This window comes from Weissella oryzae SG25 (assembly GCF_000691805.2).
GTDB classification, from domain to species: Bacteria; Bacillota; Bacilli; order Lactobacillales; family Lactobacillaceae; genus Weissella; species Weissella oryzae.
The window spans coordinates 1-51,622 of record NZ_DF820496.1; the positions used below are offsets into that span (position 1 = coordinate 1).

45 protein-coding genes and 2 riboswitches are annotated in these 51,622 nt (G+C 41.1%); of the genes, 42 read left to right on the top strand and 3 right to left on the bottom strand.

What is annotated here, in order from left to right; all coding sequences use genetic code 11:
* The first annotated feature begins 27 nt into the window (after positions 1 to 27).
* The 14 genes from TT13_RS08580 to groL all read left to right on the top strand — a co-directional run bounded on the left by TT13_RS08580 (position 28) and on the right by groL (position 14,582).
* Entirely contained in the window at positions 28 to 303 is a 276-nt protein-coding gene (locus TT13_RS08580; protein WP_045477046.1) for a holin, read from the top strand.
* Between the two features lie 2 nt (positions 304 to 305).
* Entirely contained in the window at positions 306 to 1,328 is a 1,023-nt protein-coding gene (locus TT13_RS08585) for a GH25 family lysozyme (RefSeq protein ID WP_052348607.1), read from the top strand.
* A 407-nt stretch (positions 1,329 to 1,735) separates the two neighbouring features.
* On the top strand, positions 1,736 to 1,858 hold the full coding sequence (locus TT13_RS11650; RefSeq protein WP_278279334.1) for a hypothetical protein: 123 nt from the start codon (positions 1,736 to 1,738) through the stop codon (positions 1,856 to 1,858).
* A 148-nt stretch (positions 1,859 to 2,006) separates the two neighbouring features.
* Positions 2,007 to 2,189 (top strand): hypothetical protein, encoded by a 183-nt coding sequence (locus TT13_RS08590; protein ID WP_027699603.1) that lies wholly within the window; start codon positions 2,007 to 2,009, stop codon positions 2,187 to 2,189.
* Between the two features lie 806 nt (positions 2,190 to 2,995).
* The gene (locus TT13_RS08595) at positions 2,996 to 3,388 is read left to right on the top strand and encodes a hypothetical protein (protein WP_027699604.1); all 393 of its coding nucleotides are present in this window, start codon (positions 2,996 to 2,998) and stop codon (positions 3,386 to 3,388) included.
* Positions 3,389 to 3,396: 8 nt separating this feature from the next.
* Positions 3,397 to 5,331, top strand: coding sequence for a beta strand repeat-containing protein (locus TT13_RS08600; RefSeq protein ID WP_190279652.1), 1,935 nt, complete (start codon positions 3,397 to 3,399; stop codon positions 5,329 to 5,331).
* A 151-nt stretch (positions 5,332 to 5,482) separates the two neighbouring features.
* Complete coding sequence (locus TT13_RS08605; protein WP_027699606.1) at positions 5,483 to 6,112, top strand: WxL domain-containing protein; 630 nt, start codon at positions 5,483 to 5,485, stop codon at positions 6,110 to 6,112.
* Between the two features lie 12 nt (positions 6,113 to 6,124).
* Entirely contained in the window at positions 6,125 to 7,279 is a 1,155-nt protein-coding gene (locus TT13_RS08610; RefSeq protein WP_027699607.1) for a WxLIP family cell surface protein, read from the top strand.
* Positions 7,280 to 7,433: 154 nt separating this feature from the next.
* The gene (locus TT13_RS08615) at positions 7,434 to 7,685 is read left to right on the top strand and encodes a hypothetical protein (protein WP_027699608.1); all 252 of its coding nucleotides are present in this window, start codon (positions 7,434 to 7,436) and stop codon (positions 7,683 to 7,685) included.
* A gap of 334 nt (positions 7,686 to 8,019) precedes the next feature.
* Positions 8,020 to 8,787, top strand: a complete 768-nt coding sequence (locus TT13_RS08620) for a sulfite exporter TauE/SafE family protein (protein WP_027699609.1) — start codon at positions 8,020 to 8,022, stop codon at positions 8,785 to 8,787.
* A 269-nt stretch (positions 8,788 to 9,056) separates the two neighbouring features.
* Complete coding sequence (locus tag TT13_RS08625; protein ID WP_027699610.1) at positions 9,057 to 9,698, top strand: redox-sensing transcriptional repressor Rex; 642 nt, start codon at positions 9,057 to 9,059, stop codon at positions 9,696 to 9,698.
* An 852-nt stretch (positions 9,699 to 10,550) separates the two neighbouring features.
* Positions 10,551 to 12,503 (top strand): ABC-F family ATP-binding cassette domain-containing protein, encoded by a 1,953-nt coding sequence (locus tag TT13_RS08630; protein WP_027699611.1) that lies wholly within the window; start codon positions 10,551 to 10,553, stop codon positions 12,501 to 12,503.
* Between the two features lie 127 nt (positions 12,504 to 12,630).
* Complete coding sequence (locus TT13_RS08635; protein WP_027699612.1) at positions 12,631 to 12,906, top strand: GroES family chaperonin; 276 nt, start codon at positions 12,631 to 12,633, stop codon at positions 12,904 to 12,906.
* A 59-nt stretch (positions 12,907 to 12,965) separates the two neighbouring features.
* On the top strand, positions 12,966 to 14,582 hold the full coding sequence (gene groL, locus TT13_RS08640) for a chaperonin GroEL (protein WP_027699613.1): 1,617 nt from the start codon (positions 12,966 to 12,968) through the stop codon (positions 14,580 to 14,582).
* Between the two features lie 137 nt (positions 14,583 to 14,719).
* Here the strand turns inward: groL and TT13_RS08645 are convergent, their stop codons facing one another.
* On the bottom strand, positions 14,720 to 15,160 hold the full coding sequence (locus TT13_RS08645) for a ribonuclease HI family protein (RefSeq protein WP_045477048.1): 441 nt from the start codon (positions 15,158 to 15,160) through the stop codon (positions 14,720 to 14,722).
* A 59-nt stretch (positions 15,161 to 15,219) separates the two neighbouring features.
* On the opposite strand from TT13_RS08645, the gene TT13_RS08650 reads away from it, so the two are divergent.
* The 23 genes from TT13_RS08650 (at position 15,220) to TT13_RS08760 (ending at position 37,798) form a co-directional block, all read left to right on the top strand.
* Positions 15,220 to 15,597, top strand: coding sequence for an EbsA family protein (locus TT13_RS08650; RefSeq protein WP_027699614.1), 378 nt, complete (start codon positions 15,220 to 15,222; stop codon positions 15,595 to 15,597).
* Positions 15,597 to 16,517: an RluA family pseudouridine synthase gene (locus tag TT13_RS08655; protein ID WP_027699615.1), complete on the top strand. Its 921-nt coding sequence runs from the start codon at positions 15,597 to 15,599 to the stop codon at positions 16,515 to 16,517. The genes TT13_RS08650 and TT13_RS08655 overlap by 1 nt, the downstream gene beginning before the upstream one ends.
* A 2-nt stretch (positions 16,518 to 16,519) precedes the next feature.
* Positions 16,520 to 17,032 carry a bifunctional pyr operon transcriptional regulator/uracil phosphoribosyltransferase PyrR gene (gene pyrR, locus TT13_RS08660; RefSeq protein WP_027699616.1) on the top strand — a complete coding sequence of 171 codons (513 nt, stop codon included), beginning with the start codon at positions 16,520 to 16,522 and terminating at the stop codon, positions 17,030 to 17,032.
* A 47-nt stretch (positions 17,033 to 17,079) separates the two neighbouring features.
* On the top strand, positions 17,080 to 18,162 hold the full coding sequence (locus TT13_RS08665) for a carbamoyl phosphate synthase small subunit (RefSeq protein WP_027699617.1): 1,083 nt from the start codon (positions 17,080 to 17,082) through the stop codon (positions 18,160 to 18,162).
* Positions 18,162 to 20,648 (top strand): ATP-binding protein, encoded by a 2,487-nt coding sequence (locus TT13_RS08670; RefSeq protein ID WP_027699618.1) that lies wholly within the window; start codon positions 18,162 to 18,164, stop codon positions 20,646 to 20,648. Before TT13_RS08665 ends, TT13_RS08670 begins: the two co-directional genes overlap by 1 nt.
* Before the next feature lie 48 nt (positions 20,649 to 20,696).
* Positions 20,697 to 21,626, top strand: a complete 930-nt coding sequence (locus tag TT13_RS08675; RefSeq protein ID WP_045477050.1) for a peptidylprolyl isomerase — start codon at positions 20,697 to 20,699, stop codon at positions 21,624 to 21,626.
* Positions 21,627 to 21,893: 267 nt separating this feature from the next.
* On the top strand, positions 21,894 to 22,667 hold the full coding sequence (locus TT13_RS08680; protein WP_027699619.1) for a (S)-acetoin forming diacetyl reductase: 774 nt from the start codon (positions 21,894 to 21,896) through the stop codon (positions 22,665 to 22,667).
* 140 nt (positions 22,668 to 22,807) lie between these two features.
* Positions 22,808 to 24,106: an adenylosuccinate lyase gene (gene purB / locus TT13_RS08685; RefSeq protein ID WP_027699620.1), complete on the top strand. Its 1,299-nt coding sequence runs from the start codon at positions 22,808 to 22,810 to the stop codon at positions 24,104 to 24,106.
* A 199-nt stretch (positions 24,107 to 24,305) separates the two neighbouring features.
* On the top strand, positions 24,306 to 24,746 hold the full coding sequence (fabZ, locus tag TT13_RS08690; protein WP_027699621.1) for a 3-hydroxyacyl-ACP dehydratase FabZ: 441 nt from the start codon (positions 24,306 to 24,308) through the stop codon (positions 24,744 to 24,746).
* A gap of 17 nt (positions 24,747 to 24,763) precedes the next feature.
* A complete protein-coding gene (locus TT13_RS08695) occupies positions 24,764 to 25,228 on the top strand; it encodes a MarR family winged helix-turn-helix transcriptional regulator (RefSeq protein ID WP_027699622.1) in 465 nt (154 codons plus the stop codon).
* Positions 25,229 to 25,231: 3 nt separating this feature from the next.
* The gene (locus tag TT13_RS08700) at positions 25,232 to 26,203 is read left to right on the top strand and encodes a beta-ketoacyl-ACP synthase III (protein WP_027699623.1); all 972 of its coding nucleotides are present in this window, start codon (positions 25,232 to 25,234) and stop codon (positions 26,201 to 26,203) included.
* A 55-nt stretch (positions 26,204 to 26,258) separates the two neighbouring features.
* Positions 26,259 to 26,501, top strand: a complete 243-nt coding sequence (locus TT13_RS08705; RefSeq protein WP_027699624.1) for an acyl carrier protein — start codon at positions 26,259 to 26,261, stop codon at positions 26,499 to 26,501.
* A 24-nt stretch (positions 26,502 to 26,525) separates the two neighbouring features.
* Positions 26,526 to 27,482, top strand: a complete 957-nt coding sequence (locus tag TT13_RS08710) for a DUF561 domain-containing protein (protein WP_027699625.1) — start codon at positions 26,526 to 26,528, stop codon at positions 27,480 to 27,482.
* Between the two features lie 107 nt (positions 27,483 to 27,589).
* Positions 27,590 to 28,525 (top strand): ACP S-malonyltransferase, encoded by a 936-nt coding sequence (locus TT13_RS08715; protein WP_027699626.1) that lies wholly within the window; start codon positions 27,590 to 27,592, stop codon positions 28,523 to 28,525.
* A gap of 24 nt (positions 28,526 to 28,549) precedes the next feature.
* Positions 28,550 to 29,272 carry a 3-oxoacyl-ACP reductase FabG gene (fabG, locus tag TT13_RS08720; RefSeq protein ID WP_027699627.1) on the top strand — a complete coding sequence of 241 codons (723 nt, stop codon included), beginning with the start codon at positions 28,550 to 28,552 and terminating at the stop codon, positions 29,270 to 29,272.
* 67 nt (positions 29,273 to 29,339) lie between these two features.
* Positions 29,340 to 30,575 (top strand): beta-ketoacyl-ACP synthase II, encoded by a 1,236-nt coding sequence (gene fabF / locus TT13_RS08725; RefSeq protein ID WP_027699628.1) that lies wholly within the window; start codon positions 29,340 to 29,342, stop codon positions 30,573 to 30,575.
* A 2-nt stretch (positions 30,576 to 30,577) separates the two neighbouring features.
* Entirely contained in the window at positions 30,578 to 31,048 is a 471-nt protein-coding gene (gene accB, locus TT13_RS08730) for an acetyl-CoA carboxylase biotin carboxyl carrier protein (protein ID WP_027699629.1), read from the top strand.
* A 10-nt stretch (positions 31,049 to 31,058) separates the two neighbouring features.
* Positions 31,059 to 31,490 (top strand): 3-hydroxyacyl-ACP dehydratase FabZ, encoded by a 432-nt coding sequence (fabZ, locus tag TT13_RS08735; RefSeq protein ID WP_027699630.1) that lies wholly within the window; start codon positions 31,059 to 31,061, stop codon positions 31,488 to 31,490.
* A 1-nt stretch (position 31,491) separates the two neighbouring features.
* The gene (gene accC, locus TT13_RS08740) at positions 31,492 to 32,868 is read left to right on the top strand and encodes an acetyl-CoA carboxylase biotin carboxylase subunit (RefSeq protein WP_027699631.1); all 1,377 of its coding nucleotides are present in this window, start codon (positions 31,492 to 31,494) and stop codon (positions 32,866 to 32,868) included.
* Positions 32,869 to 32,879: 11 nt separating this feature from the next.
* Positions 32,880 to 33,725 (top strand): acetyl-CoA carboxylase carboxyltransferase subunit beta, encoded by an 846-nt coding sequence (locus TT13_RS08745; RefSeq protein WP_027699632.1) that lies wholly within the window; start codon positions 32,880 to 32,882, stop codon positions 33,723 to 33,725.
* Positions 33,726 to 34,508 carry a carboxyltransferase subunit alpha gene (accA, locus tag TT13_RS08750; protein ID WP_027699633.1) on the top strand — a complete coding sequence of 261 codons (783 nt, stop codon included), beginning with the start codon at positions 33,726 to 33,728 and terminating at the stop codon, positions 34,506 to 34,508.
* Between the two features lie 95 nt (positions 34,509 to 34,603).
* A riboswitch (Lysine riboswitch) is annotated at positions 34,604 to 34,778 on the top strand.
* 72 nt (positions 34,779 to 34,850) lie between these two features.
* Positions 34,851 to 35,969 (top strand): alanine racemase, encoded by a 1,119-nt coding sequence (gene alr, locus TT13_RS08755; RefSeq protein ID WP_027699634.1) that lies wholly within the window; start codon positions 34,851 to 34,853, stop codon positions 35,967 to 35,969.
* A gap of 62 nt (positions 35,970 to 36,031) precedes the next feature.
* Positions 36,032 to 36,208, top strand: a riboswitch (Lysine riboswitch).
* A 93-nt stretch (positions 36,209 to 36,301) separates the two neighbouring features.
* On the top strand, positions 36,302 to 37,798 hold the full coding sequence (locus TT13_RS08760) for an amino acid permease (protein ID WP_045477053.1): 1,497 nt from the start codon (positions 36,302 to 36,304) through the stop codon (positions 37,796 to 37,798).
* A gap of 107 nt (positions 37,799 to 37,905) precedes the next feature.
* Here TT13_RS08760 and yaaA read toward each other — a convergent pair whose 3' ends face one another.
* A complete protein-coding gene (yaaA, locus tag TT13_RS08765; RefSeq protein WP_027699636.1) occupies positions 37,906 to 38,667 on the bottom strand; it encodes a peroxide stress protein YaaA in 762 nt (253 codons plus the stop codon).
* A 514-nt stretch (positions 38,668 to 39,181) separates the two neighbouring features.
* Between yaaA and TT13_RS08770 the strand changes: the two genes are divergently transcribed.
* The 5 genes from TT13_RS08770 (at position 39,182) to asp1 (ending at position 50,810) form a co-directional block, all read left to right on the top strand.
* Positions 39,182 to 45,970 (top strand): KxYKxGKxW signal peptide domain-containing protein, encoded by a 6,789-nt coding sequence (locus tag TT13_RS08770; RefSeq protein ID WP_027699637.1) that lies wholly within the window; start codon positions 39,182 to 39,184, stop codon positions 45,968 to 45,970.
* The gene (locus TT13_RS08775) at positions 45,924 to 46,214 is read left to right on the top strand and encodes a hypothetical protein (RefSeq protein ID WP_027699638.1); all 291 of its coding nucleotides are present in this window, start codon (positions 45,924 to 45,926) and stop codon (positions 46,212 to 46,214) included. Before TT13_RS08770 ends, TT13_RS08775 begins: the two co-directional genes overlap by 47 nt.
* 222 nt (positions 46,215 to 46,436) lie before the next feature.
* A complete protein-coding gene (locus TT13_RS08780; protein WP_027699639.1) occupies positions 46,437 to 47,492 on the top strand; it encodes a hypothetical protein in 1,056 nt (351 codons plus the stop codon).
* The gene (locus tag TT13_RS08785) at positions 47,461 to 49,593 is read left to right on the top strand and encodes a hypothetical protein (RefSeq protein ID WP_145912371.1); all 2,133 of its coding nucleotides are present in this window, start codon (positions 47,461 to 47,463) and stop codon (positions 49,591 to 49,593) included. Before TT13_RS08780 ends, TT13_RS08785 begins: the two co-directional genes overlap by 32 nt.
* Positions 49,594 to 49,673: 80 nt before the next feature.
* Positions 49,674 to 50,810: an accessory Sec system glycosyltransferase Asp1 gene (gene asp1 / locus TT13_RS08790; protein WP_052348608.1), complete on the top strand. Its 1,137-nt coding sequence runs from the start codon at positions 49,674 to 49,676 to the stop codon at positions 50,808 to 50,810.
* A 10-nt stretch (positions 50,811 to 50,820) separates the two neighbouring features.
* Here asp1 and TT13_RS08795 read toward each other — a convergent pair.
* The coding region (locus tag TT13_RS08795; protein WP_027699641.1) for a site-specific integrase at positions 50,821 to 51,622 on the bottom strand (802 nt) is incomplete at its 5' end.

Below are 51,622 nucleotides of genomic sequence, written 5' to 3' on the forward strand. Positions count from 1 at the left end.
CGAAAATAGAGTAGAGGAGTGGGAAAAATGAGTATTATTGATTTGTATAATAGTGCGACTACAACAAGCTATATTGGTATTACGTTTATTACCTTTATAGTTGTTGAGGCACTGAAAAAATCTAAAATTGATAACAAGTATATGCCACTGATTGCCTTAGTAATCGGTGGCATTTTAGGTATTATAATGTCTTGGCTAATTTATGGAGATAATCCTGGCTATGGCTTTATCTATGGTGTTATGGCCGGAGCTCTAGCTACTGGATCTTACGAAACCGTTAAAAATATTTTTGGAGGTAAATAAATATGTTGAACGGTATTGATATTTCAAATTATCAAGCAGACTTAAACGCAGGTTTGATTGGTGCAGATTTCATTATTGTAAAGGCAACTGAGGGGCTTAATTACATTAACCCTGTAGCTGACCAACATTATCAGCAGGCCAAGACAGCTGGCAAACTATTAGGTGTTTATCACTTTATGACAGCTGATGACCCACGAGCACAAGCAGAGTTCTTTGTTAATAACGTTGGTGGCTATGTTGGTGAAGCTGTACTGGTGTTAGATTTCGAAGCTGGTGGATTAGCTCTTGGCTCGAATGGGGCTAAGGTATTCTTAGACCGTGTTAAAGAGCTAACTGGTGTTGCACCATTGATTTACATGTCAAAGTGCACGATTAATCAAATGGATTGGTCAGCTGTAGCGCCAGAGTATGGCTTGTGGGCTGCTCAATACGCTAATTACGCCCGGACAGGCTATCTTAGTGACCCATGGACTGATGACACCGGTTGGGGAGCTTGGGGTCAACCAGCCTTGTTCCAATATAGTTCAAGCGGCGCTTTGAATGGTTACGCTGGCAATCTGGACTTAGATATTGCCTACATGGATGCTGATGCCTGGCATAAGTTCGCCGGTAAGGACACAGCTAACCCAGATATTAATAACGGCCCTCAACCACAACCAAATAAGGTTGTAGACCAGGTATTAAACGTCGGTGATAATTTTAGTTTCGCTGACCAAATTTATCGGGTTGACGAGTTGAAGATGGTACATGATTTCTGGCAATTCATTTCTTATGAGTTGGCTGGTGGAAATGATGCTAATTGGGAAAATAACGGAGTGCCAGCAGCATTGGTTGATGAAGTAACCGTTGGAACTTTATCCGCTGAAGGACAAGACCAAGTTTTGCAAGTGGGTTCATATGCTAAGTTTAAGAAGACAGAACCATGGACGGTCTTAGAAGTCAATGCAGAGTCAAATGGCGTCAAGGTTGATACAGACGGATATGGTACACTTTGGTTAGATGCTACAACGCTTACTAAGATTTAAACTTGAGTTAAGCAACTAGGAATATCATATATTTAGTAGCTACCCAACTGCTTAACATTCACAGCATACTCCTAAGTGCAATTGAATAAACAACAGCTGATTAGTACGCCCATTTTAATCAGTAAGAAAAGCCTCACTAGGTAGATTAATTTCTACTTGGTGAGGCTTTTTTGTGTTTACATACAAAAGTATATATCATAATTTATCGTAACAATATATTTTGAAATTTAGAGAATTTAAATAGCTATATATCAACGTTTATCGCTGTTAGTGGTAAAATTTTAGAAAACTTGTATGATGGTAATATCGATAATGAAAATATATAAATTTAATTAAACTAATTTGCCTAAAAGTGTTGACTTTTTGTACTATATATAGTATTATTAATATATAGAAAGGAGGAGGATATGAGATACAAGCCTAAGCATGCCAAGCGCAAACAAAAAGAGCCTTGGTCAAGGTCAGATAAATTAGCGTTAGTCGGAGTTGGAATCTCACTACTCGCATTTATCAAAGAGTTGCTTGAATAGGGCTCTTGTCAAAGAAAGGTCAGCAATGACCTTCTTTGGTGTATCCATATTAACACACATTTATGAAAAAACTTAATAGAACAGAAAAACTACTTATACTTATGATAATTATTCAAATAATTACATTGATCGTTGGGTTGGTAAAGTCATGACAGAGAAGAGTACACAAACGGAACGTAATAAACGTTGGCAAAGTCAAAATAAAGAACGGGCGAAGTTTCTACAATATCGGAGTTATGCACGTTCTTTTATTCGTAATTTGGCAACAAAGGAAGACCTTGTAGAGTTGAAACAATTAATTGATGAACGTAAGCAGTATTTAGATTCCTAAAAGTATACTAAGTCTGTTTAAAAAAAGTTTGCACCATTTTGCACCAGATAGCCTTTAAATGCCTGCGTATAAAGGTTTTTAAAGTTTAACAAGAAGTACGGTTTGAAGTAAACCTAATTCTGTTTAAACGCCTATGTATTAGCTTACAAGCTGATATGTAGGCGTTTTTTGTTTGTTTTTAACAGACCTAAACATACCCGCGAATACCTGCTTTAACCTAATAAATTTGCACCAGAAAAAAAGTTTTGCACCACTATGAAGTGCTGGGGATTAACTTTTTGAAGTTTAAGCGATGGTTTTGGCAGACATTCACTGGCTGGATATTAAAATTAGATATAGTGATAAAAAGTAAATGCCTCACACTTGATTGACTTAAATCAATTATTCTTTTGTGAAAATATAATATTATAATGACCGTATAAAAATTATTCATGATAATGTGACTAATAGACGTGAAAAACAACAATTGTCACCTTTGAATATTTTGATTAATCTAATCTGATTCATCTTAATTTTTTTTATTTTAATTATGGATATTAGTATGTATTTTATAATAAAGTTGTTTGAATCAAATCTTTTTAAACACATGTTCATATGTTGTTTATAAAGTTGATTATAGCTCTTTGTTTCTTGCTTAAATAGAAGATGATAATTGATATTTCAAATGAATCTGAGGGCTATGAACTCAGATAAATCGTACGATGTGATATAATAGATATGAAGAAATTTTTAATATTATTTATATAATTTGAATGTAAAATATTGTATAAAAATAAAATAAGTAAATTTATGTGGAAGGGAGGAGAATGTTGAAAAAGTATTTAAGCATTGCTGTATTTACCAGCTTGCTAGTTCTGTTTTCTGGTATGCTTTTTTCTAACTTTGTCAAAGATTCGCAGGATATGAATCCTAAATCAATCGCTTATGCGGCGACACCAAGTGGGTCTAGCTATAACGGAACAACAGGGCCTGCTTGGTCAATCAACAGTAGTGGAGTCTTAACCATCACGGCTTCAGGAAGTACAACTTCTCTACCGGCCAACAATTTGGGCACAAGCGCCTTTTGGCCTTGGAGCTCATATGCTTCCACGATAACGAGTGTAGTTATTACAGGTAATTTTAATCAAACAAATGGTTCGCTTGCTTATTTATTGCTAATTTACCTAATGCTACATCGATTACTGGATTGGCAAATCTAAAAAATGCAATGTCGAATGTTAATAATATGTCCTATATGTTTGCTAATGACACAAAGTTAGCAGGTACATTGGACTGTTCAGTTTGGGGGGCTAATTCGGTAACGACTCTGAATAGTATGTTTGCCAACGACCCAGCCTTGACGACAGTCAACATACCAACCAACATTAATGCTGGTAATTTGGCGGCAACTGGAATGGACAACATGTTTGTTGGTGATACCGGCTTGACAAGCGGAACTTTTGGGACCAGTACTCCGGTTGCTTGGTCGATAGCATCGGGCGTCTTGTCATTAGGTTCGACAACTGCAACGCAAACTTTGGCATCAAATTATGCAGATTTAACAAACTTTTGGCCTTGGAGTAATTCGAGTGCGTTAAAAGGTGTAAAAACAGTGAGTATTTTGGGAACTTTGAACACAAGTACGGTGCAACAAAAAAATTCACTGGCTTACTTATTGGCAAATTTACCAGCAGCGACAAAGATAAACGGTTTATCTAAGTTAAGCAATACGGCGAATGTGACTGACATGTCATATATGTTTGCCAACGATCCAGTGCTAACTGGTAATGCTGGCGATGTAGTCAATGGAAGTGCGGTGCCCAGTGGAACTTTGAATTTGTCGACTTGGTCTTCTTCGAGTGTTTTTAACATGTCATACATGTTTTCTAACGATGCAGCACTACAAGCAATTATTTTCTCGCCCTCAATGTCAGGTGGTAATTTAACAACGATGAGTAATGCCTTTGCAGGTGCCACAGGTTTAGTTTCGGTTAATTTTAATGGTGGTTTCTCGGGTGTACCTAGTACAGCTGATATGTCATCGTTATTTGCAGGTGATAGCTCATTGGCAGTTGTTTCAGGTACAAGTAATTCAACGATTAATACAACGGCTAGTGCTGCTGGAGCGATAACTAACTCGTCCAATTCATCAACAGCAGCTTCGACTATTAAGACGCAAAATGTGAATCTCTATGTTGGTCAGACTTGGAACCCAAGCGCGGCTTTTGTTTCAGCCTATGATGGTCCCGCCGGCCAGAGTTACGGAAGTTGGGGTTCAACTAATTTGACGGAAACAGACAGCATGGCTAGTAATGGTTATGTCAATGGAAGTGGCACGGTTTTGGCTGCGGCCGTTGGGAAGACGGCGACTGTAACTTATACTTTGAAAAGTACTAGTGGTACAACATTGGCGACAAAGACAGCTACAGTGACCTTTGTTGCTGTTCCTGTATTAACTTTGTCAGCCAGTACGGCAACCGTCAACATTAATGGGACTGTACCGACGATAACGGCTAAGACGGCAACTGGTTATGATGGCACGGCCAATAGTGCAGTTACTAAGCAAGTTGGTTCAAATGTAAATACAGCGACAGCTGGTACGTATACAATTACTTGGCAGTTATTTGCTACGGACGGTGTAACGCCATTGGTAGATGCAAGTGGGTCAAATGTGACAGCGACTGTCACCGTTACGGTTCAAGCAGGCCCAACAGGTAGTTTGACCCTTTATTCGGTACCAACAATTTTAAACTTTATGGGAAATCTAGGTAGTAATTTAACTAGTCAGTTACAAACGACCCAACAAAGTGTTGGGATATCTGATACGCGCAGCCAGCAAAGTGGTTGGACACTAGGTGTTACGGCATCAACTTTTAGTCAAAATAAGCTTACGACTGCGATGACTTATGGTTTTAATGGTGTAGCCCTCGGTTCTGGACAAAGTGGCGTACAGATTAATTCAATGAATAGTTTGCCAGCAGATGGTTCAACTTTGGTGAATTTGGTGAGTGATAGTGCAAGTAATGCGACAGCAAGTCAAAATTACAGTATTAACATAAATAGTATTGGTGTCAGTCCGAATGAATCAACTGGACTACGCAGCGGTAACTATACTTCAACCTTGACATGGAACCTTTCAAACATGCCAACAACAATAAATTAGTTCGAAAATCGTTTTGAATGAAAACAAGATTAGAATATTTAAAAGATATTGTTTTTGTGAAAAAATAATGGACTTATTTTGAAGGATAGAGTATCATCTAACTAGTTAAATGTAACTAAAAGTAAATTTTGGAAGATTGAGGAAGAGAATCATGAAGAAGGTTATTACAACAGCGGCGTCAGTTTTGACGTTAGCAGCAACGCTTGGGTTGCCAGTTATCGCAAGCGCACAAACGATTAATTCAACAGCAGCAGCTGATGCAAGTGGTAACACTACCACAGCAGCAACTGGAACAACTTCAACTAATTTGACATTGACTGCAGGTCAATTGCAATTAGACACTGCACCAAATTTGACATTTGCTTCAAGTGCACTTTCAAGCTCACTTAGTGGTAGTGCAATTGCACTTGATTCATCAAGTGAGAAGACTGGTAGTGTTGATGATTACACTGGTAATGCAACACCTTGGACGCTTTATGCTTACCAAAGTGCAGCCTTGACTAATGGAACAACAACGCTAAGCAACGCAACAATCTCAATGTCACCTGCAATTACAAATCCTGACAAGACAACAAGTGCAGCCAATGCATCAACGATTGGTGTAGGTTCTGATGCCTCAGCTGCTCAAGCTGTGGCAACTGGACAAGTTGGAACGGGAACTACTGATTTAGACTTTTCAAGCACGAAGTTAAATATTCCAAGCACGCAGACTAATTTGACTGCGGGTGCATATACAGGAAAGGTTACTTGGTCATTGTCAAACGTTTCGACAGTGAAGTAATTAAGGTAAAGAATGAATAGTAAAGTAAGTAAAAACTTATTAGTCTGGTTTTTAGCTTTGATGGCGGCAATGTTAACCGTTTTACCGCTAAAAAGTGCTTTTGCCAGTAATTTACAAAGTCCAGTGATTACAATGTCGCCGGTGATTCCGACGAACCAAGCACACGAAAATGAGGGTTTCTGGGATTTAGTTATGCAACCAGGAACTAGTCAGACTTTAGAGGTTAAGATTTCTAACTCAAGTAGTGTTGACTATACATTGAATACAGCAGTTACGAATGCAACAACTAGTGCCAATGGGCAAGTTATTTATATCCCTAATTCAAAAGATAAGGGAAAAGCAGTTGTTAATTATCAAGACAACGTTTCAGTTGCAAAGAGTGTAACGGTCCCTGCAAAAGGATCAATTACAGTGCCAATTACTGTTAATATGCCTAATAATGATATTAATGGTGTTGCAGCTGGAGCAGTTGTATTTACCGAAAGTGATTCTTTGGTTAAGGCATCAAAGGCATCAAAGGCATCAACATCGGATAGTTCACAAGTTGCCAATCGATTCCAATATTCTTTGGGCTTGGTTATGCGACAGCATGGTGAGAGCGATATTATTCCGGCTGATTTAACCATGGACAGTGCGGCGATGAAAACTTATTATGCACATACAGTAGTAGATGCACACTTAGTTAATCATGCAGCCGGTTTTGTGAATAATATGTATGTTGACGCAAAGGTGACTGGACCAACAGATTTTACTTATGAGAATGCGCAAATGCAAATGGCACCAAATTCGGATTTTCATTTGCAGATGCCAGCCTTGAATAAGAAAAACTACGATATTAACTTGAAGCCAGGTAAGTATACCTTGAAGATGGTTGTATATGGTGATCAAAAGGCTGATGGACAATATAAAGCCGCTTTACCTAATAAGGGGACGGCAAACTATGGTCAGCGTTGGACATTCACTCGACACTTTACCGTTTCAGCAAAAAAGGCTAATAATATCAACAAGCAGAGTGGCTACCAAACGCCAAAGTCATACACTTGGATTTGGATTACGATTGTAATAGTGTTGATGTTGCTTGTTAGTGGTCTTGGTTACTGGATACGTAATAGTCGTAAGCGAATGGCAGCTATTAAGGCTGAGAATGAACGCCTTAAGCGTGGTTAATTTGACTCTTTAAGAATGTGTTTTGCCCCTTGCTCTAGCTTAAACTCGAGCAGGGGGCTTTTGTATGCAGAAGGTTTGAGATATTTATAAGGGTTAGTGATAAAATCTAATATAAAGTAGTTTAGTGCTTACAGGGATAAATGGGGGAAATGTAATGGAAGAATACACTTTTGATACGCAAGCCTTGCTTGAAGGCGCTAAGTTGGATGAAGAGACTTTAAGAAATATGATTTTACAAGGCTTTGAAGGTAACAGCTTGATTGTTGGTGGCGATGCGGAATTGATGAAAGTTCATTTTCATACGAACCAACCTGGAAAAGTGATTGATTATTTATTAACGGTGGGTGATGTTTTTGATGTAGTTATTGAAAATATGGATCGACAAGCTCGTGGTGAAAAAGGCTAGGGGGATGCTGTTTTTAGCCACTTAGTTAGTGGTGCTGTAAGAAAAGACAGTGATGCTAGTTGTAAGCATACAATTTTGAAAGTCTTTGTACCGTGAACCACTTAATTATTAAGCGACGGTCTGCACCGAAAAATAGAATAGCTAATGGGAAAAAGGGGGCTTAGTTTATACTAGGCCCATTTTGTTGTACAAGGAATAAGATACAGCAGTTAAAGAAATGACGAAATTTTAAATTAAATGCAAAGAGCTAAAATGGCATAATACTTTGCAGTATATATAGATGGACAGTCATTTTAACAATTGATTATAGTAAATAAAAATCTTAGGAGGACAGATGTTAATTATAGTTTTAGGTTTATTTATCGCCGGAATTGCGGCAGGAGTGGTGAGCACACTCGTGGGGATGGCATCGTTGATTTCATATCCCGTGCTCTTAGCAGTAGGATTGCCACCAGTGACAGCAAACGTTACCAATACAGCGGCCTTGACCTTTACGGGCCTAGGGGTTGGCGTTTCGTCGCGCTATGAGCTTAGGACAAATTATCGAGATTTGTATTGGATATTACCATTAACTGTACTTGGTAGCTTGCTTGGGAGTTTCTTGTTAGTGATTTTTCCAAGTCAAATTTTTGAGAAAATAGTTCCCTTCCTAGTTCTAATGGCTGCAATTGTATTTTTAATACGTCCGTATTTGCATGCTAATCGTCCTTTAGCAGATATTAGAGAAAATGTTCCGATTGATCGTAATTTTATTATGATTTCGGCAGTCTTTTTAATTAGTATTTATGGCGGTTACTTCGGAGCAGCGAGTGGGGTATTTACCTTGTTGGCCTTTACAATGACGGCTGGTTTGAAATATACGGTTGCTAATGCAGTTAAGAATATTTCCGGAGCGGTTGCAAATTTAGTGGCCACAATTATATATGCTTTTTATGGTAATGTTAATTGGGGGTATGCATTGCCGATGGGTGCTGGTTTTGTTATAGGCGGTTGGATTGGTCCGAAAGTGGCCCGTAGTTTACCGGCAGAAACTTTCCGTTGGCTAATTATTCTTGGGGCATTTGTTTTGTCAGGTTATCTTTTCTATAAAGCATACCTATAATTTTGAAGTCCAAAAGCTAGTAAACAGTTCAAAGTATTAACTATGGTTTAATATCGGTTAAATATTTAAATATGAAGGCAACTTATGCTTAGTAAGTGGGTTTCACAGAAAGTTAGCAATTGAGGTTGGATAAACTTTGTGAAACATAAGCGTTAATAAGTTCACAATTACGCTTGATTATGCTATCATAATGCTATGATTTCTTTTCACAAAGTGGCTAAAATTTTGTGAAACGTATGAGATGTATAAGTATAAGCAGGAGGGTTCCTATGGCAGAACATGATATTCCGCGTGCGACCGCAAAGCGTTTGCCAATCTATTATCGCTATTTAAATTTATTGCTTGATTCAGGTAAGACACGAGTTTCTTCTAATGAGTTAGCGGAGGCTGTAAAATTTGATGCGGCAACAATTCGACGCGATTTTTCATACTTTGGAGCGCTTGGCAAGCGTGGCTACGGCTACGATGTTGAGGCTTTAATGAATTTCTTTGGCCGAATTCTAGATCAAGATACCTTGGCTTCTGTGGCCTTGATTGGTGTTGGTAATTTAGGGCAAGCTTTGTTGAATTTTAATTTCCATCAAAGCTCTAATGCTAGGATTTCTGCTGCTTTTGATATTAATGAAGACATCATTAATACGATTCAAGCAGGTGTACCGGTTTATTCAATGGGTGATTTAGAGGATCAAATTACCGCACAAAGAATTGAAGTTGCGATTGTGACTGTACCATCAGTTGCAGCCCAGGATTTAGCTGATCGATTAGCTAAAGCTGGGATTAAGGGAATTCTTAATTTTACGCCATTGCGTTTAGATGTACCAGCAAGTGTGCGTGTCCAAAATGTTGATTTAACTAATGAGTTACAAACGTTGTTATACTTTATAAACAATGTTGACTTAGCTAATGAATAATAGTTAAAACGTAGCAAAAAGGGATTCTTAATATAGAATCCCTTTTTATTTATTACTGGTTAGTAAAGTTTTAATGAAGTTGGTTAAATAAATTTGGCAATAAAAGTGGTGATAAAAAAGTTAGAAATAACATCAATGCTAAAGAAAGCCAGCCAAGCAGGCACATTGGTGTAGATTGCTTTAAACCCAACTTTTTAACTTTGATTAGATTAAAGAGCCAGAGTGAAAAACAAACTAAAGTTATTAGGCTTAAAAAGATGGCCACAGTTGCTACCCCCCTCTTGAAGTTGAATATTAATAAAAGATGATGCTCGATTCATAAACATAAAAAGTTTGATGGCTGTAGAAGCTAAGCAATGCTATTTAAGTTGATGTACATTAGCCTTGTTCGCCTTACGGATTGCTTCGTGTGCTTTGATTTGGACATTCAATTGCAAGATTCTGCTTTCAATGAATAAACAACCAATTATTAAGCATAGAATCATTAAAATTAAATAGAGTGAGGTTGGTAACATCTTATTTGTATTTGAGAGACTGAAGAACAATAAGAGCCCAAATATATCAGCAAATATTAAAAATAACCAACCAGTTCTAGTAAGTGAGTGCATAGAAAAAACCTTTACCTCTCCGTATTTTTTAATACGTAGCTAAAACTATTTTTAACTATTAACGATTCATTATAATTATATAATAAAGTTACTGAGTATCCAAAATAATTATTGTAAGTAGATGTATGGTTTGTTTATGAATGACGCGCGGGTGAATTAAATGTTTGCCTGTTATTTAGTAAGTTATTTTTACTCTGAATTATAAAAATTGGTACAATAAAATAGGTTAAAACGGAGAAAAATTATGATTATATTACAAGCAAGTGATGTCGCCCGACGATTTTCGGGGATAACTTTTTTTGAGAACATCTCATTACAAATACAAGATAAAGCACGTGTTGCTTTGGTAGGGCGGAATGGTGCTGGCAAATCAACATTGCTTAAAATGTTAGTTGGTGAAGAACAACCAGATGAGGGTGTTGTTTCGACCAAAAAGGGGCTACGTTTGGCTTATTTAGCCCAAAATGCAGGCCTTGATAGTGGCCGAACTGTATATGCCGAAATGCTAGATGCTTTTAAAACAGTTATTGAAATGGAAGCGCGGATGCGAACGATTGAAAATAAAATGGCAGATACTAGCGATTATCAGAGTGAGGCATATCAGAATTTACTGGCTGAATATGACCAGTTACAATATGACTTTAATCAACGAAATGGTTATGGTTATGATGCGACTATTCGCGCCGTTTTGCATGGTTTTGGCTTTGATGAAAGCTTTTATACGCAGGCAGTGAGCTCGCTATCTGGGGGGCAAAGAACACGTTTAGCAATTGCAAAGCAATTATTGGAGACGCCTGATTTATTGATTTTAGATGAGCCAACTAATCACTTAGATATGCAAACGTTAGCATGGTTAGAACAATACCTGCAAAGTTATCAAGGTGCATTATTGATTGTTTCCCATGACCGCTACTTCTTAGACCGAGTGGTTAATGAAGTTTACGATATGCATTCAGGCGAATTAGATCACTATAAGGGCAACTATTCGCAGTTCATGGAACAAAAAGCGCAAAAATTATCTGCTGAACAGCGTGCTTTCGACAAGCAACAAGATGAGATTGCTAAGTTGGAAGATTTTGTCAATCGTAATATTGTTCGGGCTTCAACTACTAAACGCGCTCAATCGCGGCGAAAGCAATTGGAACGAATGGAGCGGATTGAGGCGCCAAAGAATGAAAGCGGTGTAGCTCATATTACTTTTGAGGCTGATACGGAGAGCGGTAAAGAGGTGCTTCAACTAGCTGAGGTTAAAATTGGCTACTCACCGGCTGAAGTGTTAGCACAAAACGTTAATATTAATGTTGATAAGCAGCATGCGGTAGCTTTGGTTGGACCAAATGGTGTTGGAAAATCAACCTTGATTAAGACAATTTTGGGTCAGTTACCTAGTTTGGCGGGAACAATTAAGTTAGGTGCTAACGTAACGGTTGGTTATTATGACCAAGAACAGGCAACGTTGAATCCTAAAAAAACAGTGCTTGATTCAGTCTGGGATGAGCATCCGTTAGCTCCTGAAAAAGATATTCGTTCGATTTTAGGTTCATTTTTATTTACTGGTGAGGCGGTTGATAAAACCGTTGCAGCCTTATCTGGTGGTGAACGTGCGCGGCTATTGATGACTAAACTATCAATGCACCATGATAACTTTTTGATTTTAGATGAACCAACGAATCACTTGGACATCGATTCACGTGAAGTTTTAGAAACAGCCTTAAATGAATATAACGGAACCATTTTCTTTGTGTCGCATGATCGTTATTTTATTAATGCAGTCGCAACAGAAGTGGTTGAATTGTCAGCTGATGGTACACGCTTTTTTGATGGTGATTATGATTATTATTTGGAAAAAACACAAAGCGAACAAGTAAATAAGAATCGTGCTAAGGCTTCTTTTGAGGTAGAAACAAAGGCGGCCGATTTAACAGTAGCAAAGGTAGAACTTTCGCAAACTGAGCTAAAAGAGCGGCAAAAGGAGCAACGCCGCTTGAAACGTGCAATTGAAAGTGCCGAGCAGGACATGGAAAGTTATACCGAGCAAATTGACCAACTTAATGTGGCTTTGAATGATCCAGCTAACGGAACTGATTTAGCAAAGCTAACAGCCTTACAAAATGACCTGGATGAGATGCAAATTAAATTGTCAAAGATCGAGGGAGCTTGGACAGAGGCTAGCATTGCCTTGGAAGCGTTTGATTAAAGTATGATTTGTTAATAAAGTACTTGAAATTTGAACTGAGTGCGTTACAATAATTGTTGTTAGCACTTAGGTAATTAAAGTGCTAACTATAAAAATAAAAATTTATATCTTTTGCTGGAGGTTTTTTATGATTAAGCCATTAGGTGATCGCGTAGTATTACAAGTGAAAGAATCAGCCGAGCAATCAGTCGGTGGGATTTTATTAGCAGCAAATGCTAAAGAAAAGTCAACAGTAGCCACAGTTGTTGCTGTTTCAACTCAATCGGTTGGTGATTTAGCAGCACCAAGCCAACTTAAAGTTGGTGACGAAGTTATCTTTGATAAATTCAGTGGTTCAGAGGTAACAATCGATGGTGAGGATTACTTGATTGTTCATGAAAAAGACGTTATCGGTGTATTTTAGTCTTTTAATAGCTGAAGTGGATTTAGTTAAATAAGAAATAAGAAGGGAAATATTAGGTTATGGCAAAAGATTTGATGTTTGGTCAAGATGCACGAGCAAAGATGCAAGCTGGTGTTGATAAGCTTGCAAATACTGTTAAGACAACTATGGGGCCTAAGGGTCGTAATGTTGTTATTGAGCAAAGTTATGGCGCACCAACTATTACCAATGATGGTGTGACAATTGCTAAGGCCATTGAGCTAGAAGATCACTTTGAGGACATGGGGGCTAAGCTTGTTGCTGAAGTTGCTTCAAAGACCAATGATATTGCTGGTGATGGTACAACTACTGCTACAGTTTTGGCTCAAGCAATTGTTAATGAAGGTTTGAAGAACGTTACAGCTGGTGCTAACCCAGTTGGTGTGCGTCGTGGAATTGAAATTGCAACTGATACAGCGGTTGATGCTTTGCACAAGATGTCAAAGACGGTTTCTACTAAAGAAGAAATTGCGCAAGTTGCGTCAATTTCAGCTGCTAATCCAGAAGTCGGTGACTTGATTGCCGAAGCAATGGAAAAAGTTGGTAACGACGGTGTTATTACCATTGAAGAATCAAAGGGTATTGAAACAACACTTGATGTTGTCGAAGGAATGCAATTTGATCGTGGTTGGATGTCACAGTACATGGTAACCGATACAGACAAAATGGAAGCATCCTTGGATAACCCATATATCTTGATTACAGATAAGAAGATTGGTAACATTCAAGATATTTTGCCATTACTACAAGGTGTTGTTGAGCAAGGTCGTGCTTTATTGATTATTGCCGATGATATTACTGGGGAGGCTTTGCCAACACTTGTATTGAACAAGATGCGTGGAACCTTTAATGTCGTTGCAGTCAAGGCGCCAGGCTTTGGTGACCGTCGTAAGGCAATGCTTGAAGATATTGCTACGCTTACAAATGGAACGGTTATTACTGATGACCTTGGTTTGAACCTAAAGGATGCTACTTTGGAGCAATTGGGTCAAGCTGGTAAGGTAACAATCGCTAAGGATAGTACGACAATCGTTGAGGGTAGTGGTAACAAGGATGCTATCGCTGAACGTGTAGCTGTAATTAAGGGACAAATCAGCGAAACAACTTCTGATTTTGACCGTGAGAAGCTACAAGAGCGTCTAGCTAAGTTAGCTGGTGGTGTCGCAGTGATCAATGTTGGGGCTGCTACTGAGACTGAACTTAAAGAACGTAAGTATCGGATTGAAGATGCATTAAATGCAACGCGTGCAGCCGTCGAAGAAGGCTTCGTTGCTGGTGGTGGAACGGCATTAGTTAATGCAATTCCAGCAGTTGCAGCGTTGAGCGAAGATGGCGATGTACAGACTGGTATTAATATCGTTTTGCGTGCTTTAGAGGAGCCAGTTCGTCAAATTGCCGAAAATGCCGGTTTGGAAGGTTCAGTTATTGTAAACCGCTTGAAGACTGAGGCCGATGGTATCGGTTATAATGCAGCTACCAATGACTGGGTTGACATGATTTCTGCTGGAATTGTTGATCCAACTAAGGTAACACGGTCTGCTTTGCAAAATGCCGCTTCTGTTTCAGCTTTGTTGTTGACAACTGAGGCCGTCGTAGCTGAGCAACCAAAGGAAGAAGCTCCAATGCCAGCCGCACAACCAGGCATGGGCATGATGTAATTTAAACTATAAGTAAAAGTACTTAATAAAAACCAGGTTAGCAGCTTTAGCTCCTAACCTGGTTTTTAGTTTGAATTTATTTAATGCCGATATCGTAAGTGACGCATAATAAAAATTTTAGACATTTTTTTAATTAATTAAATCTTATTAAATGAGCTGGTAAATGTTTGTAGTAGCTGGTTATTATTACCATGTAAGGCCTGAAGCGCAAGACGATGAGCGCCAAGGTTTTGTTTTTCTGGTAACCATTCGGTTAAGACAATATGGTATTGGTCAATTAAAGTAATTAGTCGTTGGGCTAGGTCAGTAAAGTTCTTAGCATAACTTTTGCCAACGGCATCAGCGACGATACGCGAATCTGTATAAAACATAATTGTACTGTCAGGTACAATTTCTGGATAACGCTTTAGCTGTTCAAAAGCCCAAATTGCTGCGTTAAATTCAGCGCTATGATTATCAATGCTACCTAGACTGTGTTTAAGTTGAATTTGTTTTCCATTAATTACAATGATTACGCCGGCAGCACTTGGACCGGAACCATTTTTTGTTGCGGCATCAGTAAATAATTTAATTAACATCAAGAACTTCCTTGTTTTTGGTATAATTTAATTTGACGATAAAAGAAAAGAGGTCAACCATGAAAGGTTACTATCAACCAGCCGGTTTAGTGGGTTGGGTAAACTGGGCTTGGATTTTTATGTTAGCTTTACTTGCTCTAATTATGCAACTTGAAGTTACTAAGTTCAATGTTTGGACAGCAGGCTTCTTACTGGCTTTTATTTTAAGTGCTTGGATTGTAATTCGACGGCGGAAATTAGAGCTTGTTGAAGAAAATCAAATTATGCACATGCGACAATTGGGTTCAGTGCACACAATGAATATGCCAATTACTGAGATGAAGTATGTTCAATTTACGAAAAGAAGTATTCTTTTCAGTTTTGAAGGCGAAAATTACAATTTGTGGTTAAGCCCAAGGTTTTATAAGAAATTACGGAAAGTATTTGAGGAGGCGTAATGGTAGAGAAGGTATTTAAGGTCGAACTTCAGAATGGTCGTTTGGATAAGCTAATTGCTGATGAATATGCTGAATACACAAGAAGTCAAATTGTTGACTGGGTGCGTCAGGGTGACGTTAAAGTTAATGGTGAATCTAAGAAGGCTAAGTACTCAGTTAAACCAGGGGACGTTATTTCCTTTGCGGTACCGGAAGTTAAGGCTTTGGACTTGCAACCTGAAAACATTCCATTGGATATTGTTTATGAAGATGCCGATTTATTAGTGGTCAATAAGCCACAAGGGATGGTTGTTCATCCATCAGCAGGTCATGCAGATGGAACATTAGTCAATGCTTTACTCTATCACACACCGTTATCTTCAATTAATGGGGTCTTTCGTCCAGGAATTGTACATCGGATTGATAAGGACACTTCAGGTTTACTGATGGTTGCTAAAAATGATTTAGCACATGAAGCTTTATCAGCTCAATTAAAAGCTAAAAAGAATTTAAGACAGTATATAGCTTTAGTTCATGGTGAATTTAAAGAAAATGAAGGGACAATTAAAGCGCCAATTGGTCGTTCGACAGCTGATCGTAAAAAGCAAGCCATTGTAAAAGATGGGCGTGAAGCAGTGACGCATTTTAAGGTTTTGCAGCGTTTTGTTGGATATACCTTATTATCAGTTTATCTAGAAACTGGACGTACCCACCAAATTCGAGTACATATGCAGTATATTGGTCATCCAGTTGCGGGCGATCCACTCTATGGGCCTAAAAAGACGCTACCTGGTAATGGACAATATTTACACGCTGCTACATTAGGACTGACTCAGCCAACTACCGGGGAAGAATTGACGTTTGAGGCACCATTACCTGATTACTTTACAGCAACGTTGGCAAGCTTAGAACCTTACGCAGAAATTACGAAGGAGCAATAAACATGACTAAAGAAATTGTAGATGCAATGGCAATGCAAAGAGCATTGACACGAATTACTTATGAAATTATTGAAAAGAATAAAGGAATTAATAATTTAGTAATTGTTGGAATTAAGACGCGGGGTGTCTTTATTGCCCAACGAATTGCTGAGCGTTTGCAACAGTTAGAAGATGCAGATATTCCAGTTGCGGAGTTAGACATCTCAAATTATCGCGATGATCAACGGTTAGCTGACCAAATCAAAGTAGATTTAGGCTTGAATATTGATGGCAAACGTGTGATTTTAGTTGATGATGTATTGTTTACCGGACGGACAATTCGGGCGGCTCTGGATGCTTTAATGGATAACGGCCGTCCAGCAGTTGTAAACCTTGCAGTTTTGGTTGATCGTGGGCATCGTGAATTGCCAATTCGGGCGGACTTTGTTGGGAAAAATATTCCAACTGCGGCTTCTGAGCACATCAGAGTTAATGTTACCGAAATTGATGGCAGTGATTCTGTAGAAATTAACTAATAAATTTAATTCTTCTTTCTGTGAGGAGAAGGGTAAGGAGAGCACTTATGGCTAAGCGGTTCTTAATTTTACAGGATGGTACCACTTTTAGTGGCGAAGCTTTTGGTGCGCCGGCAACAACGTTTGGTGAAATTGTTTTCCATACTGCAATGACTGGTTATCAAGAAGTGATTACAAATCCAATCTATCATAATCAGTTTATTACATTTACAACGCCAACAATTGGTGCAGCGGGAATTAATCATCGAGCTGATGAGTCAATTACGCCGGTTGTAAAGGGAATTATTGCGCGTGAAGTAGCTGAGGTATCCACTAATCGTTTACAGCAGATGTCACTTGATGCTTATTTAAAGAGACACAATATTCCTGGAATTTCTAAAATTGATACGCGAGCTTTGGCTCGCCATCTACGTAAGACGGGGACACAAAAAGCGTCGATTGTAGATATCGCTGATCAACATGCTTTTGACCAATTATCAGCAATGGTCTTAACGACTAAACAAGTTCAGCAGGTTGCAACGCCGAAGGCTTATGCAAATCCTGGGCGTGGTGCAAATGTGGTTGTAATTGATTTTGGACTTAAGAGTGGTCTGTTACGAGTATTAAGTGATTTTGATGCAAATGTTACGGTGTTGCCACCTACAGCAACGATTGAGGAAGTAGCAAATTTGGATCCGGATGGCATAGTGCTATCTGCAGGTCCTGGCGACCCAAGAAACTTATCTAGCGATGTTTTAGATTTAATTAGGTATTACCAAGAACGGGTACCGTTATTTGGTGTGGGATTAGGACATGAACTCTTCGCTTTAGCTAATGGGGCTAGTTTGAATAAAATTGCCGTTGAACGTCACGGGATGAACCATCCAATTCGAGAACAGATTACCAATCGGGTTATCTTTGCTGCTCAGGGTCAGGGATTTGGGGTTGATGCTGAATCCTTAACAAATCTTCCTTTGTTAATTACGCATATTGATTTAACTGATAATACAATCCAGGGCTTACGACATCGTGATTACCCAGCATTTTCAGTTCAATTCTTTCCAGATGCAGCACCGGGGCCCATTGAAGCAACGCAAGTTTTTGCTGAGTTTATGGAAATGGTCACAATGCGAAAGGAAGGCATAGTTTAATGGTTGAACGAATTTTGCTAATTGGTGGATCAGCTAATGATTTTGGCCAGGAAACAGAGGGAGATGCAGCAAGCTTTCAAGTAGCAGATACTCTTTTAGCACGCAAATATGAAGTGTTCATAATTGATGATAATCCTTTTAGTTTTACTTTAGGGCGACATGATATTGTAGCGATTCAAACTGAGGTAACTACCAATAACATTTTACAGGCAATTACCGATTATAATATCACGGCGATTTTTCCAACGGTTGGTGGCTTAACCGCAATTAGACTTGTTGAGGAAGTTGTAGAAATTCTTGGCGACAATGCACCCAAGATTTTAGGAATCCGTCCTGTTTTAATGGGAGCAGTCCAAAATTCAAAAATATTACAAGAGCGTTTAGCACAACTAAAGCAGCCGGTGATTAAAACTCGTTTAGCTTCAAATATGGAAGAAGTTTTTGATGCGGCCCGTGATTTTGAATTCCCAGTTGTTGTTCGACCGGTTGCTCCGATGGGGCAAACTTTGCGTTTGCAAATTGAGAGTGCTGACGAATTAGAGGCTGCTGCTGAACGTGCACTTGCGCGCTCGTTGACCAAGCAGGTGAATATTGATCAGAGCATTGCTGGTTATCAAGAGATTTCCTTAGTTGTGGTCCGTGATCGCCACGATACCATGCTAGTTGTCGGTGGAATCGAAGACTTAGACCCAGTGGGAATTCATACAGCAGATTCGATTGCTGTAACACCGATTCAAACTTTGCCTGATCCACTCTATCAAAGACTTAGGCAGACTGCTTTTATTCTAGCGCGTGGCTTTGAAGTGACCGGAGTTTTGGAAGTTCGTTTTGCTGTTGCAAAGGATAGCGAACGCTATGTTGTGACCAGAATTACCCCTTATTATGATCGAGGGGCGGCTCTAGTTACGACGGCAACTGGCTATCCACTAGTTCCGGTAATGACAGGTTTAATGCTTGGTGAAACTCTAGAAAAAACACAGATTCCAAGTAATTATGCAAAATATACGGCATTGATTGAACCGTCAATGGATCATATTGTAATGCGCTTCCCAGTTTTCCCCTTTGATGAATTAGAAGAGAGTGGACAAACAGCGCAACATCGGCTTGATACGGTGCAAAAATCTGTTGGTGCAACAATTGGAGTTGGACGTTCTCTAGAAGAGGCATTAGAAAAATCCTTACGTGCAGCACACTTTTCGAATCGTTCATTTTCGCCCACTGTAATGAACGCTTTGAGTGATAACGAAATTATCGAACAATTAATTTATCCACGTGATAACCGTATTTTGGTGCTTTTAGAGGCGCTCAAAAGAGGATATACAGTAGATGAGTTAGCTGAATTAACTAAAATCGACGCTTTCTATTTTTATAAGTTAAGAAATATTATGCAGTTAGAACGAGCCGTCAGTGAAAATGTTTTTAACGCTGATGTGTTAAAGGATGCAAAATATTATGGTTTATCAGATGGCCTAATTGCACGTTTATGGCGTGATACTTATCCTAATATTCGACGTTATCGTTGGGATAACGGAATCTTACCAACCTATAAGGCCTTTGAACCATCAGCTGGTGAATTTGAAGAGGCCGTTTCTCAATTCTATTCAACTTTTGAAACCGAAAATGAAACAACACGCTTGGGAACTGATTCTGCTTTGGTTATTGGTGCCGGTGCTTTTCGTCTTGGCGATGGTGCTGCGGCTTCAAATGTTATGGCATCAGTGGCTGAGGAGCTAGGTAATAATCAAATTAAGACGATTATTATGAATAATAACCCGCACGACTTAACAGCAATTCCGCGATTAGCAGACAAACATTATTTTGAACCATTGGAAATTTCAGATGTGATGAATGTTATTGAGGTTGAGCAACCAACAAGGGTCTTTGTACCAGGTAATCGAATCAAGCTGATTAGCTCCTTACGTGAGATGGGAATTCGCGTCAAAGTAATTGCTAAAGATAAATATCTACCAGCGAGTGTTTTAGGTGATGGGGAACAAACTGTTATTAACTATTTCTATGATGGGAAGGATTTGCATATCATAGCAATTGGTCATCAAGACAATCAAGGGATTATGTTAGATCAAAATGCATTAACGCAACATCTCTTAGACACTTTGCCTAAACCTAAGCTAACGATAGTGACGCCGGGTATGTATCAATTAATTGTTGATCGTTTACCTATTGAGCGGACTATTACAGCAGATGATATTCGGCCAATGCCCTTTATGCACCTAAACTTTATGGAAAAGGTCACAGGTGTTTCATGGATTCGAATGGTGGTCCGTTTCATGATTGAACGAGTGACAGAGGCAGATTATGAGCTATTAGCCCATTGGTTAGATCATGCCTGGCCGATGCCAACGGCTACGCTACGGTATGCTAAAGCTGATATGATTGGCCATTTGAAAATCAGTGGTGAGTTGGATAATGGCCCCTTTGCGATGGGTGCACGCTATTATGCCTTGAAAAACGATGAAGTTAAATAGATATGGTAAAATTAAGAAGATAGATAAAAATGAAAGAGGTTATTCCCAATGTGGAAAAAAATAATTGCAATTTTGGTAGTTGTCGGAGCGGCAGTTGGACTAGCAATTTGGGGCCTAGGTGGTAGTAAAACCCTTGCAGTATCAAACGCCGGTTCTGTGACAGAGGCTCAATACCTTAGTAGCGTTAAACAAACGTCAGCTGGTCAGCAGACGATGGCTAATATGATTATTCAAAAAGTATTAGAGAAGAATTATGGTAAGGAAGTTAGCAATAAGGATATTGATGCATCATATTCTTCAGTACAATCAGAGTATGGAGCAAACTTTGCCTCACAGCTTTCAACCAATGGATTGACAGAAACAACTTTCCGCCAGTCACTTCGCCTACAAGCATTAGAACGGGCAGCTGTTAAAGCACATTCTAAATTTACCACTGCTCAACTAAAGCAAGCTTATAACGACTACACACCTAATATGGACGTGTCAGTAATTCAAGTTGCTGATGAGAGTAAGGCTAAAGATTTGATTAGCCAATTGGATGGCGGTAGCGACTTTGCTGATTTAGCTAAGAATAATTCAACTGATAGCGCAACTAAAGATAATGGTGGTAAAATGCCAAGTTTTGATTCAACTAGCACAACAGTTGATGCTAATGTTGTAAAAGCAGCGGCTGGTTTAAAGAAGGGTGAATATACCAAGACACCTGTACAATCAACAACTGGTACCTACTACATTGTTAAGTTAAACTCTGTAGATAATAAGAAGTCATTTGAAAATTTGCGTTCGAAGATGGTAGAAATCAAGTTAGATGCTACGATGAAGGATCAATCAACGGTTCAGGGAATCATCGGTGAAGAATTAGCTAAGGCAGATGTTACTATTAAGGATTCTGACTTAAAGAATGTCTTACAACAATATTCGGCAGCAGCAGCGGCCATGAAGACTGATGCAACGTCAGCTTCAACTAGTTCTAAGTAAATAAAAGATTGTCAATATTAACATAATTAAGTTAATTGTTAGAAGTCGTAAGGTTTTGACCTTACGACTTTTATTTTTGTTAAAAATACACAAATTTGTTATATAGGTATAGCTGTTTTATAAAGAATGCCTTAGGCTCTTTGAAATTAACTAATACAATATTTAGATTAAACAAATAATTTAAACCGTTTACATAACTAGATTTATGTAGTATATTGGTAAAAAATAATGTTAATTTATTCACGTAATGTGATGGAGGATTGGATCATGACTGAAGTAGCTTTTGTAACTGGTGCAGGTCAAGGAATTGGTGAAGCAATTGTAAAACGTTTAGCGGACGATGGCTTTAAAGTTGCCGTAGTCGGTAGGACTTTATCAAAATTGGAACGGGTTGCTAATGAGATTAACGCCATTCACCCAAATGCAGCTTTACCAGTATTAGCTGATGTGGCTAAGCGTGAAGATGTTTTTGCTGGTGTGGCTAAAACAATTGAGGCTTTTGGTGACTTAACGGTTATGATTAATAACGCAGGGGTTGCCCCAACAACACCAATTATGGAAGTTGATGAAGAAACTATTGATTGGACCTTTGATATTAATATCAAAGGAACTGTATGGGGAATCCAAGCCGCGGTTGAGGCCTTCAAGCAACTTAAACATGGTGGTAAGATCATTAATGCAACTTCACAAGCTGGGGTTGAAGGAAATCCAAACTTGACGGTCTATGGTGCAAGTAAATTTGCAATTCGTGGAATTACCCAAACAACTGCTAAAGAATTGGCACCATTGGGAATTACAGTCAATGCCTTCGCGCCTGGAATCGTTAAGACACCGATGATGTTTGATATTGCTCATGAAGTAGGCCAAAACGCGGGTAAGTCTGATGAATGGGGTATGGAACAATTCTCTGATGGAATTGCCCTTGGCCGTTTGTCTGAACCCGAAGAAGTTGCCAGTGGTGTAGCCTTTTTAGCTGGCCATGATTCAAGCTATATGACCGGACAGACGCTAGTTACAGATGGTGGAATGGTTTTCCACTAAAAATAAATTGAAAAAAACAAAAACATTCGGTTATTCGAATGTTTTTTGCTTTTTAAAGGGTTAGTACTTGAATAAAGTCCGTGTTTTAGCGTAAAATAGAGAAGTAATCGTAAGTAATATTCGCTATTGTAGGAGAAAAAATGATTGATCGATATGCAAGGCCAGCGATGCAAAGTATTTGGTCGCTAGAAAATCAGTATAAAACTTGGCTTGAAGTAGAAATTGCTGTTACAGCTGGTTGGCAGGTCGCAGGCTTGGTTCCCGCCGCTGATTTAGCTGCAATCCGAGATAAGGCTAATTTTGATGTTGCAGAAATTGCTAGTTTAGAATTACAGACTAAACATGATGTTGTTGCATTTACGCGTAATGTTTCAGCCTCTTTAGGGGATGAAAAAAAGTGGATTCACTATGGGCTAACTTCGACCGATGTTGTTGATACAGCACAGGCCTTACGCTTACGTGAAGCCAATCAGTTACTTAGGACTGATTTAACGACTTTGACTGCGACTTTAGCCAAACTTGCTCTAGAATATAAAGATACAGTTATGATGGGACGGACCCATGGGGTTCATGCCGAGCCAACAACTTTCGGCTTGAAAATGGCGCGTTTCTATGCTGAAATGCAACGTAATATTGAACGTTTTGATCGTGTTGCAAAAGCGATGCAAACAGGTAAACTATCTGGTGCTGTGGGAACCTTTGCCAACGTACCGCCAGAAGTTGAAGTGGCAGCGATGAATGAACTTGGCTTAGAACCACAAGCAATTGGTTCACAGGTACTACCACGAGATTTACACGCAGATTATTTGACCACCTTAGCATTGATTGGTACCTCACTTGAAGAAATTGCCACTGAGTTACGTTCACTGCAACGCTCTGAGATTCATGAAGTTGAAGAAAGCTTTGGTAATGGGCAAAAAGGTTCTTCGTCAATGCCCCACAAGCGGAACCCAATTTCGTCTGAAAACGTGACTGGCCTAGCTCGAGTTCTGCGTGGCTATGTTACGCCTGCCTTTGAGGACGTTGCTTTGTGGCACGAACGTGATATTTCGCATTCTTCAGCTGAGCGGATTATTCTTCCAGATGCAACAACGCTTTTGGACTATATGTTGAATCGGATGAATCAGATTCTGACGGGGCTAAAAGTATTCCCTGAAACGATGTTCAAGAATATGGGACGCACTTATGGTTTGATTTATTCACAACGCCTCTTACTTAAACTAATTGATAAGGGACTTTCACGCGAAGCAGCTTATGATACGGTTCAACCCTTAACTGCACGTGCTTGGGATGAGCAGATTCAGTTTAGAACCTTAGTTGAGGCTGAACCAAAAATTACACAAGTTTTGACGGCTGAAGAAATTGCGGATGCTTTTGACTATCACTGGCATTTGAAGCATATCGATGAAATTTTTAAGCGCGTTGGTTTGGAAGTCTAATAATTGTTGATTTTCAAAATTTATAAATACCAGAACAAGATTAAAGAGGTAGGGATTATATATCCCCACCTCTTTTTATTCTGAACAAAATCATATATTTTGTAAAAAGTTAGACAGTTGACAATGAAGTGTTCAAGAATTATGATTTGAGAGTCGATTATTTCGATAATCGAACTATCTAAGAAAGGAGAACAATCCATTGGCAGTGTTAAATGCAACAGAAATTATGCAGTTGATTCCTAATCGCTATCCAATTCTTTATATGGATTATGTTGATGAGATGATACCGGACGACAGATTGATTGCAACTAAAAATGTTACGATTAATGAACAATTTTTTCAGGGGCACTTTCCTGGAAATCCAGTTATGCCGGGTGTATTAATTATTGAGTCATTAGCCCAGGCAGCTTCAATTTTGATATTATCTTCACCACAGTTTAAAGGTAAAACAGCCTATATGACGGGAATTGATAATGCTAAATTTAAGCAGATGGTTCGTCCGGGCGATGTCTTAAAACTGCATGTAAAATTTGGTAATTTACGGGAAAATATGGGTACAGTAAAGGTTGAAGCTAAAGTTGGTGATAAAACAGCAACGCAGGCTGAACTAATGTTTGTTGTATCGCCTGACCAAAAATAACTGATGGAGTACAGGGTATGACAGAGGCTAGTAAGATGACTTTTGAAGAAATCAACGATGCCCTAGTTGATGTTTTTAACAATGTAATGTGGATTGAGGAAGCCTCTTTAAAAGCTTCCCAGTTCAAGGACATTTCAATTAAAGATATGCACATGATTGCGGCCATCTCGATGTATGACCGGAAGATGGCCTCGCAAGTTGCCGAAGAGGTTCATTTAAGTCCTAGTGCAACCACTAGTGCAATTGATAAGTTGGTCAAGAAAGGATATGTAGAACGTCGGCGTGATGAAAATGATCGACGGGTAGTCTTTCTTTCCTTGACACATCGTGGGAGAACAGTCTTCCGGGCGCATGAAGCCTTTCATCGTGCTTTAACACACCAATTGCTAGCAGGAGCTAATACTAACGAGCAAATGGCGCGGGATATTGTTGTTAATCTTCAGAATTATCTGCATGCCTTATCAACGCTTGGATTTGGGTGAATTATGGAAAAATTTGTAATAAGTCATTCAGCAGTTGCAGTTCCGTCACGAGTTGTTTCAAATGATGAGCTGGCAACGATGATGGATACTTCTGATGAGTGGATCTATACGCGGACGGGTATTCATAATCGGCATATTGTTACGAATGAAGATACTAGCGATTTAGCAATTCAAGTGGCTAAGCAATTGTTAGTTGACAGTGGCCTATCAGCTACTGATTTGGATTTTATTATTGTAGCAACCATGTCACCAGATAGCTTATCACCTAATACAGCTTCAATTGTTCAAGGTGCCATTGGTGCTGAACGAGCCTTTGCTTACGATCTTTCGGCCGCCTGCTCAGGTTTGGTGTTTGCACTTAGTACAGCAAGCGCGCTCTTGACAGCACGTTATCAACGGGGCTTGGTGATTGGTGCAGAGGTTTTGTCAAAATTAGTTGATTGGCAAGATCGATCCACCGCTGTTTTATTTGGCGATGGAGCAGCCGGTTTCTTATTAGAAAGAACTGAAGCACCAGTTGGCTTATTGGCTGAAGATTTAGTATCAATCGGTGCTAAGGCTGAGTTTCTAACTGCTGGCCAACTAGCTAATCGAAATGCTTTTGCAGGTGAGCTTAAACTGGCTGATCCTTATTTTAAAATGAACGGGCGCGAGGTTTACAATTTTGCGGTCCGTGAAGTTCCTGCATCATTGCAACGAGCTTTAGATCAGACTGACTTACAGGCTGATGACATTGATGTATTTATTTTGCATCAAGCTAATAGTCGGATTATTCAATCAATTGCTAAACGTTTTAAGCAACCACTTGAAAAATTTCCGATGAACATGGTGGAATATGGCAATACTAGTGCGGCTAGTGTTGGTATTCTTCTGCATGAATTAAGGGCAAATAATTTGGTCCATAGTGGTCAAAAAATTGCCTTGGTTGGTTTTGGTGGCGGCCTAACAGTAGGTACAATGCTGATTCAATTATAAGAAGCAATTATTTAAGTATTTATTTTATTATTTAGAATTAAGAGGAAATTAGATTATGACTGACGTAGAAATTTTTGACAAAGTAAAAGAAATTTTGATTGACCAATTTGATTTGGAAGATGATGAAGTTAAGTTGGAAACAAACATGGCTGAGGATATTGATGCAGATTCATTGGACTTGTTTGAAGTTTTGAACCGAGTTGAAGATGATTTTGATATTAAGCTAGCAGTTGCTGAAGAAATTGTTACAGTTCAAGATTTAGTTAACAAAATTAAAGAGCAAGTTGAAGCTAAGTAGTTAACTGAAAGAAAGAGGAAGTAAATGAGCATCGAGCTGAATAATCCATTATTTGAAAAATTAGGAATGAAATACCCAATTATTCAGGGTGGAATGGCCTGGGCGGGAACTGGGCGCTTAGCTGGTGCCGTTTCTGAAGCAGGCGGTTTGGGAATTATTGGTACTGGATATTGGAAAGCTGATAAGGTTCGTGAAGAAATTAAGCGTGCCCGTGCAATTACAGATAAGCCTTTTGGGGTCAATGTAATGTTGCTTTCGCGGCATATCCGTGAGGTCTTTGATGTAATTATTGAAGAGGGCGTCAGAGTTGTTGCAACTGGTGCCGGTGATCCATCGCCATTTATTGACGAACTACACGCCCATGGAATTTTGGTGATTCCTGTTATTCCTTCGGTTGGCCTAGCCAAGATGATGGAAAAGAAGGGTGTTGATGCAGTTGTCGCTGAGGGGATGGAATCAGGTGGGCATATTGGTATGTTGACCACCATGACTTTGGTACCACAAGTGGTTGATGCAGTTAATATTCCAGTGATTGCTGCTGGTGGAATTGCTGATGGTCGTGGAGCTGCAGCGGCCTTTATGCTTGGCGCATCTGGCATTCAGATGGGAACACGTTTCTTAGCCTCTGAGGAATCTGAAGTACACCCAGACTTTAAGGCAGCCGTAATTAAAGCTAAAGATATTGACACTTTAGTTACTGGCGAACTTTTGGGTAATCGGGCCCGCGTTTTGAAAACAAAGATGTCAAAAAACTTTGTTAAGCAAGAACGCTTTGAAATTCAAAAGGAAAAGCCGGATGCAGCCGCCATTGAAGAACTCGAGAATGGCGCTTTACGACGAGCAGTGCTTGATGGAAATAAAGAAGACGGTGCCTTTATGGCTGGTCAAATTTCCGGTATGATTCATGAACTCAAGCCGGTTGCTTCAATTCTTGATGATGTTTGGACGCAAGCTACTGATTTAATGGGTAATAACAAGTAGGTAAACTGCTTTGCTGGACTTTAAAATTAGCAAAAACGTGACCGGGGTTATGCCAAAATATATGATTATAAACCCTAGCTTAGCGGCTAGGGTTTCTGAGGAATGAAATGAATATTGGAATTTTAATGAGCGGTCAGGGAGCGCAAAAGGTCGGGATGGCTGCTGATTTATATGCTGAAGTTCCAGCCTACCGTGCGACGATTGATGAAGCTTCAGCAATTTTAGGTTATGACCTACAAGCTGAGGTAAATATGAATGGGCATAAGTTGCAACAAACTGCTTATGCACAAGCAGCGATTTTAGCGATGAGTGTCGGTATTTATCGCGCGTTGGCTGATGTGCTACCACAACCTAAAGCAGCGTTGGGTCTAAGTTTAGGTGAATATTCAGCACTAACAATTGCGGGAAGTTTTAATTTTGCCCAAGCGATTGCGATTGTACGTGACCGGGGAGCATATATGCAGGCTGCTGGTGAAGCGCACCCCGGTAAAATGGTGGCAGCGATGACGGATGACCAAGCTTTGATTACAAAGACACTGCAAGATTTAGTCGCAGCGGGTAAAAAAGTCTATCCTGCAAACTATAATACCTTTAACCAATTGGTTTTTGGTGGGGTTACTGCTGATGTAGATACTGCAATGGCTGCCTTAACAGATGCTGGTGTTAATCGGTTGATTGAACTGCCAGTTTCTGGCGCCTTTCATACGCCACTTTTGGCGAGTGCAGCGGCTGAGTTAACTGGGCGGTTGGCGGATGAAACATTTGGTGAAAGTGCTTATCCCGTCTATTCAAATACAACCGGCCAAGTCTTTGATGATGTGCATGCAACTTTGCTTAAGCAGATTGTAGCACCAACTTTCTTTGCGCAAGCCTTGCAAAAAATGGTTGCTGATGAACAAATTGATACGTTGATTGAATTTGGTCCATCAGATACCTTGAGCAAGTTTGCCCGCAAAATTGTCGGTAAAGAAGTTAAGCGTTACAACGTGAATGATTTAGCAAGTTATGAAAAGCTACGTGCTGACTTAGTAGCACAAGGCTAAATATTTAGGAGGTAGACAGATTCTATGAATTTGAAAGATAAAGTTGTTTTAGTTACCGGCTCAACTCGTGGAATTGGACTGGCAATTGCTAAGCTTTTTAGTCAGCTTGGTGCCAGAGTTGTTTTACATGGTCGTTCAGCAGTTAGCCCAGAAGTATTGGCTGATTTTCCAGCTGATACTTTAACCTTGCAGGCTGATTTGGCAGACGCCGATAGTGTAAGTTCAGCAATTAATGATTTATATGAACAAGTTGAAAGCGTAGATGTCCTAGTTAATAATGCCGGGATTGTTGATGATAAATTAGCAATGGGGATGTCAGCAGCTGAGTTTGCAAATGTTGTTAACGTTAATTTGAATGGGACTTTCAATGTGACCCAACCAGTTTTCAAAAAGATGCTGCGAGCACGCTCCGGTGTAATTATTAATATGGCATCGGTTGTTGGCGAAATGGGCAATGTTGGTCAAGTCAATTATGCGGCTTCTAAAGCCGGTGTAATTGGCATGACTAAGACCTTGGCACGTGAAGGTGCTAAAAGAGGGGTAAGAGTCAACGCAATTGCACCGGGAATGATTATGTCAGATATGACATCTGGCCTTTCCGAACGGGTTCAAGCTGCCATGATTGAGGCGATTCCGTTACACCGAATTGGTGACCCTAGTGAAATTGCACAAACGGCCATGTTTTTAGCTCAAAATGAGTACATTACTGGACAAGTCATCACTGTTGATGGTGGTTTGTATATCTAAACAACTAGTATTATTTGCACTTATTCAATTTTTTATTTTTTACTAGTCAAATGGAGGAACAAACAATATGACAAGAGTAGTTGTAACAGGTTTGGGCGCAGTGACGCCGGTTGGTAATACAACTGAAGAATTTCTAGATGGTATCTTTGCTGGTAAGGTGGGAATTGCACCCATTACTAAGTTTGACGCTAGTGAAACGGGCGTAGCCGTTGCTGGTGAAGTTAAAGGCTTTGACCCGGCTGCGCGGGTTGGTAAACGTGAATCACGTAAGATGGATCTTTTCGCCCAGTATGCAGTGCATGCTGCTGGTGAAGCCTTAGAGAATGCTGGCTTGGCGGATGGCTTTGAGCAACCTGACCGGGTTGGTGTGATTATGGGAAATGGAATCGGCGGATTGACGACAATTCAAGAACAAGTCATCAAGATGCACGATAAGGGACCACAACGGGTTAGCCCAATGTTTGTGCCAAATTCAATTCCTAATATGCTATCAGGTAATGTTTCGATGCGTTATGGCGCCAAAGGAGTTAACTACACCCTTTCAACAGCTTGCGCATCAGCAACTAATGCAATTGGTGAGGCTTTTTGGCGGATTCAAGCTGGTAAAGCCGATATTATGATTACTGGTGGTTCAGAAGCCACAGTTAATGAAATTGGTATCGCCGGTTTTGCTGCTTTGACGGCGCTTTCGACCGAACCTGACCCAATGGAAGCTTCAAAGCCTTTTGATCTTAATCGCCACGGTTTTGTAATGGGTGAGGGTTCTGGTATTTTAATCTTAGAATCACTTGACCATGCACAAGCCCGTGGTGCTAAGATTTTGGCTGAAGTTGTCGGTTACGGTGCTAATTCAGATGCGTACCATTTGACGAGCCCAACTCCTGATGGAAGTGGACCGGCTGGTTCAGTTAAGTTGGCTCTAGCCGATGCTAATCTTAAGCCAGCGGATATCGATTATGTGAATGCTCATGGTACGGCTACTGGTGCTAACGATGCAGCTGAGGCCAAAGCAATGGAGTTAGTTTTTGGTGAAAATAATGTTTATGTTTCATCAACTAAAGGGATGACTGGTCATTTGCTTGGGGCAGCTGGTGCGATTGAGGCGATTGCTTCAATTGGCGCACTGCTGCGCGAAGAGTTACCAGTCAATGTTGGTTTAACGGAGCAAGACCCGGCAACCAGCGGGGTTACGCTAGTTAATGCTGATAACCGTAAGCAGGTGGCACAGTATGTATTGTCAGCCAACTATGGTTTTGGTGGACATAATGCAGCGATTATCTTCAAAAAGTGGGGTGACGCATAATTATGACCATGAATTTAGAAGAAATTCGCGCGTTAATTCAAGACTTGGAAAACTCAAGTCTTCGAGAGTTTGAACTAAGTGACGGGGATTTTAGTCTGCATCTAAGTAAAAATGAGAATGCGGCCTTACCAGCAGCAGTTGTACCAGCGCCAGTGGTTAATTCGATTGCACCTGAAGTGCAGGAAGCAAGTGCGCCAGCAGTTGAGCCGTTTAAAAAGGCGGCTAAGCCTGATTTAACAATTAACGCACCATTAGTTGGTACGGTTTATTTACGGCCTAATCCAGACGCACCGACTTTCAAGTCAGTTGGGGATCGCGTAGTTGCTGGAGAGCAAGTTGCAATTGTTGAAGCAATGAAGTTGATGACACCGGTTAAGTCAGAAATTGCTGGGGTTATTACCGAAGTCCTAGTTGAAGAAGATCAAGTCGTTGAATTTGATATGCCCATGTTTCGGGTTGACCCTAAAGGATAGGGAGATTTAAATGTCAGTATTAAATGTTAAAGAAATTCAAGCAATTCTGCCACACCGTTATCCAATGTTGATGCTCGATACAGTCGAGGAACTTGAGCCAGGTGTGCGGGCAGTTGCTTTAAAAAACGTATCAGTAAATGAAGAGATTTTTCAGGGTCACTTTCCTGGTGACCCAACCTTTCCAGGGGCCTTGTCAATTGAAGCATTGGCACAAACTGGGGCAGTAACTTTACTTTCAATGCCTGAATTTAAGGGTAAAACCGTTTATTTTGGTGGCATTAAAAAGGCTCGTTATCGGCAAATGGTGCGACCAGGTGACCAGATTAAACTTGAAGTAACTTTGGATCGCATGCGCGGACCAATTGGTACCGGTAAGGGTGTGGCTACAGTTGATGGGAAAAAGGTCGTAACGGCAGAATTGACATTTATTGTTGGAGATTAATATGTTCAAAAAAGTGTTAGTAGCGAATCGTGGCGAAATTGCTGTTCGCATAATTCGAACGCTAAAAGAAATGGGCATTCAATCGGTTGCTATTTACTCTTCAGCAGATTCAGATAGTTTACATGTTAAATTGGCTGATGAAGCAATCAAGGTTGGGGGACCACGGTCTAAAGATTCATATTTAAATATGAAAAATATTGTTTCGGCTGCGTTATTAACGGGGGCTGAAGCAATTCATCCAGGCTACGGATTTTTGTCAGAAAATGAATTGTTTGTCGAAATGGTGCAAGCAGTTGGTATTAAGTGGATTGGCCCTAGTCCACAAGTAATTGGTTTAATGGGTAACAAAGCGAATGCCCGTGAATCAATGCGTAAAGCCGGCGTGCCGGTGATTCCGGGTTCTGATGGCTTTATTAAGGATGCGGGTGAAGCGAAAATTGTTGCTAATCGTGTAGGGTATCCTTTGTTGCTTAAAGCAGCCGCCGGTGGTGGTGGTAAAGGGATGCGTTTTGTCTATACTGATGATGAACTGGCTGATAAGTTTGATGACGCACAACGTGAGGCCCAAGCCGCTTTTGGCGATAACCATATGTACGTTGAAAAAGTTATGGAAAATGTTCGGCATATTGAGATGCAGATTATGCGGGACCAATATGGCGCTACGGTCTATTTTCCAGAACGTAACTGCTCATTGCAGCGTAACAACCAAAAAGTCATGGAAGAAAGCCCAGCATTGGGTGTAACACCAGCGATGCGGGCAATGTTAGGTGAAATTGCAGTTAAAGCAGCGGATGCCATTGATTATGAAAATACTGGGACCTTAGAATTTTTACAAGACCATGATGGTAATTTTTACTTCATGGAAATGAACACGCGGATTCAAGTTGAACATCCAGTTACTGAATTAGTTAGTGGTATCGATTTGATCAGAATGCAAATCGAAGTGGCCGCCGGTGAACATCTTGCGATTGCCCAAGATGATGTTAAGGTTAACGGTCATGCAATTGAAGTGCGTTTGAATGCTGAGCAACCAGCGCATAACTTTGCGCCTAGTGCTGGTAAGATTGATTTTGTTTTTCTACCAACTGGTGGACCTGGTGTTCGAATTGATTCAGCAATTTATACTGGTGATCAGATTCAACCATTTTATGATTCGATGATTGGAAAGTTTTTGACATCTGGCGACAATCGTGAAGTTGCAATTGATAAGATGAAGCGAATTTTGAATGAGCTGGATATTCATGGTGTTTCAACAAATGCAGAATTTCAAATTAATCTGCTTGAAGATTCGACGGTTGCACGGGGGTACTTTGATACCCGCTACTTGGAAAAAGAGTTCATGCCACGTTGGCTTGAAAATCAAGCTAAGGAAGATTAGGGGGATTGGCGATGGAATTATTTACCAAAAAAGCCGTGCAACCCAAAATATTTCGGGATAAAGATTTAAATAATCGTATTCCGGATGATTTATTTTTGGCCTGCCCGTATTGTGGGGCGCAAAGCTATTCAAAGGCTTTAGGACCTTACCGTGTTTGTGGTAACTGTGGTTATGGTTTCCGCTTGCAAGCACGGGAACGGGTTGCTTTAATGACGGATGACTTTGCTGAATTTGATACCGAGATTCAAATTGTTGGCGATGATTTTCCAGGCTATGAAGAAAAACTTAACCGGGCTCGGCAGCAAACTGAATTGAACGATTCAGTTTTGACCGGGGTAGCAACCTTAGTTGGTGAGCAGACAGCCTTGGCAATTATGGATTCATACTTTATTATGGGTTCACTTGGTACAATCACTGGTGAGAAAATCACCCGTCTGTTTGAGTATGCAACACAGCATAAATTGCCAGTGGTTTTATTTGCCGCTTCTGGTGGTGCACGAATGCAAGAGGGCATCAAGTCTTTGATGCAAATGGCTAAGGTATCAGCGGCGGTGGCTACACATCAATCAGCTGGGCTGGCTTATATTGTTGTGCTAACTGACCCAACCATGGGTGGGGTAACGGCTTCCTTTGCTATGCAAGGTGATGTTACTTTAGCTGAGCCCCATGCTTTAATTGGGTTTGCTGGTCGTCGGGTAATTGAGCAAACAATTCATGAAAAATTACCCAAAGAATTTCAACGAGCAGAACAATTATTGGAGCATGGTTATATTGACGCAATTGTGCAACGTAAGGATTTAACGGCCACTTTAGCGCATCTTTTGCATCTGCATCAGCCAGCGGTAAAGGAGAGTTAGATGGCTTTATTTAGAAAAGAGTTGACGCCGGCGCAAGTTGTTAAAAAAGCGCGGGAAGACCGTTTTGGTGCTCGTGAGCTGATTGACGGACTTTTTGATGGCTTTTTTGAATTGCATGGTGACCGTTTTTCTGGTGATGACCAAAGTGTTATCGGTGGTATCGCGGAACTTGCTGGACAACCAGTTACGGTAATCGTAATTGATAAGGGTGACAGCTTAAGCGATAAGCTTGCGAAGCGTAATGGTTCACCTGAACCGGATGGCTATCGTAAAGCACTGCGTTTAATGCAGCAAGCGGCCAAATTTAAGCGACCAATTATTACCTTGATTAATACACCAGGGGCCTTTCCTGGTAAAACCGCCGAAGATCAGGGGCAAGGAGCAGTAATTGCGCAAAGTATCTTAGAGAGCTTTAAGCTCCCAGTACCGATGATTGCGGTTATTTACGGTGAAGGCGGTTCTGGAGGGGCTTTGGCCTTGGCAACAACTGACCAAGTGTGGATGTTTAAAAACGCAACTTATTCAGTCTTGTCACCGGAAGGCTTTGCTTCGATTCTTTGGAAGGACGCCAAACGTTCAGATGAGGCGGCAGCAATTATGGGGTTGACTCCAGATGATTTATTGGCCAATCATGTCGTTGATCAGATTATTCCAGAGGGGCGTAATCATCCTCGGGTTTTTGCTAACCTTAAAGCAATGTTAGTGAAGGAAATTACCGGACTCCAGGCACTATCAGCAAGTGAATTGCTTGCTAAGCGCCAAGCGCGGTTTAGAATTTTTTAATTGAGATAAAACAGGTAACTAACAATTGTTAGTTACCTGTTTTAGAATTCAAAGAACTTGACAAAGAAATTGATTAAAGTTATTCTAATTAAAATTTAATTAATAGAGGTTGCAGTCAACAATAGTAAAATCATTGAACCTACCAGGGTACTGAGGTGATTTGAAAGGGGCGACTGCCGAAGGCTTGTTCTTGGTAGGGACGAGGCTGGGCCAGGGTTGAAAAAGCTTTGGACTGTCGTTGTCATTATGCAACGGGGTGCTATTGGATGGATTGACTTTTCTTCGAAGTTGACGGGTTCCCCTTGTGTTAGACGCAATGGGAACCTTTTTTGGAGGAAAGTTATGGTTGTTGCAGATAGAAGACCCACGAAAATCACAGTTTCACAAAGCGCCATTGCGCACAATTTAGCAGTTGTGCGTAAGCAGGCACAGGCAGAGCAAGTTTTCTTTGTGGTCAAAGCTAATGCTTACGGCTATGGTATCTTACCAATGAGCCAAGGGGCGGTTGCAGCTGGCGCAGAAGGCTTGGCCGTGGCAGTGCTTGATGAGGCTTTAGCACTAAGGGAAGCTGGAATTACGCTGCCAATTTTGATTTTAGGGATTGTGGACGTAAAATATGCTAAGGTGATGGCGCAAGCTGGCATTATTGCGACCGTATGTACGCTAGCTTGGCTAACCGAAGCGGAAGCACTCCTGGCAGATAGTAATGACCAGCTCTTGGTGTCGCTAGCTGTTGATACCGGTATGGGTCGAATTGGTTTTCGTGACCGGGCGCCACTTTTACAGGCAATTAACTATTTACAAAAGCAAGCTAGTCATTTGGTTTATCACGGTCTGATGACGCATTTTGCCGAATCCGATACTAGTACGACAGCTTATTTTAAAGAACAGGTTGACCATTGGCACCGCTTAGTTGACGGGATTCCCCAGCCACCAATGGTGCATGTGGCTAACTCTGGTGCAGCCATGTATCATGCAGCTGAAATACCCACGCAAACAATTCGAGCGGGAGCCGTTGTGTATGGCATGGAGCCTTCTGAAGGGGTTGTCCGAGCTGATGACTATCTGATGCCGGTAATAACTTTAGAAAGTGAGCTTGTTTTTGTGCAACAGCATCCAGCTGGCGATGGGATTTCTTATGGTCATGAATACCGGACCTACGCCGGAGAATGGATTGGTACCGTCCCAATTGGTTATGGAGATGGACTTTCACGTAATTTACAAAAAGGGTTTACGGTTTTAGTCGATGGGTTTGCTTGTCCAATTGTTGGGCAAATTGCCATGGATCAGTTAATGGTTTCGTTACCTAAAGAATTACCAGTCGGTAGTCGTGTTACTTTTATCGGCGAAAATCATGGAGTAAAGCGTACGTTGACTGACATGGCACAAGCTAGCAATCAATCACTTTGGGAAGTCACGATTGCTTTTAGTGAACGAATCAAGCGAAGTTTGGTTGATTAAAATCTAATTAAAATTAGGACTTGCTATTCTTAAAAAATTACTTTACAATGTAAAACATGATGAAAAGACATAGAGGTCGCAACCAATAAGAGTAATTAGTGGAGCCGGTAGGCAGAGAAACTAGTGAAAGGAGCGGTTGCCGAAATTTCGACTATGACGGTAGTTGAAATTGGTCTAAACGTTAATAGCGTTTGGATTGTCACAGCAAAATTTGTCTGCTGTGGAGCGCTATCGATAATACTAAGAGTATTTTAAGCGCTATTTTCTTTTTGTAAGGAAATGGCGTTTTTCTTTTAGGTTTTGTAGGCCTCTCTATTTTAGGAGGAGTTATTATGTCAGAATTATCCACGGATACCCAAGCGCAAGCAGGTGCGACCAGTGAGCCGCACTTGAAACGCTCAATGAAGCCGCGTCATCTCTCAATGATTGCACTGGGTGGTACGATTGGGACTGGTTTGTTTGTGGCCTCAGGTGCGACCGTGGCACAGGCTGGTCCTTTAGGGGCGTTAGTGGCTTATAGTGCGATTGGAATCATGGTTTACTTCTTGATGACCGGTCTGGGTGAAATGTCTGCCTATATGCCAATATCAGGTTCCTTTGCGGCTTTTTCTGGACGCTTCGTTGATGATGCCTTTGGATTTGCGATGGGTTGGAATTACTGGTTTAACGCCGCAATTACGGTTGCGGTTGAGGTTGCCACTGTCGGTGTTGTGATGAAGTTCTGGTTGCCAAATGTGCCAACCTGGATTTGGTCGGTGATTGTTTTGGTACTGATTTTAGCAATTAACCTAACTTCAGCTCGTGCATATGGTGAATCCGAATTTTGGATGGCCTCAATTAAGGTGATTGCAGTTTTGGCCTTTTTGGTCATTGGTTTACTAACAATTTTCGGGGTTATGTCATATCACCCAGACGTTGTTCATAACCTAACGGCTGGTAAGCACGGCTTTGTTGGTGGAATGGCTGGCTGGCTAACGGTCTTCATGGTTGCTGGTTTCTCATTCCAAGGAACTGAAATGGTCGGAATCGTGGCTGGTGAAGCAGCACATCCTGAACATGCGGTGCCAAACGCAATTCGTCAGGTCTTTTGGCGAATCTTACTTTTCTACTTCTTGTCAATCTTTGTAATTGGTGCCTTAATTTACTATAAAGATCCATCATTGCTTCAATCAGCTAACAACTCAGATATTACGGTTTCACCTTTCACCTTGGTTTTCCAAAAGGCTGGTTTGGCCGCAGCGGCTTCGATTATGAACGCAGTTATTTTGACTTCAGTAATTTCATCGGCTAACTCATGGTTGTATGCAGGGTCGCGGATGCTTTATTCAATGGCTAAGGAAGGCCATGCGCCTAAAATTTTTGGACGCGCTAACATTCGGACAGGAGTGCCGGTTGCTGGTTTGCTCTTGACGCTTTTGATTGGTATGTTTACCTTCATGACAAGTTTTGCCGGCCCAGAGATTTATATCTACTTAGTTGGTGCTTCGGGTCTTTCTGGCTTCATTGCCTGGATTGGGATTGCAATTGCACACTTCCGTTTCCGTCGGGCTTTCGTAGCGCAGGGGCATAGCGTTAAAGAATTAAAGTACACTGCTAAGTGGTTCCCAATTGGACCAATTGTTGCTTTGCTACTCTCATTAGTAATTATGTTGGGTCAAGGGGCAACTTCATTTACAGGTTCAATGGCTAACTGGAACTGGTCAGCGCTAATTACGACTTATCTGGCCTTACCATTATTCTTGATTCTATACTTTGCTTATAAGTTTACGAAGCATACTAAGACGATTCCCTTGGTTGACGTTGATTTAACGCCACGTACTAATGAATAAAAATAAAGAAAAGCAGTTGGATGAAAATCTGACTGCTTTTTAATTTGTAAATGCGTATATATAAAGGGCCTAGAAATTATTCCTAGGCCCTTTAAATTGAAAAAATTTTACTTAATAAAAACGAAATTATCCGCTGTTGATAAATTGTCAACAAAGTGAAAACCACGCGCCGTGAAAGTTTTTAACTCATCGGCGTCCGTTATATTACGTTCAGCCATAAATCGCACCATATCACCACGGGCAATTTTAGATTCAGTTGTTTTAACTTGAAGTTTCTGATTAGCCTTGATGCTGGCAAAAGTACAACTAATTAACTGGTCATCTGGCTGTAAGTAGGGCAAAACCACCTTACTGTATTCTCGTGAAGCGAGGTTAATAATTATCCGGTCGTTATTATCAGCCATAAGCGCTTGATAAATTTTATCGCCCCAGAAGGGATAGAGTTTGACATAGTGTTGACCTTGATAGTCAAAATTAACCTTGCTCTGTAGTTCTAGGCGATAGGGTGTAATTCCGTCGAAAGGACGTAGGATTCCATAAAAAGCGGATAAAATCCGCAAGTGTTTTTCTAAGTAAGCTAATCCGGGGGTTGTTAATAGGCTAGGCGCCATAGCTTGATATTGTAAACCATCATAAGTCATAATGGCGGCCGATAAATTATCATATAAGTTCATTTGAGCAAAACGGTCATAATTTAACTGCGTGATTTTATCATTGCTTTGCCAGAGCTGTTGCACTTCATTATAGCTTAGTTGTTGGATGTAGTTAGCTAAGAAGGCACTTTCGGCTAAAAAAAGCGGTTGATTTTTGGGTGCAAAATCATCAAATGCCGTCTGCATGAGTTTGGCGGGTGAAATTATTATCTGCATTGAGCGGCTTCCTTTTTGCTTTATTATAACCAACCAAGTGACGTAAATATAGGTAGCTGACCTTATTTTTTTAGACCGAGAAATGGGAAAAAGTTAATTTTTGAGAAATCAGTGAATGCTATCCACGAACGATTTATATTTTTATTCATTTTATTGTTCATAACTATTTTGAATATAATTTAAAAATTTAAATATATAAACAATATCATTTGTTTTTAATAATTTAATTTTAAATAGTCCGTTTTATAGTATTTAATATTTTAAATAAATATTAATGACTTATTAAAACTTGTTATTTATATTTTTGTAAGCGAAAACAAAATAGAAAATCTATATTATAAATATCAAGATAACTGAAAAGAAAAAATTGAAAACATCTATTTTGAGTATATATTTCTGCAATTATGACTAAATTAATGCTATTATATATAAAAGCGTGTTCTAAAGCTTGATTAAAGCCTGAATAAACTTTGAATATATTTTGTTTTTTGATTATTACGAGGAGGAGAACAGCATGCAAGAAAGTTATTATCATGTGGAAAAAGATGCTAAAGTACATCAGAATTTCCGGATGTACAAAGCTGGTAAACACTGGTTATACGCCTCAAGTATGTTGGTTGCGTTAACGGCAGGGGGCACATTATTGATGTCATCCCCTGATGCCCATGCCGCAAATGTATTGACAACCGCCTCTGGTTCGGCTGTGGCAGGAACTGCCAATACCGCAACCGGTGGTCTAGGTTCGAATGCAACGGCAGGTGGCGATAATGCGTCGGCCGCTAATTCAGTGGTTACAGCAGCTGTCGGATCAGCTGGTTCAGCTAATCCAAGCAGCTATACTGATGCAACAACTGTAGCAAATGCGTCAGGCGCACTATTACAAGATACAACCACAACGGGGGCACCAACGGGCTCATCTGAGACCGCTAATGCCACTAATACAAACGGAACAACAGCTGTAACTAGTAAGGGAGTTTCAGCAGCGAGTCAGGCTGCTAACGGTGGTACCGTCAACGTGACTTCAAATACTAATTTGAATTCAAACGGGGCAGTTCAAGCCGGTGTTGGGGCAGCATCATCAACGACTTTTGATGTTGTCCAAACACAACAAGTCTCATCTGGCACGAATGTAATGTCAGACGGTTCATATTCTTGGACGATTAATGTACCAACGGATATGAATTCAGCTGGGATTTCAGTTGCCGATGTCACTGTTACCACGACAACTAATGCAACCTCTGGCACAACGACGGCCGGGGGAACAACCGCGCAAACTGCGGGTGGAACTTATACTAATCTAACTTCAGATAGTATGGTGCCACAAACAACTAGTGATTCTGCTACCGGTTCATTTACAGCAACTTCACAGTCAGCGGCCGTTGGTTCATCAAACTATGCATCAAATAGTGTCGTAATTGACCAATTGACGAGCTCAATGATGTCACTTGATGCAGCCTATTATTCACAAATGGCGCAAGTGCTATCAAATGGGGCTCTACCAGTTGATAGTTATGCCTTTGGTGGTATGGCAACGACTTCTTTGACCGTGAACGGTTCAGGAGCGATGACCTTATCTGGTAACACCAATGTGGCGGCTAAGACAATCTTGGCTTCATTTGGCTCAGTATCGGCAACCAATGCTTCAATGGCTTTGGATCTTGAAATTATTGCCGCTGAGTCTTTGAATGCAAGTGCCTTTGTTACCACCGGCCTATCTTCAGGGGCACCTTCTGATACTGCTTCGGCCGCTGGTAAGGCTTTGCAATCATATACTGATGCATTTAACACGATTGTAGCTGGTCATCCAGGCATGGCTTCATCAGCTTCTGCAGTTGATACATCATTGGCGGCTTATTATGGTAGCATTGCCAATTACTATAACTGGGGTTCTGGGGCCTATATCTCTGGAGCAACAACCATTCTTGGTATCACCACCGGCGGTACTTGGACACCACAATCTGGTTATGGTTCAGCTAACTCAAGTTTCATCTTCTATAACAGTATTGCTTCAAGTTATGCGTCAGCCGCTTCATCATTAGCAGTGCTTGCTTCAGGTAGCATTTCACCAGCTTCGGCTGAAAGTGCTGCAATTTTGCAAGCTTTGAGCAACGCTGGTTCAGAAGTGGTGGCTTCATCAGCTGCGGTAGCACAAGCAATTTCGGCTAGCTCAGTTGCCAGCACTGCTTCATCATTGGCCGTAATTGCTCAATCAAATATGTCATCAGCCGCAACAGTGGCTTCATTGGGACAGGCTAACTACAACCAATTGATGGGTTCATCTGATGTCGGGTCATCAGCTTATATCTCAGCTACCAACTCAGCTTACCAACAAGCTTTGAATATTGGTACCGATATTGCTTCGTTGACCGTATCTAATTACTACCAAGCTTCCCTTGTTGCTAGCATGGCAACTTCAATGTATGCCATGAATGGTTGGTTAGTAACTTCATCAGCTTGGATGGCAGTTTATGGCGGGGTTGCAACCAGTTTGTCAAACGTTTACAACTCGCTTTATGCTAGTGGGACAACGTCATACAACTCAGCAGCTTCATCAATCCAAGCAACTGCACCTTATGTAGCCGCTGCTTTGCTTGGCGCATCAAACGCAAGCAATTATTTGAGCACCCAAATCAGTTCTTTGGCTAGTTCGGCTGAATCATCAGCACAGTCAGCGACAATTTCTTCAATGGCCTCAAGCTTCTCAGCTTTGGGTGTTAAAGATAATTCAATGGCAACTAGTTATAGTGCTGCGGCTTCACAAGTTTTGACCAGCTTGGGTGGGGCACAATCAAACTTTGGTAAAGCAAGTACAGCAGTTTCATCAGCTAATTCAACGGTGGCATCCGCAACGCAAGTTTCACAATCAGCAATCTCGAATGCCGCTGTCGCTAGTTCGCTAGCAGCTTCATACTTGGCTGATGCGGCGCTTGACGGTATCGCTTACCAATCAGATGCTTCACTTGCAACGATTCAATTCTCAAGTGCAATTAGCTTGGCAAACTCAGCTGCAATTTCATTGGCCACAATGATTTCAGCTTCTGGAGTGGTATCACTAGCTGCAATTAGTGCTGCCGGCCAAACTGCTTCTTACGCTGCAGTGAGTGCAACTTATAGTCAAGTTAATTCAGCTATGAAGAGTGCTGCTGCCAAGGCAAGTAGTGCTAATTCAGTTGCCAATAGTTTGTCTGTTGCTGCTGTACCGCTTTCAGCGGCTAGCGTAGCCCAATCATATATGTTGTCAGACTCAGCGGTTTCACAATCAGCTAGTGCAGTCTTTGCTTCAGCATCTTTGGCTTCGCAGGTACCGGCTTCATTGATGGCTTACTTAGCATCAGTTGGTGAAACAAATTCAGCCGCCTTCATCAGTGCTTCAACTGTAGTGGCTTCAATTGCCGCTGCCGTTTCGGCTGCTTCACAAGCACAACAAGCCGCCAATGCTGATTTGGCAATCCAAAAGGCCTCATACGCAACCGATCAAGCGGCCATTAACAAGACCTTAGCAACGATTTCAATGTATGACGTTTCAACGGTTGATAATTTGTCATTGGCAAACGCCCAACAAATTTCGGCGACCGCTGTAACTTACGCGTCAATGATTCAATCATTGACTTCATTGAATGCAGAACAGATCGTAACTGGTAATACGCAGTCAATGGTTTCGTCAGCAGCGATTGTAGACGTAACCTTTACTGGTAATTCAGCAGCAACTAAGGCTGTCAATTCAGCAATGAACAGTGCAGTAGCAGTTAGTGCCGGAACTTCTGGAGCAGTGACAAGTGCCGCTTATGCCGGACCAGTTGATAGCTTGGCAACTAACCTAACTTCAACGATTGCGTCATTGGCGAATGCTTTGTTGACGGTCCAAGAGACAGAAAACAACATTTTGAACCAATTGGGGCTAAATAACTTAGTTGTAAGTACTGATAGTGCCGCCAACGTTTTGAATCAAACCGCTGGAACTTCATCAGCAACTGCTTCTTATGAGGCATCTGCTAAGAACACAGCTAATTCAGTTGCGGCTAGCTTGGTAACAACTTTGAACGCTGACCTTAATTTGTCAGCTTTGGCTTCATTGCTTTCATCAGCTGGTTACCCAATTGCACCAAACCCAACGCCAACTACGGCAATCTTTGGTACAACGGTAGCAACCGCTGCTAATCAAGTTGAAGCACCATTGGCAACCTTGTTGACTGATTTAGTTGCTTACAACCAGAAGGTACAATCAGCGCAAACGTTGATTGATAACCTTGGGGCCAATGCGGTTGCTTCACTAGCCGCTTTGAATGGTAACTATAGTGTTGCAACCTTGGGTAATGTTGTTCTTAACACTGATGGTACTTATACAGTAAGTATCAACGGTCAATCTTACCAAACAGCAGTTGGGCAAACTGTACAGAATTTGATGGAGAACTTGGCAACGCAAGCTAGTGCTGCAATCGCTACGATTAATGGTGTTTCGGCTGAAATTACTTCCGCTGAATCAGCTTTCGTTGCAGTTAAAGTGGCTGCTTCAACACCAGTCTTCTCAAATGATGCCTATGCAACTTCTTACTACAATAATGACCAATCAGTGCTTGGTATCAAGATTTACACTGGTTTGACTAACTTGACCAGCTTGATTACAAATACCTTCCAAGGTTTGCAAGCAGCAACCTTGGCTGGTACAAATGCAGCTAACTATCTAGCAGCGTCAAATGCCGCAGTTTCTTATGCTGCATTGTCAACGCAAGCACCAATTGCGGAAGCTAATTATTCTTCAGCTGCGGCTGCTTATAGCCAAGCTTCATCATCAGCTAAGAGTTACTCATTTGCCGCTTCGAGCTACCTAGCTCAATCGGATGTTAGTTCGTATGCGCTTGCCGTATCAAACTACACGGCATCTTCAACGGCCGCATCATCTTATGCCGCTTTGGCCGCTAATTACAGTTCATTGGCAACTTCATATACGACAGCAAGTAACAGCGCATCAGCTACTTCTGAACAGAACCTATACTTTACCGCTAATGGTCAGTATGGTTCAGCATCAGCAGCTGCTGATTCATATAGTGCAGTTGCCGCTTCGATTAGTGCTGCTGATTCAGCCATTGCACTTTATTCAGCTGCCGTTGCTAATCAGAATTCAAGTGCAAGCTTAGCTGGTTCATATGCTTCATTGGCTTCAAGCTATGCGGTAATTGGTAACTCAGCTTCAGCCATTGCCTTTAGTAATTCAGCAAGTAATGCTGCCAGCCTTGCCGCATCTTATGGTGGGTTGCTTGGTCGAGTACGTACAGCTGAAACGCAGTTGAACAATGTTGCGGGTAATGCTTCACTCTTTGCGGCCCAAGTTGATTCAGCCATGGCAACCTTTATGGCAAGTGTTGCAACGAACCCAACTTACACGGCGACAGCTTTGGCCCAAATCGTGGTTGGCTTCAATGCTGCTGACCCAACCAGTGAGATTCAAAATGGGTTGAAGACGGCTAACACCTACTATGCAGGTCAAGCCGCCATGACAACAGCACGTCAACAAGACAATGTCTTTGTACCTGAGACCTTTACGGTAACACCAACCCAGCTTGGGGCAACTCCAGGAGTGGTTTCGACACCTGGAACTACCGGCTACACATCAGTGGTTTACCAATTGAAGAACCCAACCGTGGCCGGGACAGTTACAACTGAAACTGCTGACGGTACGGTGCTTGGTACTTATAACTACACGAAGTTTGCTGGTGAGCAACTAGCAGCGGTCGCAATTTCTGGCTTTGAAGTTGTGCCTGGTACTGCTTCGACAGCAACCGTTGCTGCGGCAAGTAACGCAGCCTTGAATGTCGCTACGGTGGCCGGCTCAGATGTGGCCTTTGTTTACCAACTTGATGTTGCTTCACAAGCAAATGAGGCTGCTTTGTCAGCTTCTGCAGCGGTTTCTGCAGCAAATTCGGCTTCAATTGCGGCTTCAAGTGCTTTGGCAAGCAACCCAACGTCAGCTGTAATCGCTAATGCTACGGCAGTTTCATCAGCAACCGCCCAAGTTACCTCGGCCGCTGCTGCCGTTAGTGCTGCAACTAGTCAAGCTGCCAGTGCTTCAAATGCTGCTGCTAGCTATGCAGCTTTGGCAGCATCTGCTTCTGCGGCTGCCAGTGCTAACTCAACGGCAAGTAATGTAGCAGTTGCTTCAAGCTTAGCTGCACAAGCATCAAGTGCTTTGGCAGTTACTAGCATGCAAAATTCAATCGCTAACAGTGCTGTGGTTGTGGCAGCTAGTGCGGCCAGCGCCGCCGCAAACGCTGCTAGTGCCGCCGCCAATGCAGCTAATCAAGGAACGACCAATGCTTCAAGTGGTAATCCGGCTGAATTTACTGCCAGTGCTGCTTACTACACATTGGCCTACCAAGGTTCAGTTGTTGCAGCAGCTAACCAAGATATTACCGCTGTTTTGAATATCTTCGGTGCCGACTATGCTTCATCAACCCAAACTGGAACAGCAACTTTGTATGCAACTAATGCTGCAGGTGTTAAGACTGCGGTGGCAACGATTGCTATTTCAGTAACTTTGGATGCTAAGGGTAATGGAACTTCAAACTTGTTGACCTTCAAGTCAGTTGATTTGAGCAAGTATGCAGGTGGTACATTGACGTCAACCTTTACCATTGGTGATCCATTGACTGGCGACAGTACAAACCAATTGTTAGCTGCAGCTAATACGGCAGTGATTGTTGCTAGTGTTAATTCAGCTGCAAGTTCAGCCGCTGGGGTAGCAAGTGTTGCCGCCCAAGCAGCAAGTACGGCTAACTCATTGGCCCAAGCTAGTCCAAACGATGCAACCTTGGCCTCATTGGCCCAAACTGCAACTTTGGCAGCAAGTACCGCCAGTGCTAACGCCATGAGTGCAAGCTCATTAGCAGCGCAAGTTGCATCCGAAGCAGTCGTTTACAATTCAGCAGTTGAAGTTGCGAATACAACAGGACAACAGTCATCTGACGTCTTCACATCAGCTTCATCAACAGCTGCCGCTAACTTATTGGCTTTGAATGCAATTACTAGTGCGACTTCAACGGCAACTTCAACGGCCAACTCAGCCGCAGTACAAGCTAGTTCAGCTGCGCAATCAGCTGCCTTGTACACGGCTAGCGTAGCCGCTGATACAACGAGTGCGTTGTCAAGTGCTAACCCTGATAATGCTTCAGTTGCTTCATTGTTGTCATCAATTGCTGCAGCCCAAAGTTCAATGAGCTCAGCAATTGACGCCGCTAATAGTGCTGCAACCAGTGCATCCAATGCAGCCAGTGTTGCCAACAGCACCAACAGCTACCACCACTGGTAATACTGGTGTAAGTGGTGTGGTTGATACTAACGCAACAACGTCAAATAGCGCCGTACCAACGACAGTGGCTTCAACCACTGCAGCAAGTACGCACGCTAAAGTTGCTGCTGCTGGACTAGTAGCATTGCCAGATACTAGTGCAAGTCAGACCGACACCACTGCTGTTGTAGTGGAATCAGTCAGTGCAGTTTTGTCAGCTATTGGTTTGATTGCTTTGGGCAAGAAGCAAAGCAAGGAAGACTAAGTAAAGCGTGGTTTGGACACAATTTACAAAGTAGTTTGAATTTTTCGAAGAAAGACATCATTTCATCGAAAACTTAGCGATAAATAGTTTTTCAAAAATATTTGAGTAGGATGCTTCAGCATCCTGCTCACCTGCACTTATTCAGCTTATTATTAACTTTTGAAGATTTATTAACCAAAGTATGGGATGACAATGAAAATTAATTGATTGAGGACTAGGAACATGCAGAAAAATCAACATTTAAAAACATCAAGTTTTTGGTCGGGTTTTAAAGACTTGCTATTCGGAAGAGACGATCAAACTAGTGTAAATACCAAGCCACAGGCGGCAGGCAAAAACCAGCTAGGCAATATAGGTGGCTCAGGGGTAGTTAAAGCAAATACTACCGGTAAAGTGGTGATTGAAAATTACTTAACCCACTTAACTACCTACAATGAGCTGTTAGTTAACTATCAAGATGCTCGGGCTGCCTTAGTCGAACAACAAGCTAGTCTGGCCGAATTAGCTGAGGGGTTGGCTGAACAACAAACGGATTATCAAATTGGTTTACAAACGTTCGAGCTAACTAAAACGGCTTATGATAAGGCTTTGGCGGAGTATGAAGAATTAGCAGTCGAATTTAAATTAGCGGATGAAAACCAAACTAAATTAACTAGTGGTTATTTAAATAAAAAACTTGCCTTGGAAAAGCTTGAAACTAAGCTTGCAAAATTGCAGGAGCAAGATCAAATTAAAACGGCCGAATATGCCAAGTTTAAAACGCAATATGACCAAGCTAAGTACAGTTTGGAACAATTGAATCGGCAATTTGCTGATGCTCAGCGGGTCTATCAAGAAGTTAAAGGGCGCTATGACGACCAAGCTATCATCTTTCAGACCCGTAAGGATAATTTTCAAACTGCTTATGCCGTTGTTACGAAGTTTGAAGCCTTGCAGCGTAAATATGAGCGGGTCTTGGTTAAGAAGGGGCACTTTGAACATGATTTAAAAGTAATCAATGCGAAAATTTTGACCTTAACGGAAAGTACATTATCAAAAGAGACGGTCTACAATTTCATTGTGCCAAGTTTTAAAGATTTGGCTGGTAAGTATGAGCAACAAGAAGCCAAGTTTAATGCAATTTTGAAGCAATTTACAGCAACTAAACAGGTCTATGAGACGGCAGCCGCCAAGGTAACTGGTTTGACCAATAGTTATGATGAGATGAATGCAGCTAAGCATCCAAACCCAACTATTCTAACTTACATTGAAAAGGGATCTGGCCGCTGCACAATCTGAATTTGACCAGGCAAGTACAACCTTTATGCCAGTACGGGCCGAGTATCAAAAAGCGGTTGCAGTCTTTGAAGAAATTAATGCCAGTTACGAGATTATCAAGACGATTTCCGATGAAAAAGAGGGTGCATACCTGCAGGATAATGCTGATTTGCAAGCCTTAACGGCGGCCCATAACCGGGTTAAGATTGTGGCAACCCAGTTAGTCCGTTTGTACGATAGCTTAATCACCGATAAGACGGCCTTAGCTGACCGCTACAAGGAACTAAGTGCAAATTATGCCCAGACAGTGACAGATTACGCACAAATAAAGGTGACATTTACTCCCTTGAAACATGAGTATTATCTAGCCGAGCACAAGTATCAAGAATTGCAGGCAGCTCAAGCTAGCGCGCAAAAAATTACCGATAAAGTCGCCCAAGAACAAGCTGAAGTCCAAGGTAATTTAAGTGACATCAAGAGCAACTTAAGTGATACTGCAAGCCAAGTAACCAGTTTTCAGACTGAATTTACTAACGTCCAGACTACGGTTAATGAGGCTAGTAAGATAACTGATTTAGCGCGTAAGGATTTGCAAGCCAATAAACTAAATGCGAAAGCTTTGTACGACCGCAGTAGTGAAGTTTTCACAGCCTTGTTGGCTAAATACCAACATTGGATGCAAGCTTACCAAGTTTACGATGAGCAATATCAAACCCTGTTAGATAACTACGCCAATATCAAATATGATCAATTAATGACTAACTTTGAGCAGGTATTGGCTGAACATCAAGCCGCCGAGTTGAGTAATCAGCAGGAAGATGAAAATTATCAAGTGGCCAAGACAGATTATGATGGTCAAGTTAAGTATCTGGCACAAATTAAGCCATTCTTAACCAAGGGTAGCGAACTAAAAGCGGAGATTGACGATTTACAGGTTAAAACAGGCGCGCAAATTGCTGAGGTTAATCACTTCCTGACCGAAGTTACTTTTCCAATTAATGAGGCAACCAACCAGAACTATGTTGATGAATTTAATGTGAATGATATTATCCTCAAAAAGAATCAACAAGGGCTCCAAAACAAGCCACAATTAGCAGGTTGGAACGAGCAGTACACGGACTTGAAGGCTGACTTAAAGGGCTTGCTTCAGGAGTTGAAGCTGGCTTTGGTGGCCTATCAAGATAATTACACCAGCTTGTTAGCAGTCGGCGGCAGTTTTGCTGAGTTGAACCAACAGCCTGAGGCAATTGTAACTATGGATGTTGATCAGGTACTTTTGAGTTTTGAAGAGCGGGTGACGACTTTGACGGCTGCTTATCAGCAGCGTGAACAGAGTTTTGCTGCCTTGGTGAATAAGTATCGGGCGTTCCTAGGGGCGGCTAATCAGCTAACTGCAGTGAATCAAGTTGATAGTCAGTCCAAGGACGGGATGCAAGGTATCATTGGTTTGATTAATGCCTTAGCTAACTATACTGACAGCTATAATCAAGACCATTTGAATGTACGGGTGTTAGCCGATTGGTTGGAGCTTGAAAACGCGCAGTTAGCGCAGCCACAGAGCGCTGATAAGTTAAAGGCAATGGTTGAAGAGCATTATGGGCAGGCCTTAACAAAGCGCTTAGCTGCTGACCTAACACATTATGCAGAAGGTTTCGCCCAGGTTTTGTTGAAATATAATCAAAGGGTTGAGGACTTGCAAGCCGAGTTGACTACCTTCCAAGCCAATACTGGCATTTCAATCGCGGCAATTAATATTAAACCGGCAGTGATGCCAACCCTTGAAGTAATTGAGGTGGAGTATCAGACCATTATTCAAAAGAATTTACGTTTATTAATCGAACAAGTTCGGGATAATGATTCTCTGCTGAATGGATTGAAGCGGGTTAAAGGCTTTGCACGGATTGCAGAGGCCTTTAGCATCGAAGCTAGTGATAAGTTGTTAGCCTTCCCAGAGCAAAAGGTGCTCGTTAATAAGATTATGAACTTGGCCCCAGTTGAATTTATGGAGTTTAGTTTACCAGCCGAACCAGTTGCACCGGAGAAAACGGCCTACAAGGTTGCCATGCCAGTAACGCCAGAGCAGTTACCAATTCAGGCTAAGCGGGTGGCGGCAATTGCTTAGCCGATTGCGGTACGGAAAATTAGTGACGTAATTGTTGAGCAATAAAAATAAGATGAATTAGGGTAAGAGAGATGAATGCAATGAATTATTTTGTGAATGAAAATATTTTTACATTAAACTCGGGAACAGAGTTCTCAGCGGCACAACGGTTAGCCTTATTCCATGAAAATGGTTTATCAGCTAAGATTTTGACGCGAAACTATAATCCATCATTAATTAGCGATTTAACCCGCCTGGGCTTAACCCAGGCTGATGTAATTAATATGTATGACTACTTCCAAGAAGTCGTTGAATTGCCTGAAACCGATGTTCCGGTACGCTTTACCGACACAATCGACAAGCAGCTTTATCATATTGAAGGGGTCAATGCGAATGAAACCTTGGTTAAACATGCCGGGCGGACAATCGCTAAAGTCGCAATTGCGCCAGGAACGGTTGGTATTATGGGCGCTGTTGATTATTTGAACGATATGAATGCAACGGTCGCTAAAGATATTTGGGACCGGCGCGGTTTCCGTTCATCAACGCAATACTTCCATTATGATGGTCAAGCGGGTACGCAGATTTTCTTTAATGCCAATGGCATTCCAAAGTTACAAATCACGCATATGAACATTAATGGCACGCTTTACCCAACGATGTACAAATTATTGGATTATAAGGGCCGTGCATACCGGTTTGATAATGAAGAACAACTGCTAACCTTCTTTATGAGCGAGTTAGCTAGTCAGCAACAAACTGTCTTTATCAATGACCGTCCATCGCTCTTGCCTGCTTTGGCTGGTGTTAAGAACGCCTTTGGTAAGTGGCAATACTTGCATAATATTCATGCTGGTAATGGTCAAACCATTGGTGGTTCCCGTAAATTTGAAGAGTACTTGAAGCCACTCTTTACGCAATACAACAAGGCAATTGATGGCGTGATTGTGGCAACCGAGGAGCAAAAGGCGGAGATTCAAAAGTACTTTGACTTTAACCAAGTTGTAGCTTTGCCAGATACTTTCACCAAAGCTGTGCCGTTGGCTAAAGCACCACGGGGGCATAAAGTGGTCCACCTTGGTCGTATTGCCGCAGAACACATCTTTTATGTACACAAACGCCTTTATATCAACGTTTGTAGCTTGTGGATAACTCGTTTTGTTCAAAAAGGACTCACTAAGGGACTCATTGAAACTCACAGAGCGTCATACAGAATTATTTTAATGAGTCCCAAGTGAGTCCCGTCTTTTAGAAATTAACTAGGGATGTGAATATGTCTGCTGTCTTTGCTCGCATATCTTTTGTGACGGTAGCATAGACGTTAAGAGTTGTGTTTATGTCGTTGTGTCCGACCTGTGCCTGTAATGTCTTAATATCCATTCCAGCTTGGACTGCTAGAGTGACATAAGTGTGCCTCAATCCGTGAATGTTTATCTGCGGAACATTAGTACCCTTGATGGCTGCTAAAAGCCACTCTCTAGGCTGATTTGATGTTATATAGTTATTTAGTCGCCTATTAGTAAAAACAATGTCAGAGCGCACACCAGCTTTCATAAATGCTTGTTGCTGGATGTTATGCCATTGCTTGAGTGTTTGAGCTGTTTTTTTATCAACTATCACAATTCTTTTACCAGCCTTAGTTTTAGGTTCGTTAATGATAACTTTGGACTCAATAGACCGACTAAGAGTTTTAGTGATACTAATATTTGCACCGGCATCATTAAATTCTATATCGGACCATAACAAAGCCCTAGCTTCGCTCATTCTCATACCTGTAAAGGCAAGTAGGCGAAGGTATGCATATTTACGATATTTAAGACTGTTCTCTTCATATTTTGATTTGACGGCGTCTATAAAGGCTAAGAGTTCGTCATATTCGTATGAATCTACTCGATAAGAACGATCTGGTTTATCGATTGGAGTGGGGTAACGAACATTTGAAAACGGATTAACATCAATAAAATCATAGGAAACAGCAAAATCTAAAATTTTTTTCAGAAATACGGACTCAGCCTTGTAGGCAGAATGCTTTGAGGCTATCCAATCTAAC

Excerpts from the sequence above, each read along its gene's own strand:
- TT13_RS08775 (WP_027699638.1), top strand. The coding sequence starts at position 45,924 with ATGCAGCCAGTGTTGCCAACAGCACCAACAGCTACCACCACTGGTAAT.
- TT13_RS08635 (WP_027699612.1), top strand. The coding sequence starts at position 12,631 with ATGATTAAGCCATTAGGTGATCGCGTAGTATTACAAGTGAAAGAATCA.
- TT13_RS08620 (WP_027699609.1), top strand. The coding sequence starts at position 8,020 with ATGTTAATTATAGTTTTAGGTTTATTTATCGCCGGAATTGCGGCAGGA.
- asp1 (WP_052348608.1), top strand. The coding sequence starts at position 49,674 with ATGAATTATTTTGTGAATGAAAATATTTTTACATTAAACTCGGGAACA.
- yaaA (WP_027699636.1), bottom strand. The coding sequence starts at position 38,667 with ATGCAGATAATAATTTCACCCGCCAAACTCATGCAGACGGCATTTGAT.
- TT13_RS08770 (WP_027699637.1), top strand. The coding sequence starts at position 39,182 with ATGCAAGAAAGTTATTATCATGTGGAAAAAGATGCTAAAGTACATCAG.
- alr (WP_027699634.1), top strand. The coding sequence starts at position 34,851 with ATGGTTGTTGCAGATAGAAGACCCACGAAAATCACAGTTTCACAAAGC.
- TT13_RS08650 (WP_027699614.1), top strand. The coding sequence starts at position 15,220 with ATGAAAGGTTACTATCAACCAGCCGGTTTAGTGGGTTGGGTAAACTGG.
- fabZ (WP_027699630.1), top strand. The coding sequence starts at position 31,059 with ATGTCAGTATTAAATGTTAAAGAAATTCAAGCAATTCTGCCACACCGT.
- TT13_RS08710 (WP_027699625.1), top strand. The coding sequence starts at position 26,526 with ATGAGCATCGAGCTGAATAATCCATTATTTGAAAAATTAGGAATGAAA.
- TT13_RS11650 (WP_278279334.1), top strand. The coding sequence starts at position 1,736 with ATGAGATACAAGCCTAAGCATGCCAAGCGCAAACAAAAAGAGCCTTGG.
- TT13_RS08675 (WP_045477050.1), top strand. The coding sequence starts at position 20,697 with ATGTGGAAAAAAATAATTGCAATTTTGGTAGTTGTCGGAGCGGCAGTT.
- TT13_RS08745 (WP_027699632.1), top strand. The coding sequence starts at position 32,880 with ATGGAATTATTTACCAAAAAAGCCGTGCAACCCAAAATATTTCGGGAT.
- TT13_RS08615 (WP_027699608.1), top strand. The coding sequence starts at position 7,434 with ATGGAAGAATACACTTTTGATACGCAAGCCTTGCTTGAAGGCGCTAAG.
- TT13_RS08760 (WP_045477053.1), top strand. The coding sequence starts at position 36,302 with ATGTCAGAATTATCCACGGATACCCAAGCGCAAGCAGGTGCGACCAGT.
- TT13_RS08600 (WP_190279652.1), top strand. The coding sequence starts at position 3,397 with ATGTCGAATGTTAATAATATGTCCTATATGTTTGCTAATGACACAAAG.
- TT13_RS08610 (WP_027699607.1), top strand. The coding sequence starts at position 6,125 with ATGAATAGTAAAGTAAGTAAAAACTTATTAGTCTGGTTTTTAGCTTTG.
- TT13_RS08715 (WP_027699626.1), top strand. The coding sequence starts at position 27,590 with ATGAATATTGGAATTTTAATGAGCGGTCAGGGAGCGCAAAAGGTCGGG.
- TT13_RS08585 (WP_052348607.1), top strand. The coding sequence starts at position 306 with ATGTTGAACGGTATTGATATTTCAAATTATCAAGCAGACTTAAACGCA.
- TT13_RS08590 (WP_027699603.1), top strand. The coding sequence starts at position 2,007 with ATGACAGAGAAGAGTACACAAACGGAACGTAATAAACGTTGGCAAAGT.
- TT13_RS08680 (WP_027699619.1), top strand. The coding sequence starts at position 21,894 with ATGACTGAAGTAGCTTTTGTAACTGGTGCAGGTCAAGGAATTGGTGAA.
- pyrR (WP_027699616.1), top strand. The coding sequence starts at position 16,520 with ATGACTAAAGAAATTGTAGATGCAATGGCAATGCAAAGAGCATTGACA.
- accC (WP_027699631.1), top strand. The coding sequence starts at position 31,492 with ATGTTCAAAAAAGTGTTAGTAGCGAATCGTGGCGAAATTGCTGTTCGC.
- purB (WP_027699620.1), top strand. The coding sequence starts at position 22,808 with ATGATTGATCGATATGCAAGGCCAGCGATGCAAAGTATTTGGTCGCTA.
- TT13_RS08625 (WP_027699610.1), top strand. The coding sequence starts at position 9,057 with ATGGCAGAACATGATATTCCGCGTGCGACCGCAAAGCGTTTGCCAATC.
- accA (WP_027699633.1), top strand. The coding sequence starts at position 33,726 with ATGGCTTTATTTAGAAAAGAGTTGACGCCGGCGCAAGTTGTTAAAAAA.
- TT13_RS08630 (WP_027699611.1), top strand. The coding sequence starts at position 10,551 with ATGATTATATTACAAGCAAGTGATGTCGCCCGACGATTTTCGGGGATA.
- groL (WP_027699613.1), top strand. The coding sequence starts at position 12,966 with ATGGCAAAAGATTTGATGTTTGGTCAAGATGCACGAGCAAAGATGCAA.
- TT13_RS08780 (WP_027699639.1), top strand. The coding sequence starts at position 46,437 with ATGCAGAAAAATCAACATTTAAAAACATCAAGTTTTTGGTCGGGTTTT.
- TT13_RS08605 (WP_027699606.1), top strand. The coding sequence starts at position 5,483 with ATGAAGAAGGTTATTACAACAGCGGCGTCAGTTTTGACGTTAGCAGCA.
- TT13_RS08655 (WP_027699615.1), top strand. The coding sequence starts at position 15,597 with ATGGTAGAGAAGGTATTTAAGGTCGAACTTCAGAATGGTCGTTTGGAT.
- fabF (WP_027699628.1), top strand. The coding sequence starts at position 29,340 with ATGACAAGAGTAGTTGTAACAGGTTTGGGCGCAGTGACGCCGGTTGGT.
- TT13_RS08645 (WP_045477048.1), bottom strand. The coding sequence starts at position 15,160 with ATGTTAATTAAATTATTTACTGATGCCGCAACAAAAAATGGTTCCGGT.
- accB (WP_027699629.1), top strand. The coding sequence starts at position 30,578 with ATGACCATGAATTTAGAAGAAATTCGCGCGTTAATTCAAGACTTGGAA.
- TT13_RS08695 (WP_027699622.1), top strand. The coding sequence starts at position 24,764 with ATGACAGAGGCTAGTAAGATGACTTTTGAAGAAATCAACGATGCCCTA.
- fabG (WP_027699627.1), top strand. The coding sequence starts at position 28,550 with ATGAATTTGAAAGATAAAGTTGTTTTAGTTACCGGCTCAACTCGTGGA.
- TT13_RS08580 (WP_045477046.1), top strand. The coding sequence starts at position 28 with ATGAGTATTATTGATTTGTATAATAGTGCGACTACAACAAGCTATATT.
- TT13_RS08700 (WP_027699623.1), top strand. The coding sequence starts at position 25,232 with ATGGAAAAATTTGTAATAAGTCATTCAGCAGTTGCAGTTCCGTCACGA.
- TT13_RS08705 (WP_027699624.1), top strand. The coding sequence starts at position 26,259 with ATGACTGACGTAGAAATTTTTGACAAAGTAAAAGAAATTTTGATTGAC.
- TT13_RS08595 (WP_027699604.1), top strand. The coding sequence starts at position 2,996 with ATGTTGAAAAAGTATTTAAGCATTGCTGTATTTACCAGCTTGCTAGTT.
- TT13_RS08670 (WP_027699618.1), top strand. The coding sequence starts at position 18,162 with ATGGTTGAACGAATTTTGCTAATTGGTGGATCAGCTAATGATTTTGGC.
- TT13_RS08665 (WP_027699617.1), top strand. The coding sequence starts at position 17,080 with ATGGCTAAGCGGTTCTTAATTTTACAGGATGGTACCACTTTTAGTGGC.